The 57,671-nt window shown below is 42.6% G+C and carries 62 protein-coding genes and 1 other annotated feature (1 of these 63 running past the window's edge); of the genes, 10 read left to right on the top strand and 52 right to left on the bottom strand.

Annotated features, from left to right (window positions below; translation table 11 throughout):
* Nucleotides 1-887: the 3' portion of a Na/Pi symporter gene (locus AC503W_RS13230; protein ID WP_403079296.1), read on the top strand. 55 nt of this gene lie to the left of the window's left edge; 887 of the gene's 942 nt are visible here — the last part of the coding sequence; its start codon lies beyond the left edge, outside the window; its stop codon occupies nt 885-887.
* A gap of 17 nt (nt 888-904) precedes the next feature.
* On the opposite strand, the gene deoC is transcribed toward AC503W_RS13230, so the two are convergent.
* The 13 genes from deoC to gpr form a co-directional block, all read right to left on the bottom strand.
* On the bottom strand, nt 905-1,576 hold the full coding sequence (gene deoC / locus AC503W_RS13235) for a deoxyribose-phosphate aldolase (RefSeq protein ID WP_494914415.1): 672 nt from the start codon (nt 1,574-1,576) through the stop codon (nt 905-907).
* Between the two features lie 154 nt (nt 1,577-1,730).
* Nucleotides 1,731-3,068, bottom strand: coding sequence for a tRNA (N(6)-L-threonylcarbamoyladenosine(37)-C(2))-methylthiotransferase MtaB (mtaB, locus tag AC503W_RS13240; protein ID WP_402958395.1), 1,338 nt, complete (start codon nt 3,066-3,068; stop codon nt 1,731-1,733).
* A gap of 6 nt (nt 3,069-3,074) precedes the next feature.
* Nucleotides 3,075-3,827, bottom strand: coding sequence for a 16S rRNA (uracil(1498)-N(3))-methyltransferase (locus AC503W_RS13245; RefSeq protein ID WP_427686553.1), 753 nt, complete (start codon nt 3,825-3,827; stop codon nt 3,075-3,077).
* A 149-nt stretch (nt 3,828-3,976) separates the two neighbouring features.
* The gene (gene prmA / locus AC503W_RS13250; protein ID WP_402869603.1) at nt 3,977-4,918 is read right to left on the bottom strand and encodes a 50S ribosomal protein L11 methyltransferase; all 942 of its coding nucleotides are present in this window, start codon (nt 4,916-4,918) and stop codon (nt 3,977-3,979) included.
* A gap of 36 nt (nt 4,919-4,954) precedes the next feature.
* A complete protein-coding gene (dnaJ, locus tag AC503W_RS13255) occupies nt 4,955-6,076 on the bottom strand; it encodes a molecular chaperone DnaJ (protein ID WP_427686555.1) in 1,122 nt (373 codons plus the stop codon).
* Between the two features lie 272 nt (nt 6,077-6,348).
* Complete coding sequence (gene dnaK / locus AC503W_RS13260; protein WP_402869607.1) at nt 6,349-8,190, bottom strand: molecular chaperone DnaK; 1,842 nt, start codon at nt 8,188-8,190, stop codon at nt 6,349-6,351.
* A 39-nt stretch (nt 8,191-8,229) separates the two neighbouring features.
* Nucleotides 8,230-8,826, bottom strand: a complete 597-nt coding sequence (grpE, locus tag AC503W_RS13265) for a nucleotide exchange factor GrpE (RefSeq protein WP_402869898.1) — start codon at nt 8,824-8,826, stop codon at nt 8,230-8,232.
* Nucleotides 8,827-8,920: 94 nt separating this feature from the next.
* Entirely contained in the window at nt 8,921-9,949 is a 1,029-nt protein-coding gene (hrcA, locus tag AC503W_RS13270) for a heat-inducible transcriptional repressor HrcA (protein WP_402869608.1), read from the bottom strand.
* Nucleotides 9,950-10,074: 125 nt separating this feature from the next.
* Nucleotides 10,075-11,226: a radical SAM family heme chaperone HemW gene (gene hemW, locus AC503W_RS13275; protein WP_402986311.1), complete on the bottom strand. Its 1,152-nt coding sequence runs from the start codon at nt 11,224-11,226 to the stop codon at nt 10,075-10,077.
* An 82-nt stretch (nt 11,227-11,308) separates the two neighbouring features.
* Entirely contained in the window at nt 11,309-13,144 is a 1,836-nt protein-coding gene (gene lepA, locus AC503W_RS13280; RefSeq protein WP_402869612.1) for a translation elongation factor 4, read from the bottom strand.
* Between the two features lie 177 nt (nt 13,145-13,321).
* The gene (locus tag AC503W_RS13285; protein WP_402958389.1) at nt 13,322-13,645 is read right to left on the bottom strand and encodes a YqxA family protein; all 324 of its coding nucleotides are present in this window, start codon (nt 13,643-13,645) and stop codon (nt 13,322-13,324) included.
* A 19-nt stretch (nt 13,646-13,664) separates the two neighbouring features.
* Entirely contained in the window at nt 13,665-14,867 is a 1,203-nt protein-coding gene (gene spoIIP / locus AC503W_RS13290) for a stage II sporulation protein P (protein WP_402958387.1), read from the bottom strand.
* Nucleotides 14,868-14,952: 85 nt separating this feature from the next.
* Nucleotides 14,953-16,071, bottom strand: coding sequence for a GPR endopeptidase (gene gpr, locus AC503W_RS13295; RefSeq protein ID WP_402869619.1), 1,119 nt, complete (start codon nt 16,069-16,071; stop codon nt 14,953-14,955).
* A gap of 271 nt (nt 16,072-16,342) precedes the next feature.
* On the opposite strand from gpr, the gene rpsT reads away from it, so the two are divergent.
* Nucleotides 16,343-16,609: a 30S ribosomal protein S20 gene (gene rpsT / locus AC503W_RS13300; RefSeq protein WP_402869621.1), complete on the top strand. Its 267-nt coding sequence runs from the start codon at nt 16,343-16,345 to the stop codon at nt 16,607-16,609.
* A gap of 83 nt (nt 16,610-16,692) precedes the next feature.
* Here the strand turns inward: rpsT and holA are convergent, their stop codons facing one another.
* A complete protein-coding gene (gene holA, locus AC503W_RS13305; protein WP_403079291.1) occupies nt 16,693-17,706 on the bottom strand; it encodes a DNA polymerase III subunit delta in 1,014 nt (337 codons plus the stop codon).
* Between the two features lie 324 nt (nt 17,707-18,030).
* Here holA and AC503W_RS13310 point away from each other — a divergent pair, with 324 nt between their 5' ends.
* Entirely contained in the window at nt 18,031-18,165 is a 135-nt protein-coding gene (locus AC503W_RS13310) for a YqzM family protein (RefSeq protein WP_402869625.1), read from the top strand.
* 68 nt (nt 18,166-18,233) lie between these two features.
* Here AC503W_RS13310 and AC503W_RS13315 read toward each other — a convergent pair whose 3' ends face one another.
* The 3 genes from AC503W_RS13315 to AC503W_RS13325 form a co-directional block, all read right to left on the bottom strand.
* Entirely contained in the window at nt 18,234-20,540 is a 2,307-nt protein-coding gene (locus tag AC503W_RS13315; RefSeq protein ID WP_494914420.1) for a DNA internalization-related competence protein ComEC/Rec2, read from the bottom strand.
* Nucleotides 20,541-20,561: 21 nt separating this feature from the next.
* Nucleotides 20,562-21,119 carry a ComE operon protein 2 gene (locus tag AC503W_RS13320; RefSeq protein WP_402869629.1) on the bottom strand — a complete coding sequence of 186 codons (558 nt, stop codon included), beginning with the start codon at nt 21,117-21,119 and terminating at the stop codon, nt 20,562-20,564.
* Between the two features lie 83 nt (nt 21,120-21,202).
* Nucleotides 21,203-21,847 (bottom strand): helix-hairpin-helix domain-containing protein, encoded by a 645-nt coding sequence (locus AC503W_RS13325; protein WP_494914422.1) that lies wholly within the window; start codon nt 21,845-21,847, stop codon nt 21,203-21,205.
* Nucleotides 21,848-21,956: 109 nt separating this feature from the next.
* On the opposite strand from AC503W_RS13325, the gene comER reads away from it, so the two are divergent.
* Complete coding sequence (comER, locus tag AC503W_RS13330) at nt 21,957-22,787, top strand: late competence protein ComER (RefSeq protein WP_494914424.1); 831 nt, start codon at nt 21,957-21,959, stop codon at nt 22,785-22,787.
* A 111-nt stretch (nt 22,788-22,898) separates the two neighbouring features.
* On the opposite strand, the gene AC503W_RS13335 is transcribed toward comER, so the two are convergent.
* The 8 genes from AC503W_RS13335 to AC503W_RS13370 are packed head-to-tail and all read right to left on the bottom strand — an operon-like array spanning nt 22,899 to nt 27,917.
* A complete protein-coding gene (locus AC503W_RS13335) occupies nt 22,899-23,642 on the bottom strand; it encodes a class I SAM-dependent DNA methyltransferase (protein ID WP_407408691.1) in 744 nt (247 codons plus the stop codon).
* Nucleotides 23,639-23,995 carry a ribosome silencing factor gene (gene rsfS, locus AC503W_RS13340; protein WP_402869637.1) on the bottom strand — a complete coding sequence of 119 codons (357 nt, stop codon included), beginning with the start codon at nt 23,993-23,995 and terminating at the stop codon, nt 23,639-23,641. Before rsfS ends, AC503W_RS13335 begins: the two co-directional genes overlap by 4 nt.
* A complete protein-coding gene (yqeK, locus tag AC503W_RS13345; RefSeq protein WP_494914427.1) occupies nt 23,995-24,567 on the bottom strand; it encodes a bis(5'-nucleosyl)-tetraphosphatase (symmetrical) YqeK in 573 nt (190 codons plus the stop codon). The genes rsfS and yqeK overlap by 1 nt, the downstream gene beginning before the upstream one ends.
* A complete protein-coding gene (locus tag AC503W_RS13350) occupies nt 24,557-25,126 on the bottom strand; it encodes a nicotinate-nucleotide adenylyltransferase (RefSeq protein ID WP_402869641.1) in 570 nt (189 codons plus the stop codon). Before AC503W_RS13350 ends, yqeK begins: the two co-directional genes overlap by 11 nt.
* Nucleotides 25,127-25,142: 16 nt before the next feature.
* Nucleotides 25,143-25,433 carry a ribosome assembly RNA-binding protein YhbY gene (gene yhbY / locus AC503W_RS13355; protein WP_402869643.1) on the bottom strand — a complete coding sequence of 97 codons (291 nt, stop codon included), beginning with the start codon at nt 25,431-25,433 and terminating at the stop codon, nt 25,143-25,145.
* Complete coding sequence (aroE, locus tag AC503W_RS13360; RefSeq protein ID WP_402958370.1) at nt 25,427-26,269, bottom strand: shikimate dehydrogenase; 843 nt, start codon at nt 26,267-26,269, stop codon at nt 25,427-25,429. Before aroE ends, yhbY begins: the two co-directional genes overlap by 7 nt.
* A 20-nt stretch (nt 26,270-26,289) precedes the next feature.
* Nucleotides 26,290-27,399, bottom strand: a complete 1,110-nt coding sequence (gene yqeH / locus AC503W_RS13365) for a ribosome biogenesis GTPase YqeH (RefSeq protein ID WP_402958367.1) — start codon at nt 27,397-27,399, stop codon at nt 26,290-26,292.
* Nucleotides 27,396-27,917 (bottom strand): YqeG family HAD IIIA-type phosphatase, encoded by a 522-nt coding sequence (locus tag AC503W_RS13370; RefSeq protein ID WP_402869649.1) that lies wholly within the window; start codon nt 27,915-27,917, stop codon nt 27,396-27,398. The genes yqeH and AC503W_RS13370 overlap by 4 nt, the downstream gene beginning before the upstream one ends.
* A gap of 461 nt (nt 27,918-28,378) precedes the next feature.
* On the opposite strand from AC503W_RS13370, the gene AC503W_RS13375 reads away from it, so the two are divergent.
* On the top strand, nt 28,379-28,519 hold the full coding sequence (locus tag AC503W_RS13375; protein WP_402869651.1) for a sporulation histidine kinase inhibitor Sda: 141 nt from the start codon (nt 28,379-28,381) through the stop codon (nt 28,517-28,519).
* Nucleotides 28,520-28,562: 43 nt separating this feature from the next.
* Here the strand turns inward: AC503W_RS13375 and AC503W_RS13380 are convergent, their stop codons facing one another.
* The gene (locus tag AC503W_RS13380; protein ID WP_402958365.1) at nt 28,563-29,360 is read right to left on the bottom strand and encodes a phosphatidylserine decarboxylase; all 798 of its coding nucleotides are present in this window, start codon (nt 29,358-29,360) and stop codon (nt 28,563-28,565) included.
* Nucleotides 29,361-29,494: 134 nt separating this feature from the next.
* Here AC503W_RS13380 and pssA point away from each other — a divergent pair, with 134 nt between their 5' ends.
* Nucleotides 29,495-30,034 carry a CDP-diacylglycerol--serine O-phosphatidyltransferase gene (gene pssA / locus AC503W_RS13385; protein ID WP_402958363.1) on the top strand — a complete coding sequence of 180 codons (540 nt, stop codon included), beginning with the start codon at nt 29,495-29,497 and terminating at the stop codon, nt 30,032-30,034.
* A gap of 56 nt (nt 30,035-30,090) precedes the next feature.
* Here pssA and AC503W_RS13390 read toward each other — a convergent pair whose 3' ends face one another.
* The gene (locus AC503W_RS13390; protein ID WP_494914430.1) at nt 30,091-31,878 is read right to left on the bottom strand and encodes a M3 family oligoendopeptidase; all 1,788 of its coding nucleotides are present in this window, start codon (nt 31,876-31,878) and stop codon (nt 30,091-30,093) included.
* A 166-nt stretch (nt 31,879-32,044) separates the two neighbouring features.
* Between AC503W_RS13390 and AC503W_RS13395 the strand changes: the two genes are divergently transcribed.
* On the top strand, nt 32,045-32,338 hold the full coding sequence (locus AC503W_RS13395; RefSeq protein ID WP_402986333.1) for a hypothetical protein: 294 nt from the start codon (nt 32,045-32,047) through the stop codon (nt 32,336-32,338).
* Nucleotides 32,339-32,527: 189 nt separating this feature from the next.
* Here AC503W_RS13395 and sigK read toward each other — a convergent pair whose 3' ends face one another.
* A complete protein-coding gene (gene sigK, locus AC503W_RS13400) occupies nt 32,528-33,259 on the bottom strand; it encodes an RNA polymerase sporulation sigma factor SigK (protein ID WP_402869661.1) in 732 nt (243 codons plus the stop codon).
* A 331-nt stretch (nt 33,260-33,590) separates the two neighbouring features.
* Between sigK and AC503W_RS13405 the strand changes: the two genes are divergently transcribed.
* The gene (locus AC503W_RS13405) at nt 33,591-33,785 is read left to right on the top strand and encodes a YjcZ family sporulation protein (protein ID WP_494914433.1); all 195 of its coding nucleotides are present in this window, start codon (nt 33,591-33,593) and stop codon (nt 33,783-33,785) included.
* Nucleotides 33,786-34,173: 388 nt separating this feature from the next.
* Here AC503W_RS13405 and AC503W_RS13410 read toward each other — a convergent pair whose 3' ends face one another.
* The 6 genes from AC503W_RS13410 to AC503W_RS13435 form a co-directional block, all read right to left on the bottom strand.
* Nucleotides 34,174-34,314, bottom strand: a complete 141-nt coding sequence (locus AC503W_RS13410) for a YrzI family small protein (protein WP_402958356.1) — start codon at nt 34,312-34,314, stop codon at nt 34,174-34,176.
* Nucleotides 34,315-34,738: 424 nt separating this feature from the next.
* Nucleotides 34,739-35,005, bottom strand: coding sequence for a YrhC family protein (locus AC503W_RS13415; RefSeq protein WP_402958354.1), 267 nt, complete (start codon nt 35,003-35,005; stop codon nt 34,739-34,741).
* A 105-nt stretch (nt 35,006-35,110) separates the two neighbouring features.
* Complete coding sequence (locus AC503W_RS13420) at nt 35,111-36,247, bottom strand: bifunctional cystathionine gamma-lyase/homocysteine desulfhydrase (RefSeq protein WP_494914438.1); 1,137 nt, start codon at nt 36,245-36,247, stop codon at nt 35,111-35,113.
* 1 nt (nt 36,248) lies between these two features.
* Nucleotides 36,249-37,172, bottom strand: a complete 924-nt coding sequence (locus AC503W_RS13425) for a PLP-dependent cysteine synthase family protein (RefSeq protein WP_427686576.1) — start codon at nt 37,170-37,172, stop codon at nt 36,249-36,251.
* A 105-nt stretch (nt 37,173-37,277) separates the two neighbouring features.
* Entirely contained in the window at nt 37,278-37,973 is a 696-nt protein-coding gene (mtnN, locus tag AC503W_RS13430; RefSeq protein ID WP_402869673.1) for a 5'-methylthioadenosine/S-adenosylhomocysteine nucleosidase, read from the bottom strand.
* A gap of 16 nt (nt 37,974-37,989) precedes the next feature.
* Nucleotides 37,990-38,628 carry a class I SAM-dependent DNA methyltransferase gene (locus AC503W_RS13435; RefSeq protein WP_494914443.1) on the bottom strand — a complete coding sequence of 213 codons (639 nt, stop codon included), beginning with the start codon at nt 38,626-38,628 and terminating at the stop codon, nt 37,990-37,992.
* A 138-nt stretch (nt 38,629-38,766) separates the two neighbouring features.
* Here AC503W_RS13435 and AC503W_RS13440 point away from each other — a divergent pair, with 138 nt between their 5' ends.
* A complete protein-coding gene (locus tag AC503W_RS13440; RefSeq protein ID WP_402869677.1) occupies nt 38,767-38,979 on the top strand; it encodes a DUF2536 family protein in 213 nt (70 codons plus the stop codon).
* 41 nt (nt 38,980-39,020) lie between these two features.
* On the opposite strand, the gene AC503W_RS13445 is transcribed toward AC503W_RS13440, so the two are convergent.
* From AC503W_RS13445 to mltG, 8 genes are all read right to left on the bottom strand, one after another.
* Complete coding sequence (locus AC503W_RS13445; RefSeq protein ID WP_494914445.1) at nt 39,021-39,662, bottom strand: YrrS family protein; 642 nt, start codon at nt 39,660-39,662, stop codon at nt 39,021-39,023.
* 86 nt (nt 39,663-39,748) lie between these two features.
* Nucleotides 39,749-41,500, bottom strand: coding sequence for a peptidoglycan D,D-transpeptidase FtsI family protein (locus tag AC503W_RS13450; protein ID WP_494914447.1), 1,752 nt, complete (start codon nt 41,498-41,500; stop codon nt 39,749-39,751).
* Between the two features lie 92 nt (nt 41,501-41,592).
* Entirely contained in the window at nt 41,593-42,069 is a 477-nt protein-coding gene (greA, locus tag AC503W_RS13455) for a transcription elongation factor GreA (RefSeq protein WP_402869683.1), read from the bottom strand.
* A 278-nt stretch (nt 42,070-42,347) separates the two neighbouring features.
* Nucleotides 42,348-42,986: a uridine kinase gene (udk, locus tag AC503W_RS13460; RefSeq protein ID WP_402869685.1), complete on the bottom strand. Its 639-nt coding sequence runs from the start codon at nt 42,984-42,986 to the stop codon at nt 42,348-42,350.
* 1 nt (nt 42,987) lies between these two features.
* Complete coding sequence (locus AC503W_RS13465; protein ID WP_494914449.1) at nt 42,988-44,259, bottom strand: peptidase U32 family protein; 1,272 nt, start codon at nt 44,257-44,259, stop codon at nt 42,988-42,990.
* Nucleotides 44,260-44,283: 24 nt separating this feature from the next.
* Nucleotides 44,284-45,213, bottom strand: coding sequence for a peptidase U32 family protein (locus tag AC503W_RS13470; protein WP_402869689.1), 930 nt, complete (start codon nt 45,211-45,213; stop codon nt 44,284-44,286).
* Nucleotides 45,200-45,865, bottom strand: a complete 666-nt coding sequence (locus AC503W_RS13475) for an O-methyltransferase (protein WP_402869691.1) — start codon at nt 45,863-45,865, stop codon at nt 45,200-45,202. Before AC503W_RS13475 ends, AC503W_RS13470 begins: the two co-directional genes overlap by 14 nt.
* A gap of 257 nt (nt 45,866-46,122) precedes the next feature.
* The gene (mltG, locus tag AC503W_RS13480; RefSeq protein ID WP_494914456.1) at nt 46,123-47,259 is read right to left on the bottom strand and encodes an endolytic transglycosylase MltG; all 1,137 of its coding nucleotides are present in this window, start codon (nt 47,257-47,259) and stop codon (nt 46,123-46,125) included.
* 327 nt (nt 47,260-47,586) lie between these two features.
* On the opposite strand from mltG, the gene AC503W_RS13485 reads away from it, so the two are divergent.
* Nucleotides 47,587-47,742 (top strand): hypothetical protein, encoded by a 156-nt coding sequence (locus AC503W_RS13485; protein ID WP_494914458.1) that lies wholly within the window; start codon nt 47,587-47,589, stop codon nt 47,740-47,742.
* An 88-nt stretch (nt 47,743-47,830) separates the two neighbouring features.
* On the opposite strand, the gene ltrA is transcribed toward AC503W_RS13485, so the two are convergent.
* The 10 genes from ltrA to AC503W_RS13535 all read right to left on the bottom strand — a co-directional run bounded on the left by ltrA (nt 47,831) and on the right by AC503W_RS13535 (nt 57,619).
* Nucleotides 47,831-49,093: a group II intron reverse transcriptase/maturase gene (gene ltrA / locus AC503W_RS13490; protein ID WP_494917251.1), complete on the bottom strand. Its 1,263-nt coding sequence runs from the start codon at nt 49,091-49,093 to the stop codon at nt 47,831-47,833.
* Nucleotides 49,094-49,689: 596 nt separating this feature from the next.
* Nucleotides 49,690-49,986 carry a DUF1292 domain-containing protein gene (locus tag AC503W_RS13495; RefSeq protein WP_402869697.1) on the bottom strand — a complete coding sequence of 99 codons (297 nt, stop codon included), beginning with the start codon at nt 49,984-49,986 and terminating at the stop codon, nt 49,690-49,692.
* Nucleotides 49,987-49,997: 11 nt separating this feature from the next.
* A complete protein-coding gene (ruvX, locus tag AC503W_RS13500) occupies nt 49,998-50,423 on the bottom strand; it encodes a Holliday junction resolvase RuvX (RefSeq protein ID WP_402869699.1) in 426 nt (141 codons plus the stop codon).
* Nucleotides 50,423-50,692 carry an IreB family regulatory phosphoprotein gene (locus AC503W_RS13505; RefSeq protein ID WP_402869701.1) on the bottom strand — a complete coding sequence of 90 codons (270 nt, stop codon included), beginning with the start codon at nt 50,690-50,692 and terminating at the stop codon, nt 50,423-50,425. The genes ruvX and AC503W_RS13505 overlap by 1 nt, the downstream gene beginning before the upstream one ends.
* Before the next feature lie 67 nt (nt 50,693-50,759).
* On the bottom strand, nt 50,760-53,396 hold the full coding sequence (alaS, locus tag AC503W_RS13510; RefSeq protein WP_494914460.1) for an alanine--tRNA ligase: 2,637 nt from the start codon (nt 53,394-53,396) through the stop codon (nt 50,760-50,762).
* Between the two features lie 61 nt (nt 53,397-53,457).
* Nucleotides 53,458-53,675, bottom strand: a binding site (T-box leader).
* Between the two features lie 29 nt (nt 53,676-53,704).
* Nucleotides 53,705-54,781, bottom strand: coding sequence for an AI-2E family transporter (locus AC503W_RS13515; RefSeq protein WP_494914461.1), 1,077 nt, complete (start codon nt 54,779-54,781; stop codon nt 53,705-53,707).
* Between the two features lie 215 nt (nt 54,782-54,996).
* Nucleotides 54,997-55,215, bottom strand: coding sequence for a YrzR-like zinc ribbon domain (locus tag AC503W_RS13520; RefSeq protein ID WP_402869707.1), 219 nt, complete (start codon nt 55,213-55,215; stop codon nt 54,997-54,999).
* Nucleotides 55,205-55,666 (bottom strand): PRC-barrel domain-containing protein, encoded by a 462-nt coding sequence (locus AC503W_RS13525; protein WP_402869709.1) that lies wholly within the window; start codon nt 55,664-55,666, stop codon nt 55,205-55,207. The genes AC503W_RS13520 and AC503W_RS13525 overlap by 11 nt, the downstream gene beginning before the upstream one ends.
* Before the next feature lie 613 nt (nt 55,667-56,279).
* A complete protein-coding gene (locus tag AC503W_RS13530) occupies nt 56,280-57,053 on the bottom strand; it encodes a TPM domain-containing protein (protein WP_494914463.1) in 774 nt (257 codons plus the stop codon).
* Nucleotides 57,053-57,619, bottom strand: a complete 567-nt coding sequence (locus tag AC503W_RS13535) for a LemA family protein (RefSeq protein ID WP_402986363.1) — start codon at nt 57,617-57,619, stop codon at nt 57,053-57,055. Before AC503W_RS13535 ends, AC503W_RS13530 begins: the two co-directional genes overlap by 1 nt.
* Between the last annotated feature and the right edge of the window lie 52 nt (nt 57,620-57,671).

Below are 57,671 nucleotides of genomic sequence, written 5' to 3' on the forward strand. Positions count from 1 at the left end.
CCGTTTTACGCATCGGCTTATTCAACCTGTCCGGCGCTAAATTAAAATCCTTTCTATCTAAGGTGACCGATAAACCCTGGAAAGGTTTTTTTGCAGGTACGATTTTCACAGGCATCCTTCAGAGCAGTTCGGCGGTCATGGTCATGACCGTGGGTCTCGTCTCCGCCGGCAGTTTATCCTTTCCACAGACGATTGGCATCATTTTAGGAACGAATATCGGTTCGACCTTTACAGCTGAATTCATGACCTTTTCATTGGACCGCTGGATCATTCCAGGAGTCTTATGCGGTGCCGCTCTTTGCTTTATGCCCAAAATCGCATTAAAAAGCGCCGGAATGTCCCTTATAGGCATCTCTGCCATTTTCGCGGCGATGAGCGGTTTTAAGATGCTCTCCAAGCCCATCGCTGCCTATCCATCGGTTCAGCATGTACTCAGTGGCATAGAAAGCCATCTTAGTTATGCTTTGTTGGCAGGTATCCTGTTAACGGCGCTGATTCACTCTAGCTCCGCGACCATCGGAATCGCCATGAGTTTTTTAATGAGCGGGGAGCTATCCGTCTCTTCTTCCATCATCATGATGCTCGGTTCTAATATCGGTACGTGTATCACAGGCTATATGGCTAGCATCGGTTCAGGTAGACAAGCTGCCTTTACAGCATATGCACATATATGGCTGAATGTGATCGGTGTGGCTGCCTTCCTTCCTCTTGTGGACGTTCTAGAACGGACGGCTGCCTTTTTCACTGAAAATAAAGCGACCCAGCTTGCACATGCTAGTGTCATTTTTAATATTACGACTTCTTTGATCGTTTTACCTTTCGCAAGCCAATTTTCCAACTTCATTTTATTGCTGCATCGTCCTCAAAAAAATAAGCCGCATTCCTAAGAATGCGACCATGAAAATTAATAATCAGAATCAGCTGTTAAGCCTTTTACAATGGATACACCAGCACTTGCACCAATTCTAGATGCTCCTGCTTCAATGATCTTCTCAGCATCGCCCGTGTTACGAACCCCACCTGAAGCTTTAACGCCGATATTCGGTCCAACCGTTTTTCTCATAAGCGCTACATCTTCAACCGTAGCACCACCTGTTGAGAATCCTGTTGAAGTTTTAACAAAATCAGTTCCCGCTTTAACAGCTATTTCGCAAGCACGCACTTTTTCTTCCTCTGACAATAATGATGTTTCAATAATGACCTTTGAAAGGGCCTTACCAGTCGCTGCTGCGACAACGGCACGAATGTCCCGCTCAACCAATTCATCATCCTTGTCCTTCAAAGCACCGATGTTGATTACCATATCAACTTCATGCGCACCGTTGCTGATGGCATCTTTTGTTTCGAAGGCTTTAGTTTCAGGAGTGGACGCTCCTAGAGGGAAACCTATAACCGTACAAACCTTTACCTCTGAACCTTCCAATAACTCACTAGCATACTTCACCCAAGTTGGGTTCACGCATACTGATGTGAATTTATATTCTCTTGCTTCTTCACATAAAACTTTTATTTGTTCTTTCGTTGCATCCGCTTTTAATAAAGTGTGATCGATTAAACCTGCTACATTTTGTGTCATTTAGTAATCCTCCTTAATATTCATAAAAAAAACTAGTTGTCCGTACCTCTCATGATACCATAATAATTTCAAAATGACGATATATATAAACTATACCCTTATGTTCCGTTATCACTCTAAAAAGAAGAAAAAAAGACAGCGATAAATCGCCGTCTTAAAGATTAGCTGCTTGTTGTAATGGAAGATCTTTCACAATCGTAACAAACTGTCCTTCACTATGTGGATAGCCGGATTGTGTAATTTTCACTTTTACGATTTCTCCAACCATTTCTTCAGTAGCCGGGAAAATAACCTTCATATAATTATCGGAGTACCCCTCATAAAGCCCATTTTCCAATGGTGTTTCAGGAATCACTTCCAGTACTTCTCCTTCGAATTGAGAAGCATACTCTTTTGCCAGCTGATCGGACAAAGAGATCAGGCGATGAACACGTTCGTTTTTCACATCTTCATCCACTTGATCATCCATGCGTGCCGCTGGTGTCCCTGTGCGTTTCGAGTAAGGGAATACATGTAATTCAGAGAACTTATATTTCTTGATGAAATTATATGTCTCCATGAATTCTTCTTCGGTTTCTCCAGGGAAACCTACAATGACATCAGATGTAACGGCAAGGCCAGGAAGCGCCACTTTTAATTTTTCGATACGGTCTCCGAAGAAATCCATCGTATATTTACGTCTCATCCGTTTTAACACAGTATCTGATCCTGATTGAATCGGAATATGCAAATGGCGAACCACTTTTTTGGACTTCGTAAGCACTTCAATGATTTCATCCGTTATTTGACTCGCTTCAATGGAAGATATGCGGATCCGTTTAAGTCCCTCGACCTTTTCCAAATCACGCAAGAGCATGGCCAAATTATAATCCTTCAAGTCGTCACCATAACCACCTGTATGAATACCAGTCAACACAAGTTCCTTATACCCTGCTTCGACAAGCTGTTCAGCTTGATGGATAACTTCCTTTGGATCACGGGAACGCATTAAACCACGTGCCCATGGAATGATGCAGAACGTGCAGAAATTGTTACAACCTTCCTGGATCTTTAAAGAAGCTCGGGTTCTGTCGGTAAAAGCTGGTACATCCAATTCTTCGTATACACGGTTCTTCATAATGTTTCCAACTGCATTAATCGGTTCGCGTTCCACCTTAAATTGTTCGATGTATGCTAACAGTTTTCCCCTGTCCTGTGTGCCCACCACGATATCGACGCCCGGGATTGCCATGATTTCAGCAGGCGACGTCTGTGCGTAACATCCTGTTACTGCAATGACGGCATTCGGGTTTTTACGGATAGCACGACGGATGACCTGGCGGCTTTTCTTATCGCCCGTATTCGTTACCGTACACGTATTGATGACATACACATCCGATGTGTTTTCGAATTCAACACGGTCATATCCTTCTGTCTTAAATAATTGCCAAATAGCTTCTGTTTCATAATGGTTTACTTTACAGCCTAATGTATGGAAAGCGACCGTTGCCATTTTTCATCACCTCAAAAGTTCTACATGATAAGAAACAGCGGAAAGTGCATATAAAGGTGCTGTTTCAGTTCTTAATATTCTAGGTCCAAGTCCACATGCTACAAAACCGGAAGATGTTAATTTCTCGATTTCTTTTTCCGCTAGGCCCCCTTCAGGCCCAAAAACGAAAAGAATCGACTGTCCAGCCCTGATGTTTTCCAACACCGACGCTAGCACGGATGTTTCACCGCGCTTTGCCTCTTCTTCAAATGCGATTAATGAATGATCGTATTCAGAAGCAAGCTCCGTTAGTTGAGCGATTGACATCGGTTCGGTCACGGAAGGGACAACTGTACGGTGGGACTGCTCGGCCGCCTCCTTGGAAATCTTTTGGAGTCTTTCTAGTTTCTTGCCGACCTTTTTGTGGTCCCATTTTACCACCGAACGAGCCGCAATAAAAGGGATAAACTTGTAAGCGCCCAATTCCGTCCCCTTTTGAACGATATACTCCAGCTTATCCCCTTTAGGCAGACCGCTCGCTATCGTCACCTGGACGGGAAGTTCTTTTTCTTCATTCTTCCATTCTAAAATGTTTCCTATAACTGTATCATTCGTAATTTCCGAGATTTCCGTGACTGCAGCCATGCCACTGCCCTTTACAGTTATGATTCGCTCTCCAGGTTCCATTCTCATGACTCTGGCAATATGGTGAAAATCATCACCTGTAATGGTCACGGTTTGTCCCTGAAAGTCCATTTCATTAAGAAAATATCGTTGCACAGTGCCACCTACTCCGTCTAGTCTAGAAAAACTCACAGGCTAGCAGTCAAAGGCATCTTCCCTTGAATGCTTTGTGCCTTGCCAAGGTTTGAGCGTAAAAAAAGGTACTCTGATTACCTGTGGATAAGATAATCAGAGTAACTCATCATTCAATCATTTCTTTTAGCAATGAACGCAACCCAATCTTCCATCTGGATGGTTTCCACAATTATGAATCCGGAAGCTTGAATCGCTTCCTTCACATCTTGTTTTTTAGGTTGAATGATTCCAGAGGCAATGAAATGCCCACCAGGTTTCACGATTTTCGCAACATCGTCCGTAAAGCGCATAATCACTTCGGCCAAAATATTGGCTACTACGACATCCGCCCGTTCATCTACTCCATCCAATAAGTTACCTTGCGAAACAGAGACCTTTTCCTGAACATTGTTCAGTTCAACATTTTGAATGGCCGACCGAACAGCCACTTCATCCAAATCAAGTGCCTGAACTCGTTTTGCATCCAACAATGCGGACGCTATGCTCAAGACTCCAGAACCCGTTCCAACATCAACCACAAGATCACCCGGTACAACAGTACGTTCGAGGGCTTGGATACACATGACGGTTGTCGGGTGGGTACCCGTCCCGAATGCCATGCCCGGATCCAGTTCTATGATCAATTCATCACTGCTTACTGGCGTATAGTCTTCCCAAGTAGGGACAATGGTGAATCGCTCGGATATCTTGACTGGATTATAATATTTCTTCCAGGCAGTTGCCCATTCTTCCTCATTCACTTCACTGATTGAAACAAGGTTCTTCCCTAGGTCTATTTCAAATTGCAGGAGATTATTGATGGATTCCTTAATAGCATCAACCGTTTCACCAAGAAAGCTATTAACCGGCAAGTACGCCTTGATCAAAACACCTTCGTCCGGATAATCATCTGGGTTCAGGTGGTAGATTTCGCCAAAGACATTTTCACGTTCTTTGACTAATTCAAGAGGATCCTCAATGACAACACCGCTTGCACCTGCCTCATGAAGGATATTTGAAACAGGTTCAACCGCTTCATTTGTTGTGTGGATTGCAAATTCAGACCACTTCATAACCTACCAACTCCCGATCTCTTCTTTTACTTTTAGTCATCTATCTTTAAAAGCACGCTTTACCTTCGAGAAAAAGCCATCTTCTTGTTCATCAATGCCTGCTTGGCCACTGATTTCGCTGAACTCACGAAGAAGTTCTTTTTGTTTTTCCGTCAATTTCTTTGGAGTGACCACCAATACGATTACATGCTGGTCGCCTTGTCCATAGCCCCTGACATTCGAAACGCCTTTTCCTTTTAAACGGAAACGCGTACCAGTTTGTGTACCGGCAGGAATCTTCAATTTAACTTTGCCATGCAAGGTTGGGACTTCAATTTCGTCTCCTAACGCAGATTGGGCAAATGTAATCGGCATTTCGCAATAAATATCATCGCCATCCCGTTCAAAGAATTCATGAGTACGGACATGGAAGACTACATATAGATCTCCGGATGGGCCACCATTGATTCCAGGCTCCCCTTGACCGGAAACTCGAAGCTGTTGTCCGTCATCGATACCTGCAGGTACTTTGATTTGAATTTTTTTACGTTTTTGAACTTTTCCTTCACCTTTACACGTTGAACATTTATTCGGAATGATTTTACCTGTTCCTTGACAATGGTGACAAGCTCTCCGGTTAACGATACGCCCGAAAGCTGTATTTTGTTCAACATTTAACTGACCAGTTCCGTGACAGTGTGAACAGTTTTCGACTTTTGTACCAGGCTTTGCACCTGAGCCCTTACATGTATCACAATTCTCTTCACGTGGAATTTCAATCTCTGTATCTTTCCCAAATGCGGCTTCTTCAAAAGAAAGCGTCATCGTATATTGCAGATCGGCCCCTTGACGAGGTGCATTAGGATCTCTTCTACGACCTCCACCACCAAAGAAACTACTGAAAATATCTTCGAATCCGCCAAAACCACCAAAGTCTTGACCACCACCGAAGCCTTGATTCGGATCCGTATGCCCAAATTGATCATAATGGGCTTTTTTCTGTTCATCGCTTAATACTTCGTAAGCTTCCTTAATTTCCTTGAATTTATCCGCAGCATCGTCTGCTTTATTAATATCAGGGTGATATTGTTTGGAGAGCTTTCGATACGCTTTCTTGATTTCATCCTTCGAAGCACTCTTCGAAAGGCCTAACACCTCATAATAATCGCGTTTACTCATATCTAAATCCACTCCCGATTCGATTCACATAAAGATTATATTATCACTGTAGGAAGATAATAATCAACTAGAAAAGCACAAACAGTTTGAACACCCATCCATAAAAGAAGTGGGAATGTCCCCTCAAACTGTCATTTCATCTCTTTATAGCCCTATCATTCCTATATTTAGCTCCATCCATTGTAAAAAAAGCCAAAGCCAAGATAACCTGACTTTGACTTTTCTACTTCAGGCAGCATTTCACTACCCACTATTTCAGCATCCCAAAAGGGTTACTTTTTATTTTTTTCGTCTTCGTTCACTTCTGTAAATTCTGCATCAACGACGTTATCGTCTTGAGCTCCAGCTTCACCAGCACCCTCTTGGGCAGCTTGCTGTGCTTTAGCCGCTTCTTCGTAAAGCTTCATAGTTAAAGCTTGAACGATTTCGTTTAGAGCATCTTTTTTCGTACGGATTTCTTCAAGCTCATCTTTCTCGATTGCAGCTTTCAGTTCATCCTTCGCTTCGTTCGCTTTTGTTACTTCCGCTTCGTCTACTTTACCTTCTAGATCTTTAAGCGTTTTTTCCGTTTGGAAGACAAGTTGGTCGGCTTCATTACGAAGTTCCACTTCTTCTTTACGTTGTTTATCAGCATCGGCATTTTCTTCTGCTTCGCGTACCATACGCTCGATTTCTTCATCAGAAAGACCTGAAGATGATTTGATTGTGATGGCTTGCTCTTTGTTTGTACCAAGATCTTTTGCACGAACATTAACAATACCGTTTTTATCAATATCGAATGTTACTTCTACTTGAGGAATTCCACGTGGTGCAGGTGGAATATCGCTTAATTGGAAACGGCCAAGCGTTTTATTATCCGCTGACATTGGACGTTCACCTTGAAGAACATGGATATCCACAGCTGTTTGGTTATCTGCTGCTGTTGAGAACACTTGAGATTTACTTGTCGGAATCGTTGTATTACGGTCGATTAACTTAGTGAATACACCGCCCATTGTTTCAATTCCAAGGGAAAGTGGAGTTACGTCTAAAAGAACCACGTCTTTAACGTCTCCAGTTAACACGCCACCTTGAATGGCAGCACCCATCGCTACTACTTCATCAGGGTTAACACCTTTGCTAGGTTCTTGACCGATTTCCTTTTTGATTGCTTCCACTACTGCAGGAATACGAGTAGATCCACCAACAAGGATGACTTTATCGATTTCTGAAGCTGAAAGTCCAGCATCTTTCAATGCTTGACGAGTAGGTCCCATCGTACGTTCAACAAGACTTGATGATAGCTCATCAAATTTAGCTCTAGTCATCGTTACGTCCAAGTGAAGTGGGCCAGCATCCCCAGCTGTGATGAAAGGTAATGAAATTTGAGTTGAAGTTACACCTGAAAGGTCTTTTTTCGCTTTTTCAGCTGCATCTTTCAAACGTTGAACAGCCATTTTGTCTTTAGAAAGATCGATGCCATTCTCTTTTTTGAATGCTTCTACTAAATAATCAATGATTACTTGGTCGAAATCGTCTCCACCTAGGCGGTTGTCACCAGCTGTTGAACGTACTTCGAATACTCCGTCTCCAAGTTCCATGATGGATACGTCAAATGTACCGCCACCAAGGTCGAATACAAGGATGGTTTGGTCTTCTTCCGTTTTATCCAATCCGTAAGCAAGTGCTGCAGCTGTAGGTTCATTGATAATACGTTCCACTTCAAGACCAGCAATTTGACCAGCGTCTTTAGTTGCTTGACGTTCAGCGTCATTAAAGTAAGCAGGAACGGTGATAACCGCTTTTGTTACTTTTTCTCCAAGATATTCTTCAGCATAAGATTTCAAGTATTGAAGGATGATTGCAGATACTTCCTGCGGTGAATATTCTTTTCCATCAATTACTTCCTTATGGTTAGTACCCATATGACGTTTAATGGAAATGATTGTGTTCGGGTTCGTAATTGCTTGGCGTTTGGCCACTTCCCCTACTTGACGTTCCCCATTTTTAAATGCCACAACAGAAGGTGTTGTACGGTTTCCTTCTGGATTCGGGATAACTTTTGGTTCCCCGCCTTCAAGTACAGATACGCAAGAGTTTGTAGTACCTAAGTCAATACCAATAATTTTGCTCATTGTTACACTACCTCCCAATATTTATATGTAATGATTTCTTTATTCGTTTACCTTTACCATGGCCGGGCGAATCACTCGGTCCTTAAGAAGATATCCTTTTTGGAATTCTTCCACAACGATGTTCGAACCGAAGTTCTCATCTTGAACTTGCATGACGGCTTGATGCAAACGCGGATCGAATTCTTCACCGACAGAATTGATCGGTTCGATGCCTTCTTTCGCCAATGCACCAATAATGCCTTTATAGACCATTTCCATGCCTTGAAGAAGGGACTTTGTTTGCTCATTATCCGCTTCGATTTTAGTCGCTCTTTCAAAGTTATCAAGAGCCTCGACCAAATTCCCAGCAATATCTTGCACTCTATATTTTTGAGCCGCTTCCATATCAAGCTTTGCACGGCGTCTAGAATTATCGAAATCAGCTTGCAAACGAAGGTAACGGTTATCCATTTCTTCGATTTTAGCTTCTAGTTCCTGAATCTTTTCTTGAGCCAACTGTAGCTCATCTTTTTCTACCGGAGTTTCCTCCTGAGTTTCTTCCGATGAATTCACTTCTTCAGCAAAAACCGCTTCTTCCGTGCTTTCCTCGATTGTTTCATTATTTAATGTCTGTTCATTGTTTTTATTTTCCACAATCTCACCTCCCCTAAAGGATTATACAAATTTATGCTTAAGTAATAGGTTGGGCGGTGGTAACCCTTTTACCGCCACCTTACTATTACCTTTGCTCCTATTTTTGATACAGCTTTGTCATCAACGTCGTTAAATCCTTCGAGAAAAAAGAAAGGAGACTGATTACTCTCGAATATTCCATTCGAGTTGGACCCAATATTGCCAAGGTGCCCACTTGTTCCTGCCCGATTGAATACGTCGCGGTAATCAAACTACAATCCTCAAGGACTGTATTTTGATTTTCACGGCCAATCTTGACATGAATGCCAGATGGGTTTTTCGTAATGAGATCATAAAATCCTTGTTCCTGTTCGATCATGGATAAAAGTGTGCTGACTTTTGCAATGTCATGGAACTCAGGCTGCCTCAAGATATTCGTTTTACCACCGAAAAATATTTTTTCCGGTTTCGTATCCGTGAGGGTGTCCGCAAGAACGGAAACGACCGATCCATAATTATGGATGTGATGGCTCAATAAGACCGCCACTTCCTTATAGATCTTATCCTTCAGCTCGACAAGCGGTACATCCACTAACCGGGCATTTAAAATATTGACTACCTTCTCGATTTCATTGATATCGAAAGAAGGAGGCAGGGAAATCATTCGATTTTCAACATGGCCTGTGTCAGTGATGATGATCGCAATTGCCGTTTCAGGACTCAATGGAATGATTTGAATCTTTTTCAGCTTATGTTCATTGACTTTGGGGCCAAGAACGATTGCCGTGTAATTCGTCAATTCAGAGAGTATCTTAGCTGACTTTTGGACAATCTTTTCCAGTTCATAAATGCGCTCCACGAACACGGATTTCAACAATTTCATTTCATTCTTTTTTGGAGCTTGAGGAGAAAGTAAATGATCCACATAATATCTATACCCTTTTTCAGAAGGAACCCTTCCTGAAGATGTATGAGTTTTTTCTAAAAAACCCAATTCTTCAAGATCAGACATTTCATTGCGAATAGTGGCCGAGCTGAACGTAATTTCATCTTTCTTCGACAAGCTTCGCGACCCGACAGGCTGGGCTGAATGGATAAAATCCTCGATTATCACTTGCAGAATCAATAATTGACGATCAGTTAGCATGTATGATCACCTCTGTTAGCACTCTAACTTCCTGAGTGCTAATATACTAATAAATTATCAAATGAAGCTGATGATGTCAATAATGAAAACCGCTAAATTACCGTTTATAGGACAAGAGATTTCCATCAATCCGTATCAACCACTCCCAAAAACGATTGAAACACTTCATTACCAAGCAATTTGCCACGCTCAGTCAGGCTTACGAACCCGTCCTCAATCGTGAGTAACCCCTTTTTCATTTGTTCTTCGAGCGATTCCCCGAAAATCTCCTTCATTTCTACAGAAAATTTGCTTTTGAATGTTTCTAGGGAGACGCCTTTTGTTTTCCGGAGCCCCAAAAACATCTCTTCTTCCATTTTTTCATAGAGCGGCACAGGATGTTCATCTAAAACAGGCAATTCACCTTTTAGCAAAGGAGTGATGTATTTTTTTACCGGACCATGATTGGCCACTCTTTTGCCGCCCGTATATCCATGAGCTCCAGCACCGATGCCATAATACTCTTTATTGTCCCAGTATGTCAGATTATGCTTACTTTCAAAACCGGGGCGAGCAAAATTACTGATTTCATATTGATGCATTCCATGCCTCTCCATCTCTTCCATCAGCCGCTCATACATGGAAGCCTCTAGTTCCTGTGGAGGGAGATTCAATGTGCCTTTACGCATTTGATTGTAAAAGACCGTCTTTGGTTCGACGATCAAGGAATAACTGGAATAGTGAGGAAGTTGCAGGGCAAGGGCTTTCGCGAGTGTATCCTCGAAATCTTCCATAGTTTGCCCCGGTAATCCATAAATCAAGTCAATCGTAATATTGGTGAAGCCCACATCCTGAGCCAACTGAATGGTTTCATACACCTCGGATGCCCGATGTGTTCGGCCGATGCGCTTCAATAATTCGTCATTAAAGCTTTGTACCCCAAAACTTAGCCTATTCACGCCTGCTTGAAAGAGGATTTCAAGCTTTTCTCTCGAAAGGTCCCCGGGATTGGCTTCAAACGTATACTCAGCCTGTTTGGCATCGAAAGGGAGGGTCTCATTGATGGCCTCACAAAGGAAGGATAGCTGCTTTTCATCAAGTGAGGTGGGTGTTCCCCCACCAACAAAGACCGTATCCAGTTCCGTTGTCGGATATTTAGCAAGTTGCATTTCCATTTCCCTTTTCATCATCCGTAAATATTCATCAACGGGCTGCCCTTGTAAGAAAACTTTATTAAAATCACAATAGTGGCAAATATGTTCACAAAACGGGATATGCAGGTAAGCACTTTTAATCATTAAGTTCACAACCTTTATTTAATCGAATGGACCGATAGAAAAAGAGGCTAGATCCTGTCTACCCTCTTTTTTCTACTATCATTTATTTTTTTGGAGTCGTGTCATCCATTTTCAGGACAGCCATGAAGGCTTCTTGTGGCACTTCAACGGAACCAACTTGTTTCATCCGCTTTTTACCTTGTTTTTGTTTTTCAAGCAATTTACGTTTACGGGAAATATCGCCACCGTAACATTTAGCCAATACGTTTTTACGCATGGCACTAATGGATGAACGGGCCACGATTTTTTGTCCGATAGCCGCTTGGATCGGCACTTCGAATTGCTGTCTTGGAATCAATTTCTTCAATTTTTCAACGATGATTTTTCCACGTTCATAAGCAAAGTCCTTATGGACGATGAAACTTAATGCATCGACCGTTTCGCCATTCAACAAGATATCCATTTTGACAAGTTTGGATGGCTTATATCCGATTAACTCATAATCGAATGAAGCATACCCTCTTGTATTGGATTTCAATTGATCAAAGAAATCATAGACGATTTCTGACAACGGAATCTCATAATGGATACTTACGCGCGTTTCATCCACGTATTCCATATCGATGAAATTCCCACGTTTGTTTTGGCAGATTTCCATGATGGTTCCCGTAAATTCTGTTGGTGCCATCATGGTCGCCTTAACATAAGGTTCTTCGACGTTTTCGATTTTTTGTGGATCCGGCATATTTGATGGATTATCCACCTTTATGGACGTTCCATCTGTAAGGATAACGTCATATATAACACTTGGTGCTGTCGTGATTAAATCAATTTTGAATTCACGCTCGATACGTTCTTGAATGATTTCCATATGAAGAAGGCCAAGGAAGCCACAACGGAAACCAAATCCTAGCGCTTGAGAAGACTCTGCCTCGAATTGCAACGCTGAATCATTCAACTCCAGTTTTTCTAAAGCATCACGTAAATCATTGAATTTAGATGCATCAATTGGGTATAAACCGCAATAAACCATCGGATTCATCTTCCGGTAACCAGGCAAGGCTTCTGTCGCGGGATTATTGGCACTCGTAATCGTATCCCCTACAGTCGTATCACTGACATTCTTAATGGCTGCGGTCAGGAAACCTACATCCCCCACTGTCAGTTCATCAAGCATTTGGACTTTCGGATTGAAGACGCCCAATTCGGTCACATCAAATTCCTTACCAGTGGACATCATCTTGATTTTATCGCCCACTTTTATAGAACCCTCAACAACCCGGATGTAAGCTACTACACCGCGATAAGCATCAAATACGGAGTCAAAAATAAGTGCTTTAAACGGTCCGTCCGGATCACCCTGAGGTGCCGGAACCAATTCTACGACCTGTTCTAAAATATCCTCAATTCCAATTCCAGCTTTAGCCGAGCATAAAACGGCATCAGATGCATCAAGACCGATTACATCCTCGATTTCACCACGGACCCGCTCAGGGTCGGCACTTGGCAAGTCAATCTTATTGATGACAGGTAAAATTTCCAGGTTATTGTCCAATGCTAAATAAACATTGGCAAGCGTCTGGGCCTCGATGCCTTGAGCAGCATCCACGACAAGGACTGCACCTTCACACGCAGCAAGGCTTCGTGAAACCTCGTAAGTGAAATCTACGTGCCCCGGTGTATCGATAAGATGGAAGATATATTCTTCGCCATCTTTCGCCTTATATTTCAATTGAATCGCATTCAATTTAATCGTAATTCCACGCTCACGCTCTAAGTCCATAGAATCTAACAATTGACTCTTCATTTCACGTTGAGTCATGGCGTTCGTCTTTTCTATGATACGATCCGCCAATGTTGATTTACCATGATCAATATGAGCGATGATGGAAAAGTTACGAATCTTTGATTGTCTTTTTAATTTCTCTTCTCTATTCATAACGTTCACTCCCAATAGTCGACACAATACACTATTTTTCATTATATCAATAGAAAATGCAAGATTCAACAGAATAGTTACAAGGACAGTCCATTATGTAGAAGGAGATAGCAAAAAAGGCTGCATTCAATTTGAATGGAGCCTTTTTCTAGAATTTTCTACCGGCTTATCCTACTACTAAATCATATTAAAGAGTGCGTTAAAAGCTGCTGATACGGTTTCACCCAGACTCTTGCCAAGGGAGGAGAAAAAATTATAAGCTTTCATTTCCTCCAGCTTTTCTTTTTTCGTCTCTATATCATGACTCGTCACTTTTTGCCCAAGGATATCCGCTTCCATTTCTCCGTGCTCCGATTGGTTAATGGTGAAAGCACTATTTAAAGCGGGGTCTTCATACCCTTTCATTTTTTTCATGCCGTCGTTTGCCTGCTGCATCCCGATAAGTACACCTAAAAACAAAATAAGTAAAACGCCCGTGCATTTCAACCAAAATCGAACCATGATAGAGGCTCCTTCCAAATTACTTTGCTTCCGATTCTCCCTTGATGCCATCCACAGCCTTAGCATCCCAATACAATTCGCTGAACACATCAGTGAATGCGTCGACCGTTAAATACATTTCCTCGAATGTATTATCGACGCCTCCAATTTCCAAAAGCATTGCATTACCCGTCAAATCCTGATTGTAAACTCCATTATTTCTTGCCCCGCCCTGTTTCATGACCCCACGCGAGATACCAGGGTACTTTTTTTCTAACGCTTTATGCATTTTATTGGCAAGTGCCGCATTTTTTTCATAATTCGGGTTGTCCCCTCCCACAACAAAAGCTATCTTGGCGTATTGTTTGCCATTAATGGTGATCGTCGTATGTTTTTTCCTTTTGGAATCACGATGGATATCGATGAGATATTCTATATCCTTATTATTCGCCATTGCCGTCTGAACGGTTTTACGTGATTCCTGGTACGCTTTTGCAAAATTCAAGCCCTTGCTATTCAAGTTCCCCATCACATCCGTTTTATTTAGAGAGGCTCCTATACCTTTATCCGCGAGATCGGCGGTCATCCGTGTTCCGAGTTTTGTAATATTGATTTCAGAATGATACGCAAGATCTGGGTCGGTGACACCCTTTAGATAAGGCAGGTACGACTCCCGATTATGGCTATGATATATTTCTACCACCTTGCGGCCATTGGTCGTTTGCTTGGGTTGATTGGGCGTTGTCTTCTTATCAGGTTCTTCTATTTCATCCAGATTTTGCAGAGATGCATCTCTTTCATCATTCATCACCTCTAAAGGTGGTGGAGACTCATACGGCATATTCGTATAGTTCGTTCCTTCACCTGCGACAAGGATCTCGTTATCAAAAATCGAGAACCCTGGTAATTCCCGACCTAGCAAACTACGGGGATCCTCCATTGAGATGTTGGTCGAAAGCTTTACTAACTGCTCCATGACAATCGATTGTTCTTTTCCTTCAGGCAAGGCACTGAAGAAGTAATGGTTTTCATTGGCCAGCATCGAAAATAGCATTTTACCTGAAAATTGGTTAGCGACAGTATGTACGGAATTCGAGGTAATGCGATATTCCGGCCGTAATGAAGTCATGACCCCGCTGACGGAAAAAACAAAAAGAAGCAAGGCTAGGATACCTAGAAACGTTTTTACAATCGTTGATCCGTGAATAGCTGTAATAATACCTGGAGATTTTCTCCTTTTCATCCGTCCACCCTCTCTATAGCTTGTCTACTAATACTTATGACTTTGCTAGAGAGGGTAGAACACCATTTTTGGGCACTAATGCCGTTTAGCGGGTGTAGAAGCCCGCATTACCTTGATTGATTGATTCATGTAACGCCGCATTCAAACCGTTGGCTATCAGATTGGCCATATCTTCAATGAATACATCGACTTCCTTTGGTGTAACCATTAAATTATGACCTAGTGGCGAGAGCACTTCATAAATCAATTTACGCTTCTCTTCATCCGGAAGCACACCGACCATTCCCAAGAAAGTTTCTCGTTCCTTCTCTCCTGGCATATCCTCATCTTTTAGCTTTTTCCTTTTTCCGAAGCTGAATCCAGCGGGGGCCAAGGCGCGTGAAGGCCGACCGCCTTCTTTCAGTTCCTTGCCAAAATGCTTCAGGATATAATCGATTGTGTCGCTCGTGATCGATACGGCATCGACGACAGTAGGGATCCCAATGGCGATAACAGGGACGCCTAATGTTTCCTGGCTCAATTCTTTGCGTTTGTTCCCTACCCCTGAACCGGGATGGATGCCCGTATCCGTTATTTGAATGGTTGAATTCACCCGGTCAATGGAACGAGCCGCCAAGGCATCTACAATGATAAGGAAATCCGGCTTGCTTTTTTCAATGACGCCTTTGATGATGTCACTCGTCTCGATCCCCGTGATTCCCATCACCCCGGGAGAAATTGCGCTGACCGGACGATATCCTTCCTTTACCGACTCCGGCTGCAACTCGAATAAATGTCTCGTAACGACCAAGTTTTCGATGACAGCCGGTCCGAGTGCATCAGGGGTGACATTCCAGTTACCCAGACCAACGACTAAGCAACCGCTTTCCTTTGTGAGCTTGTTCCTTTTCAAAAAATACGCTAACTCGTTGGCGAATACCTTTTCCACCCGTTGCTGCGTATCCGTATCCTGTTGGCGGATCCCTTGGACCTCTATCGTTAGGTAACTCCCCTCTTTCTTGCCAATCTCCTTTTCCCCTTCCGCCGTGACCTCAACTAGGGAAATCTTCAAATCATCCACTTCTTTTTCTTTAATGATCACACCTTCAATATGGGAGACATCCTTCTCTTCGACGACACCTTTCATTTCAAGGGCAATTTCTTTCGCTTCAATTGCCAGATCTGTCCGAATACTATAATTACTTAGGTCCAAATGTTTCACCATAGCGCCTCCTGCTGTTTATATGAGTCAAATCTAGTATTTTAATCATCTCTCTTAAACATTCTTTCATTTTAGCTTTTGTATTATTCATTTTTTTGGTACAATACATTATGACGAGATGAATTAATTTCAGAAATTATAATTACTTTTCGATTCTCAATCTGGAGTATTGCATAATCTTAAGCAGTCTGATAGAATATCATTTGTGCTATTTGATATGGATTTGAAAAGTCGAGTTCATATAATCTCGATTTCTTTGTAGGAGGTGAACGGAATGCCAAACATTAAATCTGCTATTAAACGTGTGAAAACTAACGACACAAAACGCGTTCATAACATTACAGTTCGATCTACTATGCGTACTACAGTGAAAAACGCTGAAGTTGCTTTAGCTGGAGAAAACGTTGAAGCTGCTAAAGAAGCTCTTTTAACAGCTGCTGTAAAATTAGACAAAGCTGCATCTAAAGGATTAATCCATAAAAATGCGGCAGCCCGTAAAAAATCTCGTTTAGCGAAAAGACTTAACGCTCTTAACGCTTAATGAAAACGAAACGACCTTCCGGGTCGTTTTTTTTTTTGCCCAAAAAGGGGAAAGAATCATTCCATCCCCTCCCCTTTAAGCCTTCATCTGAATTTCAGTAGTAGTAATTCTAAAGTGATTGCTTTATCAGCCTGACCAGTTTTCATCCGATAATCCGCCTCAGCCAAGTCATCTATAATGCTAAGCAGCTCTTTCTCCTGAAATTTGCCTGTCTTTTCAAGGGCCAGTTTCACCCTGTATGGATGCACCCTCAATTGTCCCGCGATTTTTTGCTGACTATACCCTTGTCGAGATAGTTCCTTCACTTGATACATGAGCCTCACTTGTCCAGCCATCACACTCAAAATCTTAATGGGCTCTTCATTTTGCCGAAGTAAATCATGGAGAATGGTCATGGCACTTTCCATTTTTCGTTGCAAGACCGAATCAACCAGGGTAAAGATATTCTGTTCAAGCGATTTAGCCACTAACTTTTCGACAACTTCCGTCGTTATCCGCTTCTCATCTTCTACATACAATGCCATTTTATCCAGTTCGTTCGTCAGCATCATCAAGTTTGTACCCGCAAGCTCCAATAGGAGTTCCGTGGCTTGATCATCGATCTGCACCTGATATTCTGCGACCCGTTCTTTGACCCATACCTTAAGCTCACGGTCGCCCAGCTTCTTCGCCTCAATGAGGACGGCCTTACGCTTCAGTTCCTTGGTGATTTTTTTCCGCTCGTCCAGCTTCTCGTAAGGGGCCGTCAAGACCACAATGGAATAAGGAACAGGGTCCGAGAGGTAGGCTTCTAATCTTTTCACATTATGTTCCACCTTGGACTTTGATTTTTCCGCTGTCAGGAAAAATGGGTTCTGCATGAAAACAAGACGCCTTTCCCCAATGAAAGGGAGGGTCTCCACGTCTTCAAGAGCCGTTTCGACTGGCGTCTCCTCTAAATCAAATTGAGAAAAGTTAAAATCCATTTCATCTTCATGAAGGACATGCTCTATCAAGAGTTGCTTCGTTTCATTAATTAAATAGGCTTCTGTTCCATATACCAAATATACGGGAGCGAATTGCCCTTTTTTTATATTCTTCCAAACGTCTAATACCAATAGAATCCGCCTCTTTTTTATGTATTCTTCTCTAATGGTATAGTGGGAGGAACCATTTGACAAGCTATAAAGGGAACTAGCCCCTAAGGTCTAGTTCCGGATCTATATGAACGCTCTCAAGAAAGGCCCTAGGAAAACTTCCTTGAAAACGATAACCATTCATGTAGAACAATTACGTGCTTGCTTTGTTTGTACTTTTATTTTGACCTCAATTAAGCAAACTATTTGTGACAACTCTTGTCAGTAAAGGAAATGAAGAATGTGACCTGTGGATTTTTTTTTGGTAATGTTTTATACTATTAGCAGAAATAGGAGGGGTAAACAATGAACGAATTCGAAAAGAATGTCCAATCGAAGACTGATGACGTCGCTGATTCCGCAATCGGATTCATCGCTTCATTTGTATTTTTCGCTGCCATGTTCACCATTGCTGTCGTCGTTAAAGCAGTAGGATCCTAATTTTCATGCACTTATTTTTCCCTGAAGGAGGCTGCTGATGCAGTCTCTTTCTTTTGGATTTCTACATACTATGGAAGAATCTTCCGAAAGGTTCCTCCCTTTTTAGTATATTTGTAAATGACGGCTCCATCTTCGTCCGTCCTGAACACCATGATTTTATTTGCTTTCATCGACTCCAACACCTGGCCGTGTGGATGGCCATATCTATTCTCCTTTCCTACGGAAATGATGGCAGCTTTAGGGTGAATTTGCTCTAGGAAGGGGATCGAAGAAGATGTTTTACTTCCATGGTGGCCCACCTTCAAAATATCTGCCCGTAGTTGTGGAAATGCATCGATGAGCTCCATTTCCCCCGGTTCACCCATATCACCCGTGAAAACCCAGGAAAGCCCACCAATCTCGGCATACAAAACAACGGAGGCCTCATTCGTATTTTCTTCTTTCTTGTGGGGATTCAACACATAAAATTTAGCATCCGCAACGCTCCAAGAGTCGCCTCTTTTCACCATCTTGATTCTTATGCCCTTGTCTCGGGCTACAGGGATAAAGTCTTTATCCCGATATTGCTCTTCGCCCCAGCTACCAATAATTACTTCCTCCACCTTGAAATTCTCGATCAACTTTTTTGCACTTCCCATATGATCGGCATCCGCATGCGTTAAAATCAGCTTGTCCAAATGATGGATTCCTTTACTTTTCAATAGCGGGATTATGGTATCTTCTGCTGTATTATAGGTCTTTCGCTTCTTCTTCCATTCCTCCAACGGAAATGTGATTTGCCCTCCTGTATCAATTAAATAATTCCCGGCGTTAAACGGCAGGGTAATCAAAATCGAGTCACCCTGGCCAATATCAATGATCTGCACTTCACCGAAGGGAGATAGCTTTTGAATATTGAATTGAAGAAGTAAAAGTAAAATGAACATCCCCCACCAAGTTTTACTTGCGCGAAAAGAAGTCTCCCAATTCACAAACAAGCCCAAAATCGATACAAGTAGGAACAATAGGATGATAAAGCCTGGTTTACCAAACGAGACCGAGGCCAGGGGAAAATCAGAAGCCAAGTCGGCTGCACGATTGCAGAGCGTGAAGGTCACATTAAGGAGTGATATGAGCGGGTGGCCGAGAGCTGGCACTAAAAGATTCACAACGACCGTTATTAATGAAAATGGAAGCAATATCACGGAATAAAGAGGTACATACAAGACATTCAACAAGACACCCAGGAGGGAAACTTCGTAAAAGTGGAAAAGCAATATCGGGAGGGCCGCCAATTGACAGCTTGTGCTAATGACGAGGAGCTGCATGACCTTTTGGGGATAGTGCAAGAAGATGCCCGAGGACATGATGATGGAAAATGTGACAGCGAAGGACAGCTGAAAGCCAATGTTATAAAGCATGTTTGGCTGAAGAAATAACAAAACCAGATAAATGACGCCAATCGTGACACTCGCTGACAGCCTTTTTTTAAAGAGCATCAGGATAAAGAACAACATGGCCATCAAACAGGAACGCATGACAGAAGGACTTCCGCCGGATAGTAGCGTATACATCGGCAAAAAGACCAGGATGAGGATTATCATTCTTTCGCGGGTGATGCCGATACGAATTCCCAAATAAAATAACATGCCCGTTAACAGGCTTACATGAAGCCCCGAAATTGCCAAGAGATGCACCAAACCAAGCCGCTGGTAATTGGTAAGGTCCTCTTCATCGATTTCACTCTGATCTCCAAAAATCAGGGCTGTGACAAAGCCACTCGATTCTTTAGGAAAGTGTTTTTTGATGTAGGAAATCCCTTTCATCCGAAAATTGCGAATCGAGACGACAAGAGAAGCCTTTGACATATTACATTTTGAAAAAGAGATCGAATCGGCTTTTACTATCCAGTGGGTGTTCTGATGGGAAAGATACTGCTGGTAATCGAAGCTGTTTTCATTACGGTGTTGTTCAGGGACCTGCAAAATTCCCTGTATCGGACAGGATATTCCCGTGCGCAAGTGCTGATTCAGACCTTCCTTTTCTTGTTCGGAAGCGATAGTATATCGTAAGAGGAGTTGTTCGCCTTGTTCACTTGTGACGAACCCTTTTAGCAGATTCCCATCGAGTTTTGGCTGGGAAGTAAATGTTACGAGGAAGTGACTTTCCGATCCATCATATATGGACTTGTTCCGAATTTCGGTTATGGAAGCGGAGCTTATAAAGATCCCCATGATGACAATATGAAGGATGAGGACCTTCCACTTTCCACCGCTCCAGTAAAAAAGAAAACATAAGAAAAACAAAATGCAGATTAAAAGCTTCATGCTAAAATTCGAATGGGCTGTAACGCCCAACGTGGCAGAAACCGCTAAGAAAAGAAGGTGTCTGGTCATGCCCGCCCTCCTTTTCATTTATTAATCAAATAACCGCTTGGCCTGCTTTTCCAGGTCCAAAACTACCTCTTTTCCAAGACCGGTTTGTTCCAGTTGACTTAACAAAGATAAAACAAAGTCCTGCTTCTCTTTGCCATTCACGTCGATGGCCCCTTTTGCTTCAACCTTTTCCATCTTAACTCCGGCTTGTTCGAACAATTCAATAGCATAAGGATGGTTTTTGTAATCCTCCGCATAGTAAACAGCCTTGATCCCGGCCTGTATCAGCGATTTACAGCATTGTAAACACGGAAAATGCGTCACATAAATTTCTGCTCCCGCTGTCGGCACGCCAAATTTGGCACATTGTAAAAGCGCGTTCATTTCAGCATGAATCGTTCTGACACAATGATTATCGATGACATAACAGCCATCATCGATACAATGGGTGCCACCCGCAATCGAGCCGTTATACCCACCCGCAATAATCCGGTTATCCCGCACAATCGTTGCCCCCACAGTTAGACGAGTACACGTGCTTCTTAACGCTAACAAATGGCTTTGAGCCATGAAATATTGATCCCAGCTAATCCGATTCATGTGTTGTCGTCCCCTTTGACTCAGTAAATTTCTTTCTTCAATTTTACCTTCTTCCCGTCCTTTTGTGTACCCATTCTCATTATTTATTGAACCGTAATCGAATCCTTTAACTTTTCAAACGTTTTATCCCCGATACCAGAAACGTTTTTTAAATCCTCCACCTGCTTGAATTTCCCGATTGTCTCCCTATATTCAAGGATTGCTGTGGCTTTTGACGGACCGATTCCAGAAAGCGTTTCCAAGTCCGCTTGTGTGGCTGCATTCAAGTTCACTTGACCTCCCGTACTACTAGATGCCCCTTCAGAAGCCATGGAACCAGTTGGAGCGGCAGCAACATTCGCAGGACCCTCTACATCTTCTTCGCCTATCTTCGGTACGTAAATGACCATTTGGTCCTCCACAAGCTGTGCCAGGTTTACTTTATCCTTATCAGCCTTATCCGTGAAACTGCCTGCTTCGGTAATCAAGTCAATTACCCTATCGCCAGCTTGTGCCGTAAATACACCAGGAGCCCGGACGGCCCCCTTCACATCGACTTTCATAATTCTGGGTTCCGATTCGGCTTCTGGCTTCGTTTCTTCTTCCATCTCTTCGTTTGCGGAAGCGGCAAAGATATCTTCTGTGCCAGCCGTTTCGTCTTCTGGTTGAAAAAAAAGATAAAAACCTATTACCACAATAACGATGGCAACGGCTACCAATGTTAGTTTCTTTTTGAGGATTGTCTCCATAATTAATTGAGCTCCTTCCGTATCATTTCATCATTCCATTGTCATAGGACAGGGTAAACGGCCATAGTGTTTATTGAGAAGTTGTGCTTCTTTGAAGGGAGTTGTAGTCATGAAGAAAATCGGTGTGATCGGTACCGGAAATATGGGGACGATTCTAATAGAATCGTGGCTTGAAGCGGAGGTATTGAAGCCAAAGGATTTAATCATTACCAATCGAACGCTTTCCAAAGCCTTTGTATTGAAGGAAAAGCATCCTGGCATCCAATTGGCGGCAAGTGCAGTTGAAGTCGTCCATCAAGCTGATTTTATCTTTCTCTGCGTAAAACCTTTACAAATCCATAGCCTATTGCAGGGCATCAAACATCATATAAAAAAGGAACAATTACTCATATCCATCACAAGCCCTCTCTCTGTCTCTCAGCTTGAAGCAGAAGTTAAGGGGCCATGCGCACGCTTTATTCCCAGCATAACGAACCGGGTCGGTTCAGGGGTATCGTTACTGAGCTTCAGTGAAACGTGCAACAAGGAGATGCAGGAGTCGCTACAGAAGCTTGCCTCATCCATCTCAGAGCCAACCATCATCGATAATGACATCACCCGTGTAGCCTCTGACATCGTCAGCTGTGGCCCTGCATTCTTTAGCTATTTAGCACAGGCATTTATTGAAGGGGCAGTAGACACGACGAAAATCGATAAAAAAACGGCAACGATTTTAACGGAGAACATGTTGATAGGATTGGGGGAACTGTTGGGTAAAGGCATTTACACCTTACCGACCTTACAGGAAAAGGTGTGTGTAAAAGGCGGGATAACAGGTGAGGGAATCAAAGTTTTAGAAGCAGAAACCGGAGAGATGTTTCATCACCTTTTTCATGCAACACATGAAAAATTCGCAGAAGATCTTGAAGAAGTCGAAAAACAATTTGGCCATCCCTACTAACTATTCGAGAACCAAATCAAAAGTCCTTCCCAATAAAAAATAAAATAAGGGTCAGACCCCCTTTCGTGCATCGCCGTGCGAAAGGGGGTCTGACCCTTATTATTTCCCATATTATTTCCTGGCTACAAAAAGGATTCGTTCAGTTTCGTTAACGGGCGGTTTTTCTTCTAGGTCCGCCAGTATTTCGAGGGTTTCGAATCCTGCTTGCTGCAACCATTGTTTGTATTGTTGAATCGGATAGGTCCGCTGGTAATGTAATTCATCGAAACGGTCATATAAACCGCTTTGATCGTCCCTGACAAAAAAGCTAAGGTCATGCTCGACACTGTATGGTTCTTCCCCCGGGAAACTGTCCCAAATGTAGGAGACTTCTTCATCATTGACGGCAAACGTATTATTGTAAAAGATCTCTTCCATCTTATAAATCGAATGGACATCGAACAGAAATAATCCGCCTTCCTTCAAATGATCATGAACCCGGCTGAAAGTTTTTACAATATCCGCTTCCTCGCGAAGGTAGTTCAGCGAATCACAAAAAATCGTGACACAGTCATATAGACCAAGCCCTTCAAGTTCTGCCATATCCTGCTGAAATAAAGGAATCGATAATCCTTGCTTCGCCGCTTTTTCATTGGCAACCATCAGCATTTCATCAGATAAGTCCACACCGGATACATCAAAACCATGCTGCGCCAGTTCAACGGTAATCTCACCGGTACCACAGGCCAAATCCAGTACTTTCTTTCCTTCTATCCCATATTGCTCTAGCTTCGCCGTCAGAATTAACAACCATTTTTCATAGGGAGCATCCTTCATTAATTCATCGTATACATAGGCAAAGCGTTCGTACGTCATTGAGTCAGTTCACCCTCAAGATCTTCGAAAGGTGCATCTCCCCATAGACGTTCAAGGTTATAATAGTTTCTTTCATCTTTATGGAAAACGTGTGCAACCACATCACCTAGGTCAACAAGTACCCATTTCGCTTCATCAAACCCTTCAAGGCGCTTAACATTGATGCCCGCTTCGTCCGCTTTGCTCTTCATTTCACGTGCGATGGCTTGTACTTGTTTTTCGGAATTACCATGACAAATCAAAAAGTAATCCGCCACCAAGGAAATTCCCTTCATATTTAAGGCAACGATATCTTCCGCTCTTTTATCGTCCGCCGCTTTTGCTGTAATTGTTAGAAGTTCACGTTCAGTCATTACATCTTCTCCTTCAAATTCATGATTAGATCATTATATGTCTTAAATGTATCAGGGTAAATGGCCTGATTTCTTTTCATTAAAAAGGCCACTGTATTTCGCAAAGCCTGTATGACAGCCTGATCCAGTTTTTCCTTGGCTGTCTGCCTCACTTCGTCGACCCCTGGGAAAGAACGCCCTGGTTCAATATAGTCGGCAAGATAGACGACCTTATCCAAAAGGCTCATTCCCACCCGGCCTGACGTGTGATAGGCGATTGCATCAAGTATTTCACGATCGGTGATCCCGGCCTCTTTTTCTACCAGGTAAGCACCAACCGGGGCATGCCAAAGCTCCATATTGTATTCCAGTAGGTCCGGTGCCATTTTTTCAGAGATGATGATTTGCTCCATTTCCTCTTTTGGACGAAATTTTGCATAATCGTGAAAAATGGCTGCGAGTTCCGCCTTTTTGACGTCGGCACCATATCGTCCTGCAAGTTCAATCGCAGACTCGACCACGCCCAAAGTATGAATATATCTACGCTCGGTGATTTGTTCTCTGACAAGCGCTAATGCTTCCTCACGATTCATATAAGTCATTCCCTTTTATATACTTCACCACTGGATCGGCTAATAAGTATTTCACGGTTTTCCCTGTCCTTAACTTCCTTCGGATCATGGAGGAGGAGATGAACATCTGTGGGACTTGAACCATCGTAATAGGGTAGTCCGTTTTTTCGTTATAGCCCGGCCGTTTCACCCCGACAAAGTTCACAAGCTTGACTAGCTCGTCAATACGATGCCATTTAGGTAAATACTCGATCATATCCGCACCAATGATGAAAAAGAATTCTGTGTCAGGTTCACGCTCTTTCAGCAATTTCATTGTATCATGTGTATAGGATGTGCCTTTTCTTTCAATTTCAATACCTTCTATATAAAAAGAGGGATGCCCGGCTATAGCATCTTCAAGCATAGCCATCCTGTCCAAATCGGTAACTTCCTCCGTTTTTTCCTTATGGGGAGGAACATGATTGGGCATAAATCTGACTTCATCTAACTCTAGAGCATCTAGCACTTCATTAGCAATAATTAAATGTCCGATATGTGGAGGATTGAATGTACCGCCAAGAATTCCAATTTTTTTCATAAGATAGGTAGGTCCCTTACGGTAATTTAATTTGTTTGTTTTCTCTTGATTCTTTATATAATACGATTGTATTACCGATAATTTGAACCAATTCCGCTCTTGCACCTTTTGATAAAGCACGTCCTACTTCATTACGTTCCTCATCACAGTTTTGCAGGATGCTCACTTTAATCAATTCGCGTACTTCTAGCGCCTCACCAATTTGCTTGATGAGATTGTCATTGACCCCGCCTTTTCCAACTTGGAAAATTGGATTTAGATGATGGGCCTTTGAACGTAAAAATCTTTTCTGCTTTCCTGTTAACATGTGTTACCTCCTAGTTTGTTCAAGACAATATCTGTCATTCTTGTTGTGTCCGGCTTGATTCCGGTCCAAATCTCGAAAGCATACGCAGCCTGGTTGACGAACATGCCAAGTCCATTAAGCGTTACCGCTCCTTTTTCCTTGGCTTCACGTAGAAACTGCGTTTGCAAAGGATTATAGATAATGTCACTGACAAATGCACCGGCCTTAAGCTGGTCTAACTTCATTGGGGATTGATCCAACTTCGGACTCATCCCGCAAGATGTTGTTTGGATGATCAAATCATATTGTGATAAGCTTTGTTCCGCCTCGTCAATCGTGAGCGCCTTTGATTCTTTATCATATGGGCAATCAGAAACAAGGTGGGCTGCCCGGTCCTTCGTCCGGTTCGCGATATCAACTTGCTTTACCCCTTCTTTAACAAGGGTAAAGTAAATGGCACGTGCAGCACCGCCCGCTCCGATCACTAACGTTTTTTTAGCCTTAATGTCACCTGATATTTCATCGCATAAAGATCTATAAAATCCTATTCCGTCTGTATTATACCCTATAAAGCGGCCTTTTTCGTTAAAAACTGTATTTACTGCCCCGATGGCAAGCGCCAATTCGTCTACCTCATCGAGTAGGGGAATGACTGGGGTCTTATGTGGAATCGTTATGTTAAACCCTGATACACCAAGGGCTTTCATGCCTTTTATCGCATCAGGCAAACTATCTGGTTTGACATGAAAATGATGATAAACGGCCTGTATATTTTCTTTTTCAAAAGCATCATTATGAATGTCCGGGGACATCGAATGAGCAATTGGATCCCCTATTACACCAAATATCTTCTTCATGGAATCCCTTCCCCTATGGATTAGATTAATGATTTACGGACGATTACGTTAACGCCCTTCGGTACATGCGCAACGACCTTTGCTCCTGGTTCATTGACTGTAACCCAGCCAAGACCTGAAAACACAATATCCATTTTACCTTCTTTTAAAGTAAACTCATGCGGAATCAATTTCGGGAATTCTTCCAATTGAGCCGGACGTGGAGGCGTCAGCATTTCTCCAGCATGATTCTTATATAATTCATCCGCTTTCTCCAATTTCGTACGGTGAATGTTCAATTCATTGGAAAGATAACATGTCAGAGAGCGTCTGCCTCCTGATACATAATCCAAACGAGCCAATCCACCAAAGAACAACGTTTGAGCTTCATTCAACTGATAAACCCTCGGTTTGATTTCCTTCTTCGGCATGATAACCTTGAAATCACGTGTATCAACATAGTGGGCCATTTGATGGTGGTTAATGATTCCTGGTGTATCAATCAAAGCTTGTCCGTCATCCAACGGGATCTCAATCATATCCAAAGTCGTTCCAGGGAAATGCGAAGTCGTGATGATATCCCCTTCACCGCTCACTTCTTTAATGAGGCGATTGATGAAAGTTGATTTCCCGACGTTCGTACAACCGACGACATATACGTCCTTACCATTCCGATATTTTTCTATCGCATCAGCCGCTTCAAGGATATGTTTTCCCTTTTCTGCACTGACAAGCAGGACATCGACTGGATTCAATCCCAATTCCTTCGAAGATTTCTTCATCCAATTAATCAGTTTATTCGGCTTTACCGATTTTGGAAGCAAGTCTACCTTGTTTCCAATCAATAGTACGTCATTATGTCCGACAAATCGGTGCAATCCAGGCAACCAACTTCCATTGAAATCGAAGATATCGACGATTTTAACAATCAAAGAATCGGTTTCTCCCACTTTATTCAAGATTTTCAAAAAGTCATCGTCCGTTAAAGAAACATCTTGAACCTCATTATAATGTTTTAATTTAAAGCAACGCTGACAAATGATGCTTTCTTTTTCCAGTGCGGATTGAGGGGCATAGCCCAATTCCTTGGGATGTTCTGACTGGACTGTCACACCGCACCCGATGCATACTAATTCTTGTTGGTTGTTCAATTGTGTTCCTCCCATTCTATCATTCCTTTTCGTTTAAAGAACGCCATGATCTTTCTTTCGAAATAGCGGTTGATTTTCGTTCTGAATTCATCCGTTTGTGCGACCGGTACGACGAGGATCGTATGGAATCCTCCCCTATTTCCTCCCAATACATCCGTCATCAGCTGATCTCCGATTACTACCGTCTCTTCCAACTTCAAGCCCATTGCCTTCCGTGCTTTATGGAAGGCTCTTGCCATCGGTTTTCTCGCCTGATGAATAAAGGGAATCTGAAGGGGGTCGGAAAAAGAACGAACGCGTTTCTCATTATTATTCGATACAATCGTCACTAAAATCCCGTGGGCCCGTAATTTATCGATCCAGATAATCAATTCAGGGGTAGCGGTGGGCCTATCCCACTCCACCAATGTATTATCTAAATCAGTGATCACTCCTTTTATTCCCTTTTCTTTCAACTTTTCAGGATCTATATCAAAAATGCTTTGAACATGTTCACTCGGCAAAAATAATTTAAGCATACTGACACCTCTGTATTTTCTTTGAAATTTACCGTCTCTATCATATCGAATTTTCGGCTTACTTTCAAAAAATTCGTGAAAGAAGGGCTAATCGTAAAGAAACATCATAATGTATGTTTTCTAATATGAAAAGGCATTTTTCAAACAAGCTAAAGAAATCGATAACTTGAATCCATGAGTCACCCTAAAAATTACCAATAGTTTTCGACAAATATTGCCTACAACCAACCTGTGGATAACTTTACTAACATTTTCCATACTGATATGTAACATCTCACTTACTTTGTAAACAACTTAACCACAGGTTATCCACTTTCGGTTGTGGATAACAGAACGATTGTTCTCCAAGTTTATTTCTGATACAGTAGGGGTACACCAAAGATGACTTAATAATATATGTCTAAAAATGCAAAGTATTCCTCGCATTCCAACTGGAGGTGGCAGCCGTAAATGGCGTTCTAATGCAAAAACTATCCGATGATTTGTTGCTTGAATCCTATTTTAAAGCAAGGAATTTAAAGCTGAGCTCTGATTTCATCCGTCTAATTGAAACAGAAATCCATCGAAGGTCCTTAACACATAGAATTCGCTCATTATTTTAATATGGGATACATAGGCTGACAAATCCTGTTAGCCTTTTTATTTTCATACCCCTTCTTGCTTGGCCGCCAAATGTCCAATCGTTTCACCGACCCTGACATCAGCAGGAACGGATAAGCTTTCGGCGAGTCTAAAGCGATCCTTTTCAAAGAGCAGAACGACGGTTGAACCGAAACTGAAATAAGAGAATTCCTGTCCTTTTTTCAATTGCCTTGAATCATCCGTTATGACGATGGAATTGATAAACATGGCGCCGACCTTGACCATGGTTATGCACCCTTCCTCGCTTTGTAATTCTGTAATCGTACGATAATTTTTGGCCAAGGGCTCCTTACCATACTTCATCCCCCATTTATTGACAGGGTATGACTTTTTCCCAAGTGTCCACCTTTTGATTACAGAACCGGAAATGGGCGCATGAATCCTATGATAATGGCTCGGGCTTAAGTATAACACGAGATATTTACCGCCTAGGTATTTTTCTAGAAACAGAGCATCCCCCACCATTTCTTCCATAGAATATACCTTTCCCTTAACGACGATTTTTTTATCAGTACGAATTTCTCCCGCGTCCTCGAGAACGCCATCGACCGGACACGCCACCGCAGAGCTGTCGGTCGTAACCGGTCTCGTCCCCTGTTTTAGCTGCCTTGTAAATAAATCATGCAAATTCGTATAGGCATTCATGTCATTGTTGAACTCTTGTTGATCAAGGTTGAATTTTTTCACATATAGAGGAATCAAGGGCCTACTCCATCGTGATTGGCTGAACTGTTTTAATAGGCCTGAAGATACTCTTCCATTCGTGAGTTCTATAAGAATACGATAAAATGTTTGATACAACTATACCACTCCAACTTGTTAAAAAATTCAAAAAGCACTTGCATAAATTGCGTTCATTCCAATATTATTATATAATAAATACTTATGTTTACTATTCTTTACTTTATTTTGCTTTTTTTGAAGGGAGGGAAAAGATGTTTTTATTACATGCCCTAGATCAAACCATAAAAAAATTGAAAACCCAAACAGCCAATATTATAACTCTAATGAACTTATCCCTCGGTGGATTTGCCATAATAGCCGTGATACACGACCAATTAAATCTTAGCTTGCTTTTAATTTTCCTGGCTGCCCTAGCAGATCGATTTGATGGTATGGTTGCGAGGAAGTTTAACATTGAATCGGAATTAGGTAAAGAGCTTGATTCCATGTGTGATATTATTTCTTTTGGAGTCGCACCCGCTCTACTATTATACCAAGGAATATTAATAGAATTCGGTGCCCCAGGAACATTTTTAACTGTTTTTTATATTGGTTGCGGAGCATACCGCCTTGCACGCTTCAATATAAGTGAGAATAATGGATATTTTACCGGCGTACCGATTACCGTCGTTGGCTGCGTGGCCACACTTAGCTACCTGGCGATTCCTTATTTACACCCGGTCTTTTTCTTATTTCTTATGATTCTATTATCTTTACTTATGATCAGTCCATTTAAATTGAGAAAAGTTTAATTGCTGAAGGAAGCGGGCGCCCTATTCGGGCACCCTTTTTTTTGCAATTTTCCGCTTCATGCCTTTCGAACAAGTGGATCCGTCAAACGCATAAATTCCTCAACATCCTGCATACAGGTAGAAACCGCTTCTTGCCAAAAACCTCGTGTGGTTATATCGACACCCAAATGCTTCTTAGCCAAGGATTCCACATTCATCGAACCTGTATCCTGAAGCAGGGCGATATACTTCTCTTCGAATCCAGCAGGTTCATTCAGAGCTTTCGCATAGATACCTAACGAAAATAGGTAACCGAATGTGTACGGGAAATTATAAAATGGAACATCGGTGATATAAAAGTGAAGCTTCGAGGCCCAGAATGTCGGGTGATACTCATCTAACGCATCCCCATATGCCTCTTTCTGAGCATCGACCATCAGCTCATTTAAACGCTCAGCACTTACATATCCTTGTTTTCTTTCCTCATAAAACCTAGATTCAAATAGAAAACGGGCATGGATATTCATTAATAACGCCACGGAGCGCTGAATTTTATCTTCTAGAAGAATCAGCTTCTCTTCCTCACTGGATGCTTCTTTCAAAGCTGCATCCGCTACGACCATCTCAGCGAATGTAGAAGCTGTTTCAGCCACGTTCATGGCATATGAGCGATTTAATGGATGGATATTCCCCATCACATGGGAATGGAAGGCATGTCCCAACTCATGGGCCAATGTCGATACATTCGAAGGCGTTCCCGAATAGGTCATAAATATCCGGGATTGATGATTCAGTGGGAAGCCTGTACAAAAACCGCCTGGTCTCTTGCCTGGTCTATCCTCCGCTTCAATCCAGCTGTCTTTGAATGCCTTTTGGGTGAAATCCGCCAATTGACTTCCGAATTTCGAGAATTGTCCGATAATGAAGTCTGCCCCTTCTTGATACTCCATTACTTTCGATGTGGCTGTAACAGCAATAGGTGCATCCAAGTCTGCCCAACTCAGTTTTCCCACTTCAAGCATTTCAGCCTTTCTATGTAAAAACCGCACAAGTGGTTCATTATTGTCAGCTATGACCTGCCACATGCTTTCAAGCGTCTCTTTCTTCATCCTGCAGATTTCCAGGGGTTCCTTCAAAATATCGTTCCAGCCCCTTTTTTCATTCACGCTAATCCGAAAGCCCGCCAAATGATTCAAGGTCCTTCCAAACAGTTCACCCTTTTCTTCCCATGCACGTTCCCAAGCTGTAAATAATTCGTTTCGGACACTTTGGTCCGGACTGGAAAATTTATTTGCCGCCTGACCGATAGAAAGCTCTTCCCCTTTAAACGGAACCGTCATCGAACTTACGAGCGTATCATACATTTGGCTCCATCCTTCAAATCCGTCCATGGACAACTGGGTGATCAGCGACTCTTCCTGGACCGAAAGTTTCTCTTTAGCACGGTCTCGACGCTCATTCAATACATAGGCCAGTTCATTCAACGGTTCTTTCTTGAGGACATTCTCGAACCAATCATCATTAAACTGGACCAGTTTTTCATCCAGTTTACTTAAAGCGACTTTCAAGGATGCTTCCACCTTCATCAGTTTGACCCTTAACTGACCTGCTTTTTTATCCTGAACATTTTGGGCCTCAAGGCAACCGATAAAAGCCCCTGCTTGTTCCATTTTCATTTTGGTGACTTTGTAAAGATCGAGAGCCTTGATCAAAGTCTTTTCACTACCCTCTGAATTCAACAGACACACAGCTTGATCCAATTCCGTCACTTCTTGTTTGATTTCATCCATTAGGAGCAGAAATTCCGCTGAAGAGCTTCCCCCTTTAAAAAAGACATCCAAATCCCACGTTAAAGAATATCCCATACATAATTCCTCCTTATTATCAACAACACCATTATAGAGGGTCCATCCATTTTTTCCTATTCATAAGGAAGATTAAGTAGATTTTTGTCTAATTGTTTTCCCGCTTTCCATTTTATAAGCATGATATGATTGATGTACGTATTAATCGAAAAGTTGGTGGTCCTTTTTGAAGTTCATTATCCACTTTTCAGTCATTGCCCTTCTCCTGTGGACACTGCCCCATTCCTACCAGCAGCATACTCCATTGACCCTTGAAGAGGGCCATGACGTACACCTTTTGAAGAAAATCGAGAAGAAGTTTGCACTGATACCTTTCTTGAAAGTCAGCCTAATCCTCATCGTTTTGCTAGTGAAAGAATCATGGATATTCCTGTTCCTTTATTTCCTCTCTGCCTTCCGCCGACGTTTTTTCAATCCTGTCTTTTATCAGGCGAATTACATAGCTTCTCTCACTCACTGATTTTACAAAAAATATCGAGGAGTGATGGATATGTGGTTCCGCCTAATCATGATTGGAATCTTTTCGTTAACTGCATCACGTCTATTTCTGTTCCAGGGCATTGAAATCTACCATGCCTTTGCAGACCTGATTCGCAATAAATAAAAAAACGAAGAGAGTGCGGAAGCAAGAATCCGCACTCTCTTCGTTTTACATCCCATTATCTTTGGCCTTCTTTTCCTTCTCTTTCTCCGCACGATAAAATTCATGGAACATCTTCATCAAGGCACGCTTTTCAATTCTTGATACATAGCTACGAGATATGCCCAGTTCTTTAGCAATCTCTCTTTGCGTCTTCTCTTTCTTTAAATCTAGTCCAAACCTTCCAACGATGACTTCCTTTTCACGCTCATCCAAAACACCAATATACTTCTTCACTTTTTCTATTTCCATATTAAGCTGAATCGTGTCAATGACATCCTCTGATTCTGATTTCAATACATCAATTAAACTGATTTCATTTCCTTCTTTATCTTGACCGATTGGATCATGCAGGGAAATATCCTTTTTCGTTTTTTTTGTTGCACGTAAATGCATCAGGATTTCATTTTCAATACAACGTGCTGCGTAAGTGGCAAGCTTCGTGCCTTTACCGTCGGAATAGCTTTCAATAGCCTTTATCAATCCAATGGTCCCGATTGATATCAGATCTTCAGTATCTTCACCGGTATTCTCGAATTTCTTGACGATATGGGCCACTAGCCTAAGATTATGCTCGATGAGAATATTACGGGCTTCCCCATCCCCTTCACTCATAAGCTTCAGATACTTCTTCTCATCTTGTGAAGATAATGGCTGGGGAAAAGCATTATTTTTCACATAGGAAACTAATAAGTAAAATTCCTTGATGAGATAACCGACTGCAGTAAGTATTCCAGGCATTGGTTTCATCCTCCCGCCTCATTGGGTGTTTCCTTATCCATACCTATGCGGTTGTGGGCTTGTTCTTGTCTGTACCACAAAAAGAAATCCTCCGCTTGGTTCATTACGTTGCTAGAGAGTGTCTACCTGCATGGATATTCTCTGGAATATCCATGATTTTAGGATTCAAGGATTGATGAACCTGTCTACAAGATGCCCACAAAAGCACCTAAGCGATTAATAGAAAATGTGGGAGGGAAACCATTCAAGAATTCTCCTTTTAAAATCCCAATCAAACATAGACAAACTTACATATAATGATAGGGAATTTAAGCGGAAGGGAGGGATTTGTATGGGATACGGCTATGGACCATACGTATATAATTACGGTGCTCCATGCCCAGCACCTTGTTATGGCGGAGGTGGATTCGGTCTTGGAATCGCCTTGATCGTCGTCCTCGTCATCTTACTGCTGTTATTCGGATTCTGGTTCATTCCTGGTGGATTCGGATTCGGGGGCTGCGGAGGACCGGGGCCATGCTGTTAAAATAGAAAAAACTCGGCCAAGTGCCGAGTTTTTTCTATTTTACATAGTCCATGATGCTGTGCAGCGGTTTATCGGCATCGACAGAAACATTTACAGCGATTACTGTTCCAATGACAGTCGTAACAACCAGTACCATTACGATTGAGAACATTCTGAATCACTCCTTATAATTGAACCTATCTTCAATTTACCACGTTAATGTGATTGCCGACCGCTGCTATTATGAACACTTTTCATACAATCCATGGCGATACTGTGAAGATTGCCTTACCTTTGTTAGCCGGTATCCTTCTCCTGCCAGTAGCAACACTTTTCCCCTTTTATAATAGCCCATTTAATCATATTGATCTCCACCTTTCATTTTAATATTTCCTACGTGCCCCTTAGATTAGAAAAAAGGACGATGCCTCATTGCTTTATCTAGGTGCTGCTCACGTAATTTCCTGATTCGATCTTCTTGCAAACATTCCTCAGCAGTCATTTTCCTCATTTTGATCGTGATTGTAAAAAACAGCATATTCAGTGTCATAATATCACCTCCTTTAAGGGGGCGGCTTACCAAAAAGGCATAAAAAGGCCGCAGAAAGTTCCTTCCTCCTGCGGGATTTTAAAAAATATAAAAAGGCCGCAGGGTAAAAGGATTCTCCCTGCGGCCATTATGTCTGAATGATTAATAAAGCCCATTTGCTTTAAGAATATTCCGCATGGCACAGGTCGAATAGTATATGATTGTTTGTTGGCAAGATCCAGCTAATCAGCTTAATGTTGATTTCAAGTAAATATGTTCTCATCTTCTTCGACCTCCTTTGGAATATTATTTGGTAAGTATATCCAATAAATAACGTTTTGTAAATAGACTTTTTGTAATTTTTAGAAATTTTTTCTGTTCCAGAACATAAGGTAATAAAAAAAGCCTGATTCCCCAGTTACACTAGGAGAATCAGGCTTGATTGCTATTGTTGTAAAAAATCTTGGTCATCGCTTTCGTCCAAGATTTTTTTATATTTTTTGGATATAAGGAAAAAGAGGATGGACAAACCGAGGAAGAGTACAGTCGCTCCCATATAGACATTGGTGGAAAGGTCCGTTTTTCCGGTTGTAGGCAGTATCGTTCCTAAATAAAAGAACGCTCCTACACATAATAAGGTGATCGCAAATTGTTTAAAATCCGCCATTTTGGAACGTAGAGCAGCTGCCGTTTGATTTTTACGGTTTTTCATCCCATTCACCCCTTCTTTCTTCTAGTAAACAATCTATATCTCATTCTACCATATTAATTCCAAATGGTTGGGTGTAAATAATGGGAGGAAACTGTGTAAGTGGTTCTATCCTTCTAACGCCTGTTCTAGATCTTCCATGAGGTCTTCCACATCTTCCAGCCCTACGGATATTCGGATTAATCCATCCGTGATGCCTAAGTTTGCGCGTCGTTCGGCTGGAATCGAGGCATGAGTCATCAAGGCCGGAACCGATATAAGGCTCTCCACAGCCCCAAGGCTTTCAGCAAGGGTGAAGTATTTCACTTTTTGAAGCACCCGTTCTGCCTTCTCACCACTGCCGACATCGAATGAGACCATGCCACCAAAACCCCGGGATTGCTTTTTGGCTATTTCATGGTTGGGATGATTGACGAGACCTGGATAATACACCTTTGAAATTGATTCATGCCCGGTTAGGAAACGGACAATTGCCGAGGTGTTCCTTTCGTGTTCTTCCATTCGAATGCCGAGTGTTTTCATTCCGCGCATCAACAACCAGGAATCTTGAGGCCCCAGCACGCCTCCTGTGGAGTTCTGGACAAAGTGAAGGTCTTCCCCTAGTTTTTCGTCATTCACGACGGCAAGACCAGCCACAACGTCACTGTGGCCCCCAAGATACTTCGTTGCACTATGGAGAACGATATCTGCCCCGAGCGTAAGCGGATTTTGCCAATATGGAGTACTGAACGTATTATCCACAATGGTTAGCAGGCTGTGTGCCTTCGCTATTTTAGCTATTTCTTCAAGATCGGTGATTTTCAATAAAGGATTGGTCGGGGATTCAATGAACAGCGCTTTTGTATTCTGCTTAATCCCTTTTTCTATAGAGTCTATATCACTCGTGTCGATAAAGGTGGCCTCCAGCCCAAAACGGTTCAAGATTTTTGTCATCACCCGAAAAGAGCCTCCATAAACGTCATCAGTCAGTAAGACATGATCCCCTTGATTAAAGAGCATCATCACAGCCGTCATTGCCGCCATTCCGGAACCGAAGGCAAATCCCCGTTTCCCCCCTTCAAGCTCCTTGATCAATTCCTCGAGAGCATGGCGGGTCGGATTGCCGGTACGGGAGTACTCATAGCCCCTGTGCTTTCCAGGCCCATCCTGTTTGTATGTGCTTACCTGATAGATTGGCACCGATACGGCCCCTGTTTTTTGATCGCCAAAAATGCCTCCATGAATCAATTGTGTCTTCTTCCTCACTTCATAGGCCTCCCCGATAAATATTTTTGCTTAAATAACGCTCGCTGGAATCCGGAAAAACGACGACGATATTTGTACCTGCCCGGGCCTTTTCCGCTTCCATCAAGGCCGCGGCAAACGCAGCACCAGAGGAACTCCCGACGAGCAGTCCTTCTTTCAAGGCTAATTCTTTCACCTTGGCAAAGGCCTCTTGATCGGTTATCGTATGAATCTGATTAAAATACGCCTCATCCATGTAAGCGGGTAAAAACTCCATGCCGATTCCTTCCGTTTTATGGGGTCCCGTTTTCCCGCCGTTTAAGATGGATCCCTCCGGTTCGACGATGACTGTTTTGACTGCAGGGTTTTGTTCTTTTAAATATCGGGATGTCCCCATGAAGGTTCCCCCAGTTCCCGCACCGGCAACAAATACATCGACCTTGCCATTGAGCTGCTCCCAAATTTCCGGACCAAGTGTTTTATAATATGTCTCCGGATTCGAGGGATTGGCAAACTGTTGAGGACAGTATGCACCAGGAATTTCGGCAAGAAGTTCCTTTGATTTGGCAATGGCTCCTTTCATACCGTCTTCAGTGGGGGTTTGCACAACTTTTGCCCCAAGAGCACGCATCAGCTCCTGCTTCTCGCTACTGAATTGCTCCGGTACACAAAAAATCACATCGACACCCTGGTTAATCGCTGCTAAGGCTAAACCTATCCCTGTATTTCCAGCGGTCGGTTCGATAATGGTCCCACCTCTTTTTAATGCTCCCGTGGCAAACGCTTGCTTCAAAAGTTCTTGGCCAAGACGATCCTTCACGCTTCCCCCAGGATTGAGGAATTCCAATTTAGCATAAATCCGGACATCATCCGGAATCGTGAAAGAAGTGATTTCCATCATTGGCGTCTTGCCAATCAAATCATGTATGTTGTGAATGACCTTCATAGTGGACATCCTCTCTAAGTTTTCTTAGAAGCTTAGTTGGTTTAAAGGTGGAGATAAAGAATAATCAGCGGAATGGCTTCCGCTGATCACTAGCTGTTTTGTGGCTTATTTCATTTTTTCAACCATTTTCAGAATCAGTTCTGCTGAATGAAGCGCCGCCGTTTCCAGGAATTGATCAAAGGAAACATTGGACTCCTTGCCAGCGATATCCGAAAGCGAGCGAATAATAACAAACGGTGTCTGGAATTGATGTGCAACCTGAGCGATTGCTGCCGCTTCCATTTCGACCGCATATAAATTAGAGAATTTACCTCTGACGAATTCGACACGGACCGGATCATTCATGAACGAATCTCCCGTCACGATCAATCCTTTTGCCACTTGGATATCTTTAATTTCTTTAGCCGCTTCTTCTGCTATTGTGAATAGCTTTTCATCCGGGATGAAAGCAGCAGGCAGTTGCGGCACTTGACCATATTCATAGCCAAAAATCGTTACATCCACATCATGATGGCGCACTTCAGTTGAAATGACGACATCGCCGACATTCAAATCAGGGTGATATCCACCTGCAGATCCCGTATTAATGACCGCATCCGGTTTGAACTTTTCCAAAAGGATTGCGGTCGACATGGCCGCATTCACTTTTCCGATTCCTGATTTAAGCAAAATGACATCGATTCCATTCAATGACCCTGTATTGAATTCCGAACCGGCAATCGTCACCTGTTCCAGCCCTTCCAATTTATCGCGTAAAATCGTAACTTCTTCTTCCATTGCTCCGATTATGGCTACCTTCATTAGTAAAAACCTCTTCCTATATTTTTTCCGCCTCCATAATCCAAACAAATGAATTGCAACGCTCAAAATTCACAGTGAACCCATGTTTTACAAGCACTTTTTCCAAAAAAGGAATCGTCGTGTAATATTCCGTTTGCAAATCCTTCGCCAAATTATGAAAGCCTGCATCCTCTGCATCCCGAATCGCCTGATCATGCGCTTCTTTTGATTGATACATAGTATCCGCAAACACTATTCTACCACCAGCATTCAGTAACTTTCCATAGTTGGCAATGGCTTTTTCTTTTTCTTCATCCGTTAAATGGTGAAAAGCATACGTACTAACGATTGAATCGACCTGTTTCGGCATCGGAAAGTCGATGAAATCACCATCCACGATATCCGTTTTATCCTGTAATTTTCTGATTGCTATTTTTCTCATGGCCGGGGATGGTTCAATCCCAGATACCGCGAGACCGGCTTTTATCATCCGTTCCGTCAAGTTCCCCGTTCCCACCCCAAACTCCAATACATGACCACGGGACCGGCTTACGACACTATCCAATATTTTGTCATAATACTTAAAAACCTCTTGATATTCAATATCCTGTCCCTCGACGGATTCATCATACGATTTAGACCATTCATCGAATAGTTCCAAAAACTCTCTGCCCATATTAATCACCTTTTTATGAGGAATAATTTATACCTATGAACAGAATATGAGAGTTAATAAAAACGGTTCGCATTTTTTAGGCAGTTTCACCAGATTTGATGGTACACTAACACTATCAAAACCTTGGAGGAGTATAGTATGGATTTTCAACTTGATTTAAATTTATTCGAAGATAAAATTGAATTTTTCGAAGCGGAAAGCATCAAGAGCCTAGAAGAAAAGGTCCAATCCCAAATCGAGATCAACAAAGCGATCTTGCTACAGGTGCACTCCGTATCACACCAAATGTATGTTAGTGAAGAAGGACGCCGCTTCTATAGCGCCGTCGTCCATTTTAAAGCGAAAAAATGAAAAAAATCCCGGAAAGCCATCGCTTTTCGGGATTTTCATGCTTACTTTTTATCATTCACTTTCAATTCTTCGACTTTGACTGGTCTCCATCCAGAACCGTCCACCCACTCGATATGTACACGATACGTTTGTGATTCGTTTCCATCTGAAACAGTGCCGATGGCCGTACTCGGAGATCCACCGTTTTGTAACCACCATAACTTCATGCTGCCTTCGTCCACACCAGCTCCAAGGGCAATCGCCTTACTCATTTCATTCCAGTCAACCGAACCCTTTTCGAAGCTTGTCGTATGTTCACCCGATTGCTCTGTACCAACCGGTTTCCAACCCTCACTCGTATAAGCCTTCTCGACATTGCCATCTCCGCTTGCCTCCACTTCTACAAGCTCAGCATCCTTGTCCTTATCTTCCTCAGTCGTATCTGTCGCTTCTGAATCTTCTTCATCTGCTTCTTCTTCCTCGACTCCTGGTGCATCTTCTTTTTTCTCTGTTTTCTCAGCTTTCTTCTGTTGTTTTTCAGTGGTTTGTTTCGGCTCGGTTGTCGCTTTTTCTGTGGAATCGTCATCACTAAGGAAAATCGTGGCTGCCACAATGACAATGAGAATGGATACGATGGTAATCGCGATATTATAAATTTTATTTAATTTTCGTTTTTGATCTCTCTGATTGAATCTAGAACTCAAGGTCCATTCCTCCCTACCTTTACTTTCAGCCTCATTCTATCATGATTCAGCTGGAGATAGAAGGGGAAGGTTTCCTACACTTTTCGTCAATTCTCGCGTATATTCTGGTCCTTGCTATATAGAACATTTACAATATCTGAAAATAGAGGCGTCATGCTGGAACTACTTTCATTTGTTTCAAAATTCACCGTAACCAGTGCATATTTGGGATTTTCATACGGAAAATACCCAGCAAACCATTTATTGAGCTCCCCTTTTTCAATGTTAGTCTGTGCAGTCCCCGATTTCCCTGCGACCTCAACAGGAAGGTTCTTTAGAGAAGCACCGGTCCCTTTCACTTCCGTGACCACCTTTCGTAAAAGATGTTGCAATTTCATCGCCGTATAAGGCTTCACTGTATCTCCCGCTATTGTTTGTGTAGGAAAGTCGACTACTGTCGTGCCGTTGTCGAATTCTACCTTCGAAACTGCTTTGACCTGTTCTTTCTTCCCTCCTCTTGCAATGGTCGCCATCATATTGGCAATGGCAAGTGGTGTGGTTTGGACATCCTGTTGACCAATGGATGTCTTGGCAATCATTTTCGGATCTTTTTTCAATTGTTCATCATGCCATACCTTTCCTTTTTGTTCATGGTACAACTGGGTGACGGCCGTATGGTAAACATCCCCCTGCCATCCGGATTGGCCAACCAACCCCAACATTTCAGCATATTTATCCAAAAAGTCCGGATCCTTTACAGCGATTTCCTTCGATAATTCGGCAAATGTCCTGTTACAGCTCTGGGCAAAGCTATTCTCAAAATTCAGCCTGCCAAGCTCTCTCTGTTTATCGGCTTCCCCTTCAATCGTTTTATCACAATCAAACGTTCTAGTCGGGCTCGCAGCCTCGTAATCAATGACAGCTGCTGCCGTTACCGTTTTAAAAACGGATCCGGGCGTTTTTTGAGTGAGCATCGTATTGATGGCACCTTCGCCATTGGGGTCCTTTTTATTAAGGGCGGGGCGGGACACCATGGCCACGATTTCGCTTTTTTCAATATCAATCAGCACAAGTCCACCTTTTTTAATCCCGCGCTCATCCACGAGCTTCTCTGCTTCTTCTTGAATGCTCTTATCGATGGTCGTGATCACTTTGACAGGGTAAAGAGGGTTGGCAGGTTCCACGTATTTTACGTCCACGCCAAACATCGGACCCCCACTGGCATCGACATGAAATACGAGCTTTGATTCTCCATCGGAAAGTAAGAACTCATCAAATGTCCTTTGTAAACCCGTATTGCCAATTTTCGTATCTGCAGAAAGCTGCATATCCGGGTAGCGCTTTTTCTTTTCGGCATCCGATATATTCGTTGTACCAATCAATTGTGCGGCGGGTATTTGATCATGATATAGCTTTTCGTTCACCGCAAATACGCCAGGGATTTTCAATTCATTGATTGCCTTGGACTGATCCAAGGTTAGCTCGATCGGGTCATCCCCACCAAAAACAAAGGGATCTTTCGCTTCTGCGATCGACTGTCTCAGTTCCCATTCCGTCCTGCCGATTATGGAGGCGACTTGATCTATAGGCCAGTTCATCTTATTTAAAAACGGAAACAAAACAAGTGTCGGGATTTCTTCATGGGCAAGTGGAATGCCATTTCGGTCGTAAAACTTCCCCCGTCCGTCGTCAATCTTTAAAATTTGCGAGCGTTGGTTTACACTTGCTTCTATTAAATTCACATCATGCTTGGAAAAGGATTCTGTAGACACTAGTTGGATATAAGCTATTCGGCCAATGAGCATCAGCATGAACATAGCCAAGACAACTGCAAGTATCCTCATTCGTTTCTTTTTCATATAGAAACACCTCGTTACCATTGTTGACGAGGTTCGGATTTTTAAACACTAAAAAGAGGATGCCCTCATGGACATCCTCCTGGAAAACGCTATTAGCTAATAGAAACGATTTTGACGCTCATTTCGCCGCCTGGCGTTAGGATTGATACTTTGTCGCCAACTTTTTTTCCAATCAAGCTTTTGGCAATGGGAGAATCATTCGAGATCTTGCCTTCGAATGGATCTGCTTCAACGCTACCCACGATGGAATACGTTTCTTCATCACCATTTGGAAGTTCTATGAATGTTACAGACTTACCAAGAGTTACTGTATCTGTATTCAAATCATTGTCTTCAATGATTTTAGCATTACGAATCATGTTTTCGATGGTAGTGATACGACCTTCAACAAATGCTTGCTCTTCTTTTGCAGAATCATACTCAGAGTTCTCTGAAAGATCACCAAAACTACGGGCGATTTTGATTCTTTCCACCACTTCTTTACGTTTAACCGACTTTAAATGTTCTAGTTCCTGTTCTAACTTCGCTTTACCTTCGTTAGTCATTGGATATACTTTTTCAATTGCCAAAACCCTTCACTCCTTCAAATTCTTCACAGCTGACATCCCGCCGTGACCAGTTTATGTACTCTATAAGTGCTTACCCGAAAAAAAATATATATAATCACATGCCACTACGGAACAACCGTCCCTTAGTATATAAACCGACTGCATTAAGCAGCCGGTTCGTTCTGTATCAAGAATAGATTATTGTGTTTTCCAACATTTGTCCAGTCTTTCCCTATAAATAATTGGGATTTTTATATATATGAGGTAAAATGGCACCTATCATTATTTATGCTATGTTATTACAAAAAAGACTTTTGTTCAAGGATTGTTTGTATTTTTGTTACCATGAGGTCAATTGCCACATGGTTTTGCCCGCCTTCAGGAATGATGATATCGGCATATCGTTTCGTCGGTTCGATGAACTGATTATGCATCGGGCGAACGACGCTGATATATTGATCGATGACAGAATCCAAGGAACGGCCACGCTCTTTAATATCACGAGTCATACGTCGAAGGATTCGCAAATCTGCATCTGTATCCACATAGAGCTTCATATCCATCAAGTCTCTTAGGCGTTGGTCTTCCAATACCAAGATTCCTTCAAGAATGATGACGTCTTGTGGTTCAACCGTTATGATTTCATCTGACCGCGTATGGTTCGCGTAATCATAAACCGGTTTCTGAATCGTTTCATATTTCAATAATGCATTGATGTGTTCAATCAATAAGTCATTATCGAATGCAAACGGATGATCATAATTCGTTTTCAAGCGTTCCTCAAACGGCAAGTGGCTTTGATCTTTATAATAATAATCTTGTTCGAGCATCAAGATGGAATGTCCATTGAAGAATTCAAAAATTGAGCGTGTTACACTTGTTTTACCTGATCCCGACCCACCGGTAACTCCGATGACTACTGGTTTTTTCCTTGTCATGTTAATTCTCCTTACGCATCATATTGTTCACATATACCGGCTTATCTACTTGAATGCGGACAATTTGAAGCGGATGACGTGCTGCGTCCAACTCTTTACCCATTTCATCCCAGATAATGCCGATTTTTTGAGTAAAGTTCTCAATCTCGGGTCCGAAGAATTCCACTTCATCACCAGGCTTGAAGAAGTTACGCTGCTGTAAGGTAGCAATTTGAGTTTCCTCATTATAATCAAGTACCAATCCAGCGAAGTCAAAGCGAGTCTTTACGGTATGATTCCCGAACATTTGTTGTTTATACCCAGGGATTTCCCCCTCCATGAACGATGAAGCCGTCTCACGGTTTGCACATTTATCAAGCTCTTCCAACCATTCAGGTTGAATCTCGTAATGATCCGGATCTGCGCAATACGCATCAATCACTTTACGGTAGACACTGATTACCGTTGCGATGTAGTGAATGGATTTCATCCGGCCTTCGACTTTTAAACTATCAATCCCAATTTCGATCATGCCTGGCAAGGATTCGATCAACTTCAAATCTTTCGGACTCATCGCGAATGGTGCATCTTCTTTATCGAATAACGCTTTCTCCCCATCCTGATTCAATTCGTACAAGTCATAATCCCAACGGCAAGACTGACAGCATCCTCCCCGGTTGGAGTCACGTGCCGTCATATGGTTGGAAAGTGTGCAACGGCCTGAATAGGCAATACACATTGCCCCATGTATGAAGGTTTCAATTTCGATGTCGACTTTTTCCTTCATTTCACGGATTTCATCAGCACTCGTCTCACGAGCTAGCACGACACGCTCCAGACCTTCTTCTTTCCAATACTGAACAGCCTTCCAGTTTGTAAGCGACTGTTGCGTGCTCAGATGAATTTCTATTTCCGGAGCCACACGCTTACACGTTTCGATGATCAATGGATCTGCCACGATAATCCCATGAATCCCCGTATCACGAAGGCCTTCCATATATTCTTCAAGACCATCGATATTTTCATTATGGGCATAGATATTCGTAGTCACATATATTTTCGCCCCGTACTTTTTAGCGAATTCGACGCCTTCCTTCATTTCTTCAAACGTGAAGTTTCCGGCATTCGAACGTAGACCATATTCCTGTCCGCCAATGAATACGGCATCTGCGCCATAATGGACAGCAATTTTTAGTTTTTCCAGATTACCAGCAGGAGCCAGCAATTCAGGTTTTTTTACAATGACTCTCTTTCCATCAACTATCTTGGAAATTTTATCAGCAATAGCATTCAAGGCTATTCCTCCTCTTTCCCTTACTTAATAAACCGATTCTTTAAAGAAGAATCCGGTATCTAACTCACGGTTATCAGGTTGAATCGCTTGGATTTTTTCGAACAATTCCATTTTGACATCCTCATAGCGATCTGGATCATCCGCACATAAATCTATCGCCTCACGGTATAATCTTGTGACGGCCACAATGTATTCGGGCGTTTTCAGGACCCCATCGATTTTCAGGGAATCCATTTCCGCTTCCATCAATTCCTGAAGTTCATCAATCATGCACATATCATTCGGACTCATGATATGTGTACCGTTTTCATCTTCATATATCGGATATTTGTTTTCACGTTCCGTATCATGCAGGAACATATTCTTTTGTTCTGTTCGGTTTCCGACTTCCAACGCCTTGCCTTGGTATTCAAAATAGTTGCCAAGTAGCGTACGCTTCGACTGGAACATACATGTCATGCCGTGGACTTGAACTTCAATTTCAACTTCGGCATGCTCCTTCATTTCGATGATTTCGTCCAAGCTGATTTCACGGGCTGCAACGGCCCGCACCGCTCCGCGTTTCCCCCAGTAATTACAGGTGTACCAGTTGGTAACCGTCATCTCTGTGTTCCAATGTAATGGCATATCAGGGGCAACAGCCCTTACAGCCATCAGGACTGCGGGGTCACCGTAGATAATCCGGTCAGCTCCTGCTTCTTGTAGGAAAGCTATATAGTCTTCAAGCTCGTCCACTTTATCATTATGAAAGATTGCATTCATGGACACGTATACTTTTTTACCTGCAGTATGCGCCATTTCAATTGCCTTCTTAACGTCCACACGAGTGAACTCCCCCGCTAAACGAAGCGCATAACGCTGCTCACCGATTACGAATGCATCAGCACCCGCCTCGATCAGTTCAGCTAGATGTGCGATATTTATCGGAGTCACCAGTAATTCAGGCTTTTTCATGTTTGTCACCTCTATGTTTACTAATAGCTACACCATCACCAATCGGTAAAATCACGGTATCGTAATGAGGATGGTCATGCAGCCAGATATTAAAGTCTTTTATTTTTCTAATAAGCGCTCGCTTACGTCTCGTCATTTCCATCTCTTCGATGTTTTCAGCAACCAAGCCTTTAAATAATACATTATCAGTAATGATTATGCCAGCTTCATTCAGGAAAGGTTCGAACAGCTCAAAGAAACGCTTGTACTGTCCTTTCGCTGCATCCACAAAGATGATGTCGAACGGGCCATGATCCTTCACGTGAGGCCCTGCTTCTAGTGCATCGCCTTCTATGAGTGTGATTCGCTCCGAAAGACCAGACTTGGCTATGTTCGCCTTCGCCTGTTCAATACGCGCTTCATTCCGTTCCAGCGTGACAATACGCACATCCGGTAAGGTTTCTGCCATTCTAATCGCCGAATATCCGATTGCTGCGCCCACTTCCAATATGGCCTTCGGTTGGTGAAGCCTCAAAATCTGTAGCAGCACCTCTATTCCTTCAGGCTCCATGATCGGTACATTATGTTCCCTTGCAAAATCCTCTAGCTCCTTAATCAATCCGGTACGTTCCGGAAGTAAGTCGTGAAGATATTGGTCTATTTTTCCGTTCAAGACATTTCCTCCAATGATAAAAAAAACGAAAGCGTCTTGGCCGGCTCTCAATGAAATTCCGCATCATATACAAAACGAACTAGAACCAGCATCACTTGACTATCTACGTTTCCTTATCTTTTCAAAATAAAACCCGGCAAAAGCCGAGTTACAGTCATCAATAAAATCGGATCTGAAATTTTTACGTTTACTATTCTATCATAAAAACAAGGGGAAAGTAATATCCCTCTCCCCTTAGTCCCTATTGCCCTTGCCATTTATTTATTGGTAATATGCTGTGCCTTTTTATTATTGTGCTCTTCCAGTGTTTTGGAATATAGAACTTCTCCTTCAGGTGTAGCCAAGAAATAAAGGTAATCGGTCTTCTTAGGCTTTAAGACCGCTTCAATCGAGGACTTTCCGGCGTTAGCGATCGGACCTGGAGTCAGGCCTTTGTTTTTGTACGTATTATATGGTGATTTCACCTCAAGGTCTTTGTATAGGACCCTGTCTTTGTGTGAGCCTTTTGCATACAAAACGGTAGGATCCGTTTGTAATGGCATATCTTCCTTGAGTCGATTATAAAAGACCGAAGCTATGGTTTTGCGATCGACCTGAGCTGTTGCTTCTTCTTCAACGAGTGAGGCAAACGTCAGTAACTGGTGGGCCGTATACTCTTTTTTCTCCATCAGTGATTCGAATGGCTGAAGGGTTTCCTCCGTTTTCTGGAGCATCTCCACTACCATGGATTCAATAGATGGTTTTTCTTCATAAAAGTCATAGGTTGCCGGATACAGGTACCCTTCAAGTGGATATACGACATTTTCATTATCGATTTCCGATGTCAGAAGCTCAGGGAATCTCGTTTGCATGGATTTTACGAATTCCTCATTATTCAATTTCTTAAATATCTCTTTAAAGTCTTGATCTGTCTTCACAGCGATAATATCGGCTATTTGGACTAGCTGCTTGCCTTCCGGAATCGTTATCCTAAGGACGGCCTCTTTCATCAGTTTCCCGGTTTTGATGCTCGTTACAATATCCTTGATTGGCATCGATGGAGAGAGCTTATACTCTCCTGCCTGAAAGCCGGATTCATTTCGGAACTTAATATAATATTTGAAAACACGCGCGTCTTTGATGATTTCCTGCTCTTCAAGCAAAATCGAAATATCACTAATGGAGGAACCAATCGGGATTTTCACCGTCTTGATCGTATCATCCTCTGGATCAAAGGGCTTCATCGCCGAGTTAATATAGAAGAATCCCACAAGGACGACTATCCCTACAATTAAAATAAGTGCAGCAATCGTAATCATGATAATTTTACGGACAAGCTTGGCCTCCCCTTGTTGTTCTAGCATCTTCATTCGAATATGTTGTTTTTTAGATAGCTTTTGATTCTTTTCATCCATTTCCATTCCCCCTGCAAACTGCACACCCACTACAGATTGTTTCTAGAAGATGCTTTCTCTAAGAATAACTTTGCTTCGAATATTATACTAAAACCTACAAATAAATACATGTTTTTTGTATAACTACCTTCGTTCCTACTCTATTTATGGCAAAAGAAGGCCAGTTTTGTCAATAGAAGGTGGTTATTTTATAGGAATAAAGTGATAGGTTCCCGTCTATGTAAATACAATGAATTTTCCGAACTTCGTTGTATCAGTTCCTTTAATTCATACAACTATTTGGATATTCATGATAAAATCCTTTTAGTGTGGAAGGGTGTGGAAAAAATGGACAATTCCTATGTCGTGGGGTGGGGCACATTAGCATTAATCAATGCCGGAATTGCCCAGGGTAAAAACAGAACAGGTTTAAATTGGTTTCTATTATCATTAGTTTTAGGTCCAGTCGCTACTTTTATTCTCTTGTTTGTGGAGAAAAGATAAGGGAATGGGGACAATCGAGTAGGAGGAGGCGCCTAGCCTCCGACCTCTCACACCACCGTACGTACCGTTCGGTATACGGCGGTTCAGTTTAAGTCTGACGTAGTTTTGTATATCGTTCATATAAACTTTCTAACCCTTGATTGTGCCAATAAGCATTGTCGAGGGTTTTATGTAGAATAGGACTTTGGGTAATTCGCCAGTAACCCTTTCTACTATTCCCCCATTCATATGCTTTTCTAGAAGGTACACCAAGCCCTTTGAGTTTTCGTACTCTCGTCTTTGGGAGTTTCCACTGTTTCCAGAGGCACATTCTGAGCCTTCTTCGAATCCATGAATCTAATTTTCGCAATATACTTGGAGTATCAATGAGAGAAAAATAACCTACCCATCCTCTAAGGTACTGTTTTAACCTACCTATTTTGAGTTCCATGGGTATCGGGGATTTCCTCGAGGTCATTTCTCTGATTCGGTTCTTCACTCTCTTCACCGTTTGTTGTGCCAATCGAACCTTCGGGTTCTTCTTTGACCTTGTGTAACTAAAACCGAGAAATGTTCGATTCCAAGGACGATCTACCTTTGATTTCTCATAATTAACCTTTAGTTTTAGTTTACGTTCTATGAAGGAGGAAAGGTTACTCATGGCTCGATTTGCCGCTTTTCTTGTCTTTACGAAGACATTACAGTCATCCGCATACCTCACAAATCGAAGATTTCGCTTCTCCAGTTCTTTATCTAACTCATCTAACATGATATTAGATAATAAAGGACTTAAGGGTCCCCCTTGCGGAGTTCCCTCATTACTCTTATGGAATAGTCCGCCAATCATAATCCCTGATTGTAAGAATTTACGAATCAGTTTTAGAACTCGTTTATCTTCAATTTTCAGCTCAAGCTTTCCCATGAGTTTATCATGATTCACTTTATCGAAAAATTTCTCTAAGTCCATATCTACTACCCATGTATACCCTTCGGCTATATACGATTTCGCCTTTCGAACAGCCTGGTGGCCCTGTTTATTAGGGCGAAATCCGTAGCTATTCTCTGAAAAGGTGGAATCGTATATCTTGTTCAATATCTGGGCAATCGCTTGTTGAATGAAACGGTCAAGAACGGTCGGGATTCCCAATAACCGAACTCCGCCGTTTGGTTTCGGGATTTCGATACGACGGACGGGTTGCGGTTGATAAGTACCCTCTAGTAAGGATGTTTTCATGTTATGCCACGCTGTTACGAGGTGCGGTCTCAGGTTTTGAACCGGCATTCCATCGACTCCATGGCTTCCCTTATTTCTCTCTACACGCTTTAATGCCTGTATTAAGTTGTCCCTTTCTAGTACCTGTTCCATTAACATCATTGATATCCTTTCTACGTGGATAAATGGTCTATTTGTGCCTTTATCTGCTCCGCCCTTTTGAAGTTCCCCGTGTATTCACCACTTCTTCCTTCAAATAAGTTCCGTTTGGAATTGTTTGCTTCTTTGCAAGATAACGAACGCCTAGTATTTATCCTCCTTAATCTGTTCGGTCCTTCCTTATCTTCTCGAGTAGATAAGTACTATGACCTCTGCTGACTTCTGATGATTCAGCTGTCCATCACTGGACAGGTTGCCAAGTTTACTTGGTTGTCACCAGACCTCCCCGGGTAAGAGTGCAATCTTTCCCTCCACCTATCTGCTTCATTTACTCTGTACCACCTTCGGCAGTATGGACTTTGTTTTGTGCAGCAAACTCATCCAATGATACCTAGCCTTATATGAAGTTCGTGTTCCTCAGACCGGAGGTTTGCCGCTTGCTTCCTTCAGATTCCACGTCACCGTGGACACCCTTGCATTAAGCTAACCATTACTACTGCCTTCATGGTTCGGGACTCACACCCTATAGATTGCACCCATGCCGGGCACACTACTAAAAAAACTGGCCTTGGGATACAAGGCCAGTTTTTGAGAAATTATCTTCCTTCTTCTTCTGCTTCTTCATTATCAAGGAATGTATTCAACATTTCCTCGACTAGATCCCACTCTTCTTCAGTTTCGATTGGAGCAAGCTCACCATCTTTGCTGTCTTCACTTGGTGTGAATGATGAAGCGTGGATTTCAATTTCTTCCTCGTCATCTTCAGCAGACATTGGGTAATAAAGTACGTAAGATTTGTTGAATTTCTCAGAGTCAAATGTGAATAAGATCTCACAAAGCTGTTCGTTACCATTCTCATCTACTACTGTAATATTGTTTTCACCGTGTTCCATTTATCTTCACCTCATATTGAATTTGTTTGTCTGTCCAAGAACCCTTGTAGAATCATGACAGCTGCCATTTTATCAATGACTTTCTTGCGTTTACTTCGGCTCACGTCCGCCTCGAGAAGGACACGTTCAGCTGCCATCGTTGTCAACCGTTCGTCCCAGAGAAACACTGGCAGCTTGAATTTCCATTCTAAGCGCTTGGCGAATTCTTGACTGATTTCGCCGCGTGGGCCAATGGTTCCGTTCATATTTTTCGGGAGACCAATGACAATCTTAGAAACTTCGTATTCTTGTATGATTTCCTTGAGACGTTTTAAGCCGAACTCGTTTCCAGCTTCGTTAATTTTGATTGTTTCCAATCCTTGTGCAGTCCAACCCATCGCGTCACTCACGGCGACACCGATGGTTTTTGAACCTAAATCAAGACCCATTGTGCGCATTAGTATTCCTCTCGATGGTTCTTAAGATACGATTTGACCAATTCTTCAATGATTTCATCGCGTTCCAGCTTGCGGATTAAGTTGCGAGCATCCATATGGCGCGGGATATAGGCCGGGTCACCTGATAATAAATAACCGACAATCTGGTTAATCGGATTATACCCTTTTTCCTGGAGAGCCACATACACTTTTGACAAGACTTGCTGAACATCTCTTTCGAATGGTTCTTCAGGGAAATTGAACTTCATCGTTTTATCAAAGGAACTCATTATCATACACCTCTCCTCAGCGTCTTAGAATTCCATCATTACCTCATTGTACAACACTTTTCACTGATTATGAAATCGTTAGGACCCATTCTTCAACAAAATTAAGTGCCGCATCCAATTTTTCTGGGTCTTTCCCACCTGCTTGTGCCATATCTGGGCGTCCACCGCCTCCGCCACCGCAACGTGTAGCGACTTCTTTAATCAATTTACCTGCATGGAAACCGCGATCGATGTAATCTTTCGTAACGCCGGCTATTAAGTTGACTTTATCTCCTTGAGCCGATCCCAACACGATAATGACTGAATCAAGTTTTTGTTTTAACTCATCTGCCATCGCACGTAAATTATTCATGTCAGTAGCTTGGACTTTGGCCACAAGGACTTTCACGCCATTGATTTCTTTTACGTTCGAAACAAGGCTTCCCGCTTCGATATTGCTTAATTTAGCAGCAAGGCTGTCGTTCTCACGTTGAAGTTCTTTAGCATCCGCCAAAATGGTTTCGATTCTTGCAGGAACATCCTTCAGATTCGTTTTCAATTTAGACGCTGCATCCTTCAATACATGAATCTGTTCAGCCATCAAGTTGTAGGCTCCCGCTCCTGTAACGGCTTCAATCCGGCGTGTACCCGCCCCGATGCCACTTTCAGAAACAATTTTGAATAAGCCGATCACTGCTGTATTCGGTACATGGACACCACCACATAGCTCAAGGCTATAGTCGCCTATTTGAACGACACGGACAATCTTGCCATATTTCTCACCGAATAGGGCCATCGCACCCATCGCTTTTGCTTCTTCGATATTTTTATATTCCGTATTCACTTGTAAGCTTTGCCAAATTTTTTCGTTTACAATCGTTTCGATTTGTTCAATTTCTTCTGCCGTAATCTGACCGAAGTGTGAGAAGTCAAAACGAAGGCGCTCCGCTTGTACAAGCGATCCGGCTTGATTGACATGCGTTCCTAAGACATCCTTCAAAGCTTGGTGTAGAAGATGTGTAGCCGTGTGGTTTTTCGTAATCTGGATGCGGTTTTCTTGATTAACCGCTGCCATGACTGTTGCATCAGTTGTTAATGTACCCGCAGTAACCGTGACACGGTGTAGGTTTTGGCCATTCGGTGCTTTTTGCACATCAAGGACATCCACTTTCACCAATTCACTCACAAGCGTTCCTTTATCGGCAATCTGCCCGCCACTTTCCGCATAGAATGGCGTTTTATCCAGGATTACCTGTACATCTTCGCCTTCATGTGCTTCCGTCGTAAGCTCACCATTTTTCACGATGGCTACGATTTTCGCTTCAATTGAAGCTTGATCATATCCGACAAATTCACTTTCGACTTTAATCTCACCTAATATTCCACCTTGGATTTGCATGGAGTCTACATCTTGACGAGCAGAGCGTGCACGTTCGCGTTGTGCTTCCATCTCTTTTGCGAAGCCATCTTGGTCAACTGTCATGCCTTTTTCTTCCGCATATTCCTCCGTCAATTCAATCGGGAAGCCGTATGTATCATACAAACGGAATGCATCGCTACCAGGAATGACCGTGTTGCCTTTTTCTTTTTCCTTCTTGATGACTTCAGAAAGGATTGCAAGACCATCATGAAGCGTTTCATGGAAACGTTCTTCTTCATTTTTGACCACTTTCGCAATGAAGTCCTTCTTGTCGAGAACTTCTGGGTAGAAATCCTTCATGATTTCGCCAACCACTGTCACAAGTTCAAACATGAATGGACGGTTGATGTTGATTTGCTTAGCATAGCGAACCGCTCTGCGCAGTAAACGACGTAATACATAGCCTCTTCCTTCATTGGATGGAAGTGCCCCATCCCCAACAGCGAATGCCACGGTCCGGATATGGTCGGCGATGACTTTGAATGCCACATCTTTCTCGGAATCGACACCATATTTCACATCGGCGATTTCTTCTACCGCATGAATGATCGGCGTGAAGAGGTCCGTATCATAGTTGGTTGCTACATTCTGCACGACAGAAGCCATACGCTCAAGCCCCATGCCTGTATCTATATTTTTCTTTGGAAGCGGTGTGTAAGAACCGTCCGGATTATGGTTGAATTGAGAGAACACAAGGTTCCAGACTTCTAGATGACGTTCATTTTCGCCACCTGGGAATAATTCTGGGTCATTCGGGTCATCTCCATATTCAGGTCCACGATCATAGAAAATCTCCGTATTCGGGCCACTCGGACCTTCACCGATATCCCAGAAGTTTTCTTCCAGACGAATGATTCGTTCAGCAGGAATGCCGATTTTCTTGTTCCAAATCTCGAATGCTTCTTCATCTTCCGGATGGATCGTTACGGCTAACTTTTCTTTGTCGAAACCAATCCACTTTTCGTCGGTCAGGAATTCCCAAGCCCATGTGATCGCTTCTTCTTTAAAGTACTCACCAATGGAGAAGTTACCAAGCATTTCAAAGAATGTATGATGGCGTGCTGTTTTCCCCACGTTCTCGATATCATTTGTACGGATTGCTTTTTGAGCATTCGTAATTCTTGGATTCTCAGGAATCACCCGTCCGTCAAAATATTTTTTCAATGTGGCTACCCCGGAATTGATCCATAGCAATGATGGATCTTCATGCGGAACCAATGACGCGCTTGGTTCGATATTATGACCTTTTTCACTAAAGAAATCTAAATACATTTGGCGGATTTGAGCACCAGTTAAATACTTCATCTATATATCCTCCTCTAAAAAAATATGTAATTTTGCGCACAACAAAAACTCCCATCCCAAAAACAGGGACGAGAGTCAACTCGCGGTACCACCCTGATTATGGACACAAAAACACCTTGTCCATCACCTTCATAAATGCCTTAACGCGGCAAGACGGCAGGTATTAACTGCTCTCCGGACTAGCTTTCTGCTGCTCTTCACCTCGCCATCCCTTTCAGCCTAAGGGGATGCCTCTCTTTTAGATGGTCTTCAGCATACTTCGTCCTTCAACGAATTATCTTATGTATTGGATTATATTCACAAGAGTTTTATTTGTCAATAAGCGGCGGCCTCTTTCTGAAATGAACCCTGGCATGCTGCACGAAAACTTTCAAAATGGCCAAAATCGGGATCGCAAGCACCATTCCAATAATTCCGCCTACCTCACCACCAGCCAGGAGGGCAAACATGATGAAAAGTGGGTGCATATGAAGGCTTTTCCCGACAATGAGTGGCGACAAAATATTCCCTTCAAGAAATTGCAGGATGGCCACGATGACAACGACGATGATCACCATTTTGACAGAAATGGTAGCGGCTATGATGACCGCTGGAATGGCCCCGATGATGGGACCAAAATAAGGGATTACGTTCGTTATCCCGATGATTGCACCCAATAATAAAGGATATTCCATCCCGGTGATCCAAAACAGCAAGGATGAAATCACGCCGATCGCAGCACATACGATAATCTGTCCCCGGATATATCCCCCAAGAGAAGCATCGACATCTTGGACAAAGGCACGGCCCTGCTTGCGCCACCTTTTCGGCGTCATGTACCAGGCCATCCTTTTCAAAGAAGCAAAATCTTTCAGGATATAAAAAGCGATGAATGGGATGATGCCAATTAAAAGTACGAAATCGAATAGTTTCAAGGCGAAGTCCATCAGCTTTTCCGGCATTTCACTTAACCAATTTTCAAAAAGGACAACGCCTTCCTCGAATCGTTCGTGGATGCCAAACGGCCAGTCTGCGGTTTGATGATTAAGCTTTTCCACCCTGCTCCGATATTGTTCAACCAGTTCCGGTACACTCTCCGAAAGTTCCCGTACTTGACTGGTCATCATGGGAATTCCCTTATATACCGCAAATCCGATCCCTCCGAAAAAAACCAAATAAATAATCACAATCGATAGCCAACGGCGCATCCCTTTTTTATTCAGGAATTCCACGACCGGATGCAGCAAGTAACTAATGAACGCTCCGATGAAAAATGGCAGTAGGACTGTTAAAACCACCGTAACAACGGGCCCCCACATAGGCTTCAGTTTCATAAAAATATAGATGATGAAAAATAAGAGCAACAAAAAACCGAGTCGATAAAACCATTTCATGCGAATACTCACCTTACCCACCTCCCTAGCCCACTTATTATTCGAAGGGGAAGGTTTTTTCATACCCGTTTACTAGAAAAGCGATGCAATCAATATGATTACATCGCCTTTTCAAATGGATTAGAGCATCGATTTTATTTTCTTTCGAATTCTCTTCATTTTTTTGTTTATCGTTTTAGAATTCATCATGTTCATGAATCGTCTAGCCATTACATGCACCTCTTCCGTTAATTACATTTGAAGCGGCGGTCATTTTCCTCGAACAAATCATCCAAAGAGCTTAAACTTCCATCTTCTTCGACCTGATGCGTGTTGATCAAACCTTCAGAAATGGTCATTTCTATAAAACAATTCCAACAATAAAATTGGTTTACGCCAATTTTCCCGACATCCTTACTGCGACAATTCGGACATTGTATTTCCAAAATGGACACCTCACTGTTCATAAACTGAAACAATGATGGCATCCTTCCCTAAAGTAGGTGGTTGTTTTGACTCAATCACTGTCGATTCTGAGAAAAAACCATCCGTTGTTTCATACGCTATAATCGTGCCCATTTTTTCCAGAAAATATACGTCCTGCAGTAAGCCTAGCTCGTCGCCCATTTCTGAAAGAAGCATACGACCCACTACCTGATCCTTTGAAAACCAGATGGAATCGTCCATCATTTTCTTTGGTGTCATATCCTGTTGCAGGACGACCCCATCGGGACCAAAGGAAAAGATATCTTCCAGTGCCAGAAGAAGATCCTTCTTGAATAATGCTTGCCGATGGATGACCAGACCGTTCACCAGCCCAGCATCTGATAATGATAAATCGTGAACCATCCCGATTTTCTCACCCTGGGCAGTAAAGACCGGCAACCCCTTCAATACAGAAAACGTCCGCAAAGTCATCCCGCCCCTCCGAACATTTTTAGTATTGCTTCCTCCCCTCCATTAGATGTACTGAAAGGTTTTCCATTCCTTTTTCAGGCAAGAAAAAAGACCGGTTTCCCGATCCTCAGAATGTAGATAAACTCTATAAAAATCGAGTTTGTCTATACTTTTTTATGGCTTGTACAATGTGGACGTTGATTTCCACTCCAGGTACTCGCTTTTCGCGGGCGGTCCTCGAGCCTCCTCGGCTTTCTCCTGCGGGGTCTCCCGTAGACACGCTTTTCCCGCAGGAGTCTCGTACCTTCCGTTCCAATCAACTTTGTTTTAACTCATAGATAAAACCCTATTCCCCCTAAGTCATGATTTACAATAGAATAATTATAAAACTTGAGACGATGAGGATGCTTTCTAAACAGCGAGCTCGACTTGATATGATTACGGAAAAATCAACTGGTGGCATCGAACATTTGGTTCATAAAATGGAGGCTGCCCTGAATGTATAGAAGATGCCCAATTGGACATGGCAAGTTTAGGCGAAGATTCGAAAGGAATTTCAAAAGGGGAGCGGAACTTAATAATTCCGACCCCCTTTTGTCTACACTCTGAAGACCGGTTTCCCGGTCCTGCCTTTCTACCAACCCCTGCTGGAACCTCCGCCTCCCGAACTTCCTCCGCCTCCGCCTCCGCCTCGAGGACCGCCACCGCCACGGCCGCCCCCTCCGCCTCCGCGACTGATGAACATCAAGAGGATATTGAGTAAGGTTTGAAGGAAAAATCCTTTGAAAAGTTTAGCATCCAAAAAGACCACAATAATCGCTACGATGATGATGAGGAAAATCTGAATGCCCGATAGCTGGGTATTTTCTTCCGGTTGAACGGCATAATCTTGGTAAAAGTCTTCCCCTAGATTGTACTCTTGTAAAACCTCATTATAGACGGCCTTATATGTTTCAGTCAGAGCAAGATTGTATTGATTCGCCTTCAAATGCGGAATGGCCACATTGTCCAATATCTGTCCTGATTGGATATCAGTAATGGCCCCTTCCAATCCGTACCCCACTTCGATCCGAATTTTCTTTTCCTCGACGGCGAGGACAATAAGGACTCCATTGTTCAATTCCGCATCGCCGAGTTTGAATGACCTTAAAGCCTCAACAGAGTACTCTTCGATTTCAGAGCCTTCCATGGAATCGACGGTCAACACGGCCACCTGTGCTTTGCTGGCATCCTCCAACCTTTTTCCCAACTCAATTAACTCGGCTTTTTCCTGCTCATTCAATACGCCGGCAAAGTCCTGGACGTAGATGTCACCAACTGGTTTTGGGATATTCGGTTCTGCTGCGACTACGTTTGCAAAGTTGAAAGTGAAAAGGAAAAGGAGCGCAAACACAGCAAGCTTTTTCATTACTTATCGCTCCCGAAATCAACCTTTGGTGTTTCTTTGTCTTGTTCACTCACTTCATAATACGGTCTCGCATCAAAGCCGAATGCACCTGCCATCATGTTCTTTGGAAAACGTTTAATTTCCTTGTTATACGAGGTGACCTGGTCGTTATAATCTTTTCTCGCCACAGTCAAGCGGTTCTCCGTTCCTTCCAAGCTATCCATAAGACTTTTGAAGTTCTCATTAGCCTTAAGATTTGGATACTTCTCCACTACCACCAACAGACGGCTCAAGGCCCCGCTCAGTTCTTGATCAGCACCGATTGCATCCTCGGTAGTATTGGCACCGGCTAACTTCGCACGGGCATCACTGACCGCTTTAATGGCCTCCGTTTCATGTGAAGCATAACCTTTTACCGTTTCCACAAGGTTCGGGATTAAATCCGCCCTTCGTTTTAATTGGTTATCCACCTGTGACCACTTATTGTCCACATCTTCACTGCTGCTGACGAGGCTGTTATAGGAAGTCGCGCCAAAAATGATAAGCAGGACCACGACTACTAGTCCGATTAACCAACCCTTTTTCATACTGTTTCCCCCTTATTTTGATTCTAAGTATAATTACATTCTATATTTATTC

The organism is Peribacillus suis (assembly GCF_059384845.1).

Coding starts and splice junctions, on each gene's coding strand:
- ltrA (WP_494917251.1), bottom strand. CDS start 49,093: ATGTTAATGGAACAGGTACTAGAAAGGGACAACTTAATACAGGCATTA.
- AC503W_RS13520 (WP_402869707.1), bottom strand. CDS start 55,215: ATGAACAGTGAGGTGTCCATTTTGGAAATACAATGTCCGAATTGTCGC.
- AC503W_RS13335 (WP_407408691.1), bottom strand. CDS start 23,642: ATGACGTACGAACGCTTTGCCTATGTATACGATGAATTAATGAAGGAT.
- sigK (WP_402869661.1), bottom strand. CDS start 33,259: ATGCCTGGAATACTTACTGCAGTCGGTTATCTCATCAAGGAATTTTAC.
- mltG (WP_494914456.1), bottom strand. CDS start 47,259: ATGGATGAAAAGAATCAAAAGCTATCTAAAAAACAACATATTCGAATG.
- AC503W_RS13405 (WP_494914433.1), top strand. CDS start 33,591: ATGGGATACGGCTATGGACCATACGTATATAATTACGGTGCTCCATGC.
- hemW (WP_402986311.1), bottom strand. CDS start 11,226: ATGATTAAAAGTGCTTACCTGCATATCCCGTTTTGTGAACATATTTGC.
- AC503W_RS13505 (WP_402869701.1), bottom strand. CDS start 50,692: ATGAGTTCCTTTGATAAAACGATGAAGTTCAATTTCCCTGAAGAACCA.
- AC503W_RS13470 (WP_402869689.1), bottom strand. CDS start 45,213: ATGAAAAAGCCTGAATTACTGGTGACTCCGATAAATATCGCACATCTA.
- AC503W_RS13285 (WP_402958389.1), bottom strand. CDS start 13,645: ATGGTTCGATTTTGGTTGAAATGCACGGGCGTTTTACTTATTTTGTTT.
- AC503W_RS13495 (WP_402869697.1), bottom strand. CDS start 49,986: ATGGAACACGGTGAAAACAATATTACAGTAGTAGATGAGAATGGTAAC.
- prmA (WP_402869603.1), bottom strand. CDS start 4,918: ATGAAGTGGTCTGAATTTGCAATCCACACAACAAATGAAGCGGTTGAA.
- AC503W_RS13325 (WP_494914422.1), bottom strand. CDS start 21,847: ATGGAGACAATCCTCAAAAAGAAACTAACATTGGTAGCCGTTGCCATC.
- gpr (WP_402869619.1), bottom strand. CDS start 16,071: ATGGTGAAACATTTGGACCTAAGTAATTATAGTATTCGGACAGATCTG.
- pssA (WP_402958363.1), top strand. CDS start 29,495: ATGTTTTTATTACATGCCCTAGATCAAACCATAAAAAAATTGAAAACC.
- AC503W_RS13315 (WP_494914420.1), bottom strand. CDS start 20,540: ATGACCAGACACCTTCTTTTCTTAGCGGTTTCTGCCACGTTGGGCGTT.
- mtaB (WP_402958395.1), bottom strand. CDS start 3,068: ATGGCAACGGTCGCTTTCCATACATTAGGCTGTAAAGTAAACCATTAT.
- yhbY (WP_402869643.1), bottom strand. CDS start 25,433: ATGTTAACAGGAAAGCAGAAAAGATTTTTACGTTCAAAGGCCCATCAT.
- AC503W_RS13485 (WP_494914458.1), top strand. CDS start 47,587: ATGGACAATTCCTATGTCGTGGGGTGGGGCACATTAGCATTAATCAAT.
- yqeK (WP_494914427.1), bottom strand. CDS start 24,567: ATGAATCGTGAGGAAGCATTAGCGCTTGTCAGAGAACAAATCACCGAG.
- rsfS (WP_402869637.1), bottom strand. CDS start 23,995: ATGACTGAACGTGAACTTCTAACAATTACAGCAAAAGCGGCGGACGAT.
- spoIIP (WP_402958387.1), bottom strand. CDS start 14,867: ATGAAAAGGAGAAAATCTCCAGGTATTATTACAGCTATTCACGGATCA.
- AC503W_RS13415 (WP_402958354.1), bottom strand. CDS start 35,005: ATGAAAAACCGTAAAAATCAAACGGCAGCTGCTCTACGTTCCAAAATG.
- udk (WP_402869685.1), bottom strand. CDS start 42,986: ATGACAAGGAAAAAACCAGTAGTCATCGGAGTTACCGGTGGGTCGGGA.
- AC503W_RS13530 (WP_494914463.1), bottom strand. CDS start 57,053: ATGAAAAAGCTTGCTGTGTTTGCGCTCCTTTTCCTTTTCACTTTCAAC.
- deoC (WP_494914415.1), bottom strand. CDS start 1,576: ATGACACAAAATGTAGCAGGTTTAATCGATCACACTTTATTAAAAGCG.
- hrcA (WP_402869608.1), bottom strand. CDS start 9,949: ATGCTAACTGATCGTCAATTATTGATTCTGCAAGTGATAATCGAGGAT.
- ruvX (WP_402869699.1), bottom strand. CDS start 50,423: ATGCGCACAATGGGTCTTGATTTAGGTTCAAAAACCATCGGTGTCGCC.
- AC503W_RS13410 (WP_402958356.1), bottom strand. CDS start 34,314: ATGACACTGAATATGCTGTTTTTTACAATCACGATCAAAATGAGGAAA.
- AC503W_RS13535 (WP_402986363.1), bottom strand. CDS start 57,619: ATGAAAAAGGGTTGGTTAATCGGACTAGTAGTCGTGGTCCTGCTTATC.
- AC503W_RS13350 (WP_402869641.1), bottom strand. CDS start 25,126: ATGAAAAAAATTGGAATTCTTGGCGGTACATTCAATCCTCCACATATC.
- AC503W_RS13425 (WP_427686576.1), bottom strand. CDS start 37,172: ATGAAGGTCATTCACAACATACATGATTTGATTGGCAAGACGCCAATG.
- rpsT (WP_402869621.1), top strand. CDS start 16,343: ATGCCAAACATTAAATCTGCTATTAAACGTGTGAAAACTAACGACACA.
- comER (WP_494914424.1), top strand. CDS start 21,957: ATGAAGAAAATCGGTGTGATCGGTACCGGAAATATGGGGACGATTCTA.
- AC503W_RS13320 (WP_402869629.1), bottom strand. CDS start 21,119: ATGAATCGGATTAGCTGGGATCAATATTTCATGGCTCAAAGCCATTTG.
- AC503W_RS13310 (WP_402869625.1), top strand. CDS start 18,031: ATGAACGAATTCGAAAAGAATGTCCAATCGAAGACTGATGACGTCGCT.
- lepA (WP_402869612.1), bottom strand. CDS start 13,144: ATGAATAGAGAAGAGAAATTAAAAAGACAATCAAAGATTCGTAACTTT.
- AC503W_RS13390 (WP_494914430.1), bottom strand. CDS start 31,878: ATGGGATATTCTTTAACGTGGGATTTGGATGTCTTTTTTAAAGGGGGA.
- aroE (WP_402958370.1), bottom strand. CDS start 26,269: ATGAAGAAGATATTTGGTGTAATAGGGGATCCAATTGCTCATTCGATG.
- alaS (WP_494914460.1), bottom strand. CDS start 53,396: ATGAAGTATTTAACTGGTGCTCAAATCCGCCAAATGTATTTAGATTTC.
- AC503W_RS13450 (WP_494914447.1), bottom strand. CDS start 41,500: ATGAAAAAGAAACGAATGAGGATACTTGCAGTTGTCTTGGCTATGTTC.
- dnaK (WP_402869607.1), bottom strand. CDS start 8,190: ATGAGCAAAATTATTGGTATTGACTTAGGTACTACAAACTCTTGCGTA.
- AC503W_RS13370 (WP_402869649.1), bottom strand. CDS start 27,917: ATGCTTAAATTATTTTTGCCGAGTGAACATGTTCAAAGCATTTTTGAT.
- AC503W_RS13435 (WP_494914443.1), bottom strand. CDS start 38,628: ATGGGCAGAGAGTTTTTGGAACTATTCGATGAATGGTCTAAATCGTAT.
- AC503W_RS13525 (WP_402869709.1), bottom strand. CDS start 55,666: ATGACTTTGCGGACGTTTTCTGTATTGAAGGGGTTGCCGGTCTTTACT.
- mtnN (WP_402869673.1), bottom strand. CDS start 37,973: ATGAAGGTAGCCATAATCGGAGCAATGGAAGAAGAAGTTACGATTTTA.
- AC503W_RS13440 (WP_402869677.1), top strand. CDS start 38,767: ATGGATTTTCAACTTGATTTAAATTTATTCGAAGATAAAATTGAATTT.
- dnaJ (WP_427686555.1), bottom strand. CDS start 6,076: ATGAGTAAACGCGATTATTATGAGGTGTTAGGCCTTTCGAAGAGTGCT.
- AC503W_RS13375 (WP_402869651.1), top strand. CDS start 28,379: ATGCAAAAACTATCCGATGATTTGTTGCTTGAATCCTATTTTAAAGCA.